Source organism: Thalassospira sp. GO-4 (assembly GCF_023588965.1).
Lineage (GTDB): Bacteria > Pseudomonadota > Alphaproteobacteria > Rhodospirillales > Thalassospiraceae > Thalassospira > Thalassospira povalilytica.
The window spans coordinates 865071-921611 of the sequence record NZ_CP097807.1 but is presented as its reverse complement, the minus strand read 5'-3'; the positions used below and the strand labels follow the sequence as shown (position 1 = coordinate 921611).

Sequence of the window (56541 nt, the reverse complement as noted above, 5' to 3'; positions counted from 1 at the left end):
GGTGTTAAAGTACTAGGGAGCTGAAACCGGTAATCGGCGAAGAATATGAGCCGGTTTCGGGTCCGAAAAGATGGTTCTGTCATGGTGATGGAACCAACCTTTGGAACAGGGAGACTTCTCTAATGTCGAAAACCAAGCTCGGCCTTCTTGCCACTGCTTCCGCGCTTGTTCTTTCAATGGGTGCTGCCAAGGCTGACATCGTGATCGCGACCGTTGGTCCGATGACCGGTCCTTATGCGGCGTTCGGCGAACAGATGACCAAGGGCGCAGAGAAAGCGGTTGCTGACCTCAACGCTGCTGGCGGTGTGAATGGCGAAAAAGTCGTTCTCGAGATCGGCGATGACGCTTGCGATCCGAAACAGGCAGTTGCAGTTGCCAACCAGCTCGTCAGCAAAAACGTTGCTCTCGTTGCTGGTCACTTTTGCTCGGGTTCCTCGATCCCGGCATCGGAAGTGTATTTCGAAGAAGGCATCGTTCAGATTTCCCCGGCTTCGACCAACCCGCAGCTGACCGAGCGTGACATGGACAACGTGTTCCGTGTTTGCGGTCGTGATGACCAGCAGGGTGAAGTCGCAGGTAAATACCTGGCGGAAAACTATGGCGACAAGAAAATCGCCATCGTTCACGACAAACAGGCTTATTCCAAAGGTCTGGCTGACGAGACCAAGAAAAACCTGAACGCTGCCGGCGTTACCGAAACCATGTACGAAGCAATCACCCCGGCCGAGAAAGATTACTCGGCACTGGTGACCAAGCTGAAATCAGAAGGCATCGACGTTCTGTATTATGGTGGTTACCACACCGAGCTTGGCCTGATTGTTCGTCAGATGCGCGCTCAGGGTATGGATACCCTTGCCATTTCGGGTGATGCTCTGAACTCGCTCGAATACTGGTCGATCACTGGCGACGCTGGTAAAGGCACGCTGTTCACCGCTGGTCCGGCTCTTGAAAAAGATCCGCGCAACGCTGAACTCGTCAAATACTTCGAAGGTCAGGGTTACAAGCCGGAAGGTTACACCCTTTACACCTATGGCGCGATCCAGGCTTGGGCGCAGGCTGTTGCCAAAGCCGGTACCACTGATTCCGAAGCTGTTATCGAAGCTCTGCACAGCGGTGCAACCTTCGACACCGTTCTTGGTTCGATCTCGTTCGATGCCAAGGGTGATGTTGCTGCTCCGGGTTACGTATTCTACGAGTGGGACAACGGTTCCTACGACTACGCAAACTAATCAAATCATCCGATTTGGAAAAAGCCCGGCACATGCCGGGCTTTTTTTATGACCGGACATAAGAAAACGCCGTTCCTTTTTGGGAACGGCGTTTTCTTGTCAGCAAGACTACCGGTATTTCTGGGCAGTCTGAAAAGTTACTTCGCCTTGCGTCCAAGACCGATCTTTTTGGCAAACTGCGAACGCTGTTTGGCGTAGTTCGGTGCGACCATCGGGTAGTCGGCCGGCAGGCCCCATTTTGCACGGTATTCTTCAGGCGTCAGGTTGTAGGTCGTGCGCAGGTGGCGTTTCAGCATCTTGAGCTTTTTGCCGTCTTCAAGGCAGATGATGTAGTCATCGCCAATCGATTTACGCACAGGAACAGCGGGTTTGAGCGGTTCTTGTTCAGGTTCTTTTTCAACTTCACGAATGTCGTCAAGCGAAGAAAAGACAGTAGAAATCAGTTCAGGAATCTGCGCAGCAGCAAGTGCATTGTTGCTGACATATGCAGAAACAATATCAACGGTCATCTGCAAGAGTTCGTCGCGGTCAAGCACGCTGTTCTCAGTTTCGGCCATGATTGAAGTAACCCTTCATTTGAAAATTCACATTAAAACTAATGCACTATTCCAAACAGATAGTCAAACAACAGAAAATAACAAGGGTCATTTATCTGATGTTATCATCAGACAAGTATATAGGGGTGCGTATAAGATTATCGTAATTAGTACTTTTACGCGCATAGTTATGCAGTGAGGGCAGATATTTTGACCAATTGGTTAATATTGTCTTCGTGATTAAATCTCTAATTCTTTGCCGGGGCAGTAAAGGGACGCTACTTTGTGGTGTTTCTGGATTTCGCTTAATACTATTGCGTGTCAAATCCCGGGGCCGGGCAGGTGACAATATATATGCGTCCATCAATGCGCATATCTGGGTTTCGCAAAACTTGCCATTCTGGCCGAGCTCTGCGTTGGCAGGGACACCGCTATATGCTACAAGGCGCTCAATTTTACTCTTTGACTTTTGAATAAAGGCGCGCCGATGACCGTCAAAACCCTTGCCATTGCGTCCGACCATGGCGGCGTTGAACTGAAATCAGCCATCATCGAACTTCTGAAAGACCGTGGCGTCGAGGTTTCCGATCTTGGTACCAATGGGTCTGCATCGGTGGATTATCCGGACTTTGCACAGGCCGTTGCCAAATCGATCATTGACGGTTCAGCCGATGCCGGCATTCTGGTTTGCGGTTCGGGTATTGGCATGAGCATCGCGGCCAACCGGTTCCCGCAGGTCCGTGCTGCCCTTGTTCATGACCGTCTTTCGGCCGAACTTTGCCGCCAGCATAATAACGCAAATGTTCTGTGCCTTGGCGCACGCCTGCTTGGCGAAGCGACGGCACTTGATTGTGTTGATGCATTCATTTCGACCGAATTCGAAGGCGGTCGTCATGAAGGCCGTATTGCAAAGATGTCCTGAGCAAACATATTTCACCGCCATCTGGCATTAACCAGACCGGGCAGGGTGCGTTTGATTGTTGCCCGTCCTGTGACCTTGCCCTGTAACCTTGCATCGAAAGAGGCCCCAGCATGTCGTTCAAAGGCTTTTTCTCTACCAGCTTGTCCGACGCCGATCCGGCATTGTTCAAATCCGTCACCGACGAACTTGCCCGTCAGCAGAACCAGATCGAAATGATCGCTTCGGAAAACATCGTTTCCAAAGCCGTTATCGAAGCACAGGGTACTGTCCTGACCAACAAATACGCCGAAGGTTACCCGTCGCGTCGTTATTATGGCGGTTGCGAATATGTTGACGTTGCCGAGGCCCTGGCGATCGAACGCGCCAAGGAAATCTTTGGCTGTGAGTATGTCAACGTTCAGCCGCATTCCGGTGCACAGGCAAACGGTGCGGTCATGCTGGCACTTTGCAAGCCGGGCGATACCATTCTGGGCATGTCGCTGGATGCCGGTGGTCACCTGACGCATGGTGCACGTCCGGCACTGTCGGGCAAATGGTTCAATGCGATCCAGTATGGCGTGCGTGAAGACGACCTGACCCTTGATTATGATCAGGTTGAAGCATTGGCCGTTGAACACAAGCCGACCCTGATCATTGCAGGTGGTTCTGCCATTCCGCGCCAGATCGATTTCAAACGGTTCCGTGAAATCGCTGACAAGGTTGGCGCGCTTCTGATGGTTGATATGGCGCACTTTGCCGGTCTGGTTGCCGGTGGCGTTCATCCGAGCCCGCTTCCCTATGCTGACGTCGTCACCACCACCACGCACAAAACCCTTCGTGGTCCGCGTGGCGGCATGATCCTGTCGAACAATCTCGACATTGGTAAAAAGATCAATTCTGCGGTCTTCCCGGGCTTGCAGGGTGGTCCGCTGATGCATGTGATTGCAGCCAAGGCGGTTGCCTTTGGCGAAGCACTGCGTCCGGAATTCAAGGCATATGCCCAGCAGGTCGTCGACAATGCCAAGGCACTGGCCGAAGTTCTGGTCAAGCGCGGCTTTGATATCGTGACCGGTGGCACCGATACGCATCTGATGCTGGTTGACCTGCGTCCCAAGGGGCTTAAGGGCAACACCGCTGAAGTCGCACTTGAGCGTGCGGGCATCACCTGCAACAAGAACGGCATTCCGTTCGATACCGAAAAGCCGACCGTTACCTCGGGTATTCGTCTTGGTACGCCGGCTGGTACGACCCGTGGCTTCGGTGTTGAAGAATTCAAACAGATCGGCGAGCTGATCGGTGACGTTCTTGATGCCATGGTTGACAACCCGGAAGGCAATTCCGAGGTCGAAGCCGCTGTTCGTGCGAAGGTCGAAGACCTTTGCAAACGCTTCCCGATCTATTCCTGATCGCAAGAGCCGAGTATAGATAATGCGTTGCCCGTTTTGCGGACATACTGATACCCAGGTCAAGGATTCCCGCCCGACAGAAGAGCATCATGCCATTCGTCGTCGTCGGTTCTGCCCGGCTTGCGGATCGCGCTTCACAACGTTTGAACGTGTGCAGTTGCGTGAATTGATGGTGGTCAAAACGGACGGGCAACGCGAATTGTTCGACCGCGACAAACTGGCGCGGTCGATCTTTCTTGCCTGCCGCAAGCGTCCGATTGAAGACGAGCGCGTCGAGAAGGCCTTGAATGGTATTCAGCGACGCCTTGAAAGCAGCGGAGAAAGTGACATTTCAACCGATACCATTGGTGAAATGGTGATGGAGGCGTTGAATGCCCTCGATCAGGTTGCCTATGTACGTTACGCTTCGGTCTACAAGAATTTCCGCGAAGCACGCGACTTCGAACAATTCGTGGAAAAGATGAATGACGGGGAAGAAGAGGCGGACGCAGAGTAATGGCACCCCCCGCGTTTAGCGAAGACGACCGGCATTTCATGCGGGTCGCATTGAGCCTGTCAAAACGCGGTTTGGGAAATGTCTGGCCGAACCCGTCCGTCGGTTGCGTCCTTGTTTCAGCAGACGGCGTGATTGTCGGCCGTGGCCATACCAAGCCCGGTGGTCGTCCCCATGCAGAACGCGTTGCCCTGGATATGGCCGGTGATCTGGCCCGCGGGGCGACAGCCTATGTCACACTTGAACCCTGTAGCCATTTCGGAAAATCTCCCCCCTGTGCGGCCGGCCTGATTGAAGCCGGTGTTACCCGTGTCGTCAGTGCACTGACCGATCCGGATGATCGTGTATCGGGGCGGGGGCATGCGATGCTCCGTGACGCGGGTATTTCCGTGGATGTTGGTCTGTTTTGCGATGAAGCCAGAAAAATCAATGAAGGTTTCCTGTCGCGGGTGGAGCGCAAAAGGCCATTTGTGACCTTGAAGCTTGCCGCCACCATGGATGCACGATCGGCCACCCGGTCCGGTGAAAGTCAATGGATCACCGGCGACGCGGCACGCGAACACGGGCACCTGTTGCGGGCCAATCACGATGCCATTCTGGTTGGGGCGAAAACTGTTCTTGCAGATGACCCGACGCTGACCTGTCGGTTGCCGGGACGCGCCCATCAATCACCGGTAAGGGTTATTCTGGACCGCCGGGGCGAGGTCCCCGAAACCGCGAAACTGATCCGGACGGCATCCGAGGTTGCCACCTGGGTCGTGACATCCGGCGCAAAATTTGCCGAACTATCGGAAAAGTTTGAAAAAACTTCGGTAAAAGTGATCGAAGCCGGATGCGACGGCGATCATTTGGACCTACATGACGTCATGCAAAAGCTTGGCGATGCCGGACTGACCAGGGTGCTTGTCGAAAGTGGCGGGGCCTTGGCCGCAGGGCTGATCACTGCGCAATGCGTTGATCGTATCGTGCATTTTGTTGCACCAGCCCTGTTGGGGGATGATGGCAAGGCAATGATCGCCGAACTTGGTGTTGAACGGCTTGTTGATATGCCGCGCTTTACCCGTACATCTGTTTGTGTTCTGGGTGAAGATATCGCGGTAACTTACGATTGTAAAACGGGATAATTGCATGTTTACTGGCATCATTACCGATATCGCGACGGTGCGCGCAATCAAGAAAACCGGCGATACCCGGTTTGAATTCACGACATCTTTTGATACGTCGAAGATTGTCCTTGGGGCGTCGATCGCATGTAACGGTGCGTGCATGACCGTGATTGAGACCGGTGATGACTGGTTTGCGATCGAGGCATCGGCCGAAAGCCTTGACCGCACCACGTTGGGGGATCTGACGGTCGGAGCAAAGGTGAACCTTGAACAGGCGACCCGTGTCGGTGATGAACTTGGCGGTCATATCGTCTCGGGGCATGTGGACGGTGTCGCAACCCTGACCAAACGCATTCCGGAAGGTGATTCTTTGCGTCTGACCTTTGAGGTGCCCGAAGAATTTTCAAAATATATCGCGTCCAAGGGCTCTGTGACCCTTGAAGGTGTTTCTTTGACCGTCAATGAGGTTGACGGAAACACATTTGGTATCAATCTGATACCACATACGCAAACGCACACGACCCTGGGTTCGAAACAGCCGGGTGACCGGATCAATTTCGAAATCGATATGCTTGCACGCTATGTTGCGCGCATGCTGGTTAAGGATTGATCATACATGTCGCATCAATATCTTTCGCCAATAGAAGAAGTCATTGAAGAAGCCCGCAATGGCCGGATGTTCATTCTGGTCGATGACGAAGATCGTGAAAATGAAGGCGATCTTGTCATTCCGGCACAGATGGCAACACCCGACGCCATCAATTTCATGGCGACCCACGGGCGCGGTCTGATTTGTCTGACCTTGGAATCTGAACGGTGTGACGAGCTTGGCCTGACCATGATGAGTGCCCATAACGGCACCCGCCATGAAACCGCATTTACCGTCTCGATCGAAGCAAAGACCGGGGTTACCACCGGCATTTCGGCACCCGATCGTGCACGTACGGTTGCAGTTGCCATCGATCCGAATGCCGGGCGCCATGATATCGTGACGCCGGGGCATGTATTCCCGCTGCGTGCGCGTCCGGGCGGTGTTCTGGTTCGCGCCGGCCACACCGAGGCATCGGTTGATATCGCGCGTCTTGCCGGGTTGAACCCGTCAGGCGTGATTTGCGAAATCATGAGCGAAAATGGCGAAATGGCGCGTTTGCCCGAACTGGTGGAATTCGCCAAGAAGCATGGACTTAAAATCGCGCAGATTGCCGATCTGATCCGCTATCGCCGCAAACATGAAAAAGTTGTTCAGCGCAAGGCGACGACCAAAATCCAAAGTGTGAATGGCGGCGAATTTGATATGCATCTTTATGTCAACAACGTCACCTATGCTGAACATATCGCGCTGGTAAAGGGCGACATCAGCGATCCGGCCCCCGTTTTGACCCGTGTGCATGCACTAAATGTTCTTGAAGACGTTCTTGGTGATACCCAGGCCGGGCATCACGGGCAACTGGCCGCTGCCATGTGCCAGATTGGCGAAGAGGGGCGCGGTGTTGTTGTTCTGATCCGTGAACCGCGGCCAAACACGCTGTCATCATCGATTGCCAAACTGATCGAGCTTAATGGCGGTGATGGCGAATCCCTGCGTCAGGAACTTGCCGAGGCAACCGGTGATGCGGATTTGCGTGATTATGGTGTTGGTGCGCAAATCTTGCATGATCTGGGCATTCGCGACATGATTCTGCTTTCAAATACCAAACGCCACATTGTAGGACTTGACGGCTTCGGCCTAAATCTGGTTGATCAGCGTCCGCTTGTCGTCTCGGAGGAATAAAACCATGACCAATGCCCCCCACATTCTGATTGTGGATGCGCCATATTACACGCATATCGTTGAAGACCTTGTCAAAGGGGCTGCTGCGACTCTGGAAGCCGGTGGTGCTACGTGGGACCGTATTTCGGTGTCTGGTGCGTTCGAGGTGCCGATTGCGATCCGCTATGCCGTCCAGTCGATGGAAGAATTGGCAACCGGGCCGCGCTATGACGGGTATCTTGCACTTGGTTGCGTTATCCGCGGCGAGACGACACACTATGATCACATCTGCGAAGAAGCCAACCGTGCACTGATGCAGCTTTGCCTTGATTACAATCTTGCGATTGGCAACGGTATTCTGACCGTTGAAAATGAGGCACAGGCGCTGGCACGGGCCAAGGCGGACGAAAAGAACAAGGGCGGTGAAGCTGCCAATGCTGTTCTGCGCCAGATCGAAGTTCAAAACCATTTTGGAATACATCACAAGTAATGACCGATAAACCAAAGGCATCAGCCGCCCAGCGGCGCAGCGCAGCGCGTTTCGCCGCAATTCAGGCGCTTTATCAGGCCGAATTGTCCCAACTTTCGGCCATCGACATCGTGCGCGAATATTCCGACTTCCGCCTTGATGGTGACGGCGGACGCGACCTTGATGTCAGCAATGAAGACCTGATCGATCCGGATCGTGGTTTCTTTGCCGATCTCGTACAGGGTGTGGCTGCGCGGATGATCGATATTGACGCGCTGATTGACGGTGCGCTTGAAAAAGGCTGGACCACCAAGCGCCTTGAAACCGTCCTGCGCAGCATCCTGCGTGCGGGCACCTATGAGCTGATGGCGCGTGAAGACGTTCCGATGCGGGTGGTGATCACCGAATATGTCGATGCGGCACATTCGTTCTTTGACGAAAACGAACCCAAGCTCGTGAATGCTGTGCTTGACCGTATTGGCAAGAACCTGCGTCCTGGTGAAGCCGGGCAGAATTGATATGGCGGCGCGATCTGGCGAATTTGATCTGATCGCGCGGCACTTTGCGCCTATTGCGCAACGGGACCCGGCCGCATTGTCGCTTTTGGACGATGCGGCCGTTTTTTCGCCGCCAGCCGGGCACGAAGTCGTTGTGACGACTGACGCACTGGTGGCCGATGTCCATTTCCGAACCATCGATACCCCGGAAACAATCGCGCAAAAGGTATTGCGTGTGAACCTGTCTGACCTTGCCGCGATGGGGGCGAGACCCGGCGGGATTGTTTTGACCACAGGGTATAATCGCGACCTTTCCGAAGACTGGATTTCCCGGTTTGCCAAAAGTTTTGGCCAGGATTGCGCGTTTTTTGACGTGTCGTTGCTTGGCGGTGATACCGTTGGCACACCCGGCCCGACATTTTTCAGTTTAACCGCATTTGGCTATGTTCCAGCGGGCAGGGCGCTTCGCCGCGATCAGGCGCGCCCGGGCGATGTTATTGCAGTATCCGGAACACTTGGCGATGCCGCACTGGGATTGTCGGTCTTAAGCGGTGATTTGACGGGTGTTGCCCCAGCTATGGAAGATTTCCTTAAGGACCGTTACTGGGTGCCTCGGCCGCGGTTGGATGTGGCAAAGGCCTGTCTGGGCCTTGAAACCCGTATTGCCGCCATGGACCTGTCTGACGGGCTTGCCGGGGATTGCCGCAAGATTTGCGGCCCGTCAAAGGTCGGTATGGTCTTTGAGCTGAGAGATATCCCGCTTTCGGATGCCGCACGCGCTGTCGTGGCATCCGATCCGTCACGCTGGAACCAGATTCTCGGGGGCGGTGACGACTATGAATTGCTGATTACCGGGGCGGCAAATGACATCGCGGCCCTGGGGGATCAGGTCACGGTTATCGGGTCGGTGACCGATCAGGTTGGCGAGGTTCTTGTGCGGGGGCTGGATGGCAAAATGGCCGAACTCGCACCGGGCGGGTTCGACCATTTCAAATAGGGTGGCAACGATCAAACGTTGCTGATCAGCTTTTACTTGTTTTCGCTGAACCGGCCAAGGTTGCCAAACAGCTGCTGAAGGATCGTTATTTCACGACCGGCAGTTGGTGTTACCCGATCGGTCGGGATGACAGGCTTGCCGTCTTCAAGATCATACTGGCTCAGGATTTCGACACGGTTGGCGGCGTCAAAGCTGATCAGGATCACTTTCTGTTCGACGGTTTCCGGCTCGAAAAAGGCAACTGTTTCGGTGGTTCTGGAAATATAAAGCCAGACATTTTCGTCAAAGGCGGCAATCGTGGACGGAGAGCCAAGAATATCGGTGACATCACCCTTGGTCGATTCTCCCACCGAGATCTGTTCAAGCAGTTCTGGGTCCGGTGCGTTGCCGCGTGTGGCGATCCGCGGGCTGCATGCCGAGACATAGACAACAGCCAATCCTGCCAGCATGATCAGGGGAAAGCGGGTAATTTTGTTATGCATGAAGCTCACCAGAGCGACCCTCTTGTTGAAACCTAACCGGAATTGCCTTGAGTTTCTGCGCTAGGCGCATGATATTGCCGGGCAATGATCGGGGCAGAGATGACCCGAAAAAGATTTACGGCATTCTGCGTGCCATGACAGGAATGTCAACGAAGGAGTGTTACTGTTGTTTGGATGGCTTAAGAAAAAAGACCGCAAGCAAACTGCTGCCTTTGAACTTTACACCGCAATGGTAACCCAGGCACGCCAGCCGGACTTTTATGCAAAGCTGGGCGTTCCCGACACGATGGAGGGACGGTTTGACCTGATTCTGGTCCATGCATTTGTTCTGTTTCGTCGTTTGAAAGCCGACGAAGGGGACAAGGATCTGGCACAGAACATCTTTGATGTGATGTTTGCTGATCTTGATCAGAACATGCGCGAGATGGGCATTGGCGATGTCGGAATCCTCAAAAGGATCCGCAAGATGTCAGAATCCTATCATGGTCGGATCGTTGCCTATGAGGAAGGAGTTCAATCTGGCGCGGCTGAACTCGCCGCCGCATTGAACCGCAACCTTTATGCGGACACCGAGGTGTCCGATGAACAGCTTATGGCGATGGTCGGCTATGTGCATGATGCACTGGCGTCCCTTGCCAAACAGCCTATTTTAGATTTGCAGCGCGGTGTTGTGCATTTTCCCGATGCGCCCAAACTTGCCGTGACTGCCCCGTAATAGAAAGAAAGACCTGATGCCTGATACCTTCGCACCCGAATTTTCGCGTATCGTCAAAACGGACGAACAGGTAAGCGCGAAAGAAAAGCTGGCGATCGAAGCCAATGAAAAGGAACGCGCAGCACTCGCCAAGCGTTTCGAGCTTGTGTCCATTGACAGCCTGAAAGCGGAATTGACGATCTGTACCGCGTCGAATGGCGAAGTCACTGTGCGCGGACCGATGACGGCCGAAATCGTACAGAATTGCGTTGCGACGCTCGAACCGGTTCCCGAACTGGTCGAAGACACCATTGAAGTTCTGTTTTCACCGCATGTATCCGAAGACGACTTGCCGTCTGATCCGGATGATCTGGAAGACCTGTCAGAAGAAGAACTGATGGCGTTGCTTGATCAGCCGGAACCGTTGGTCGATGGCAAAATCGATTTGGGCGAGGTTGTGGCACAGTTTCTGGCCGTTGCCATGAACCCGTATCCGCGCAAGGAAGGTGCGGAACTGCCAGCAGCGGTCAAAACCGAAGAAGAAGCTGACGAAGAAAAACGTCCGAACCCGTTTGCACAGCTTGCCGGTCTTAAAGACAAGCTTGAAAAGAAAAATTGACGGCTGCAAACGGCCAAAAGCCTGAGAATTAGGGTGCTTGAATATGCCGGTATTTACCGGCATTTCACTTTTGGCCGGCACTATGGCGGTGCGCAAAGAGAGGATGGTCTGTATAACTGGCTCGGCTTTACCTTGTATCTGGTCGAGAATTCCGGTAATTACGGGCGTTCCGGCCACCAGTTGACCGTGCTTAGCCATATGGCTGACCTGCCGGATATCCGGTTCAGAAATTTTAGAACAACCATAAGAGAATACGTTGCCTGAACAGGTTTGCATATCACTTGACGCGATGGGAGGAGACCACGCGCCAGAGATGGTCATAGCAGGTGCTGAAATTGCACTTAAACGGCTGCCCCATCTCAAGTTTCTGATGTTTGGTGATGAAGCACGGCTCAAGCCGATGCTTGCGAAATATCCTGCATTGGAAGCCGTAAGCGAGGTTCGCCACGCATCGCAGGAAGTCTCGATGGAAGACAAGCCTTCTGTCGCCCTGCGCCAGCGCCGTGATTCCAGTATGCGTCTTGCCATCAACGCCGTGAAAGAAGGGGACGCGCAAGGTGTCGTGTCTGCCGGAAACACCGGTGCTCTGATGGCCATGGCCAAGTTTGTGCTGAAAACCGTCCGCGGCATCGACCGCCCGGCAATCGCGACATACATGCCGACCCAGCGTGGCGAGACCGTCATGTTGGATCTGGGTGCCAATATTGAATGCGACGAAAACAACCTCGTGCAATTTGCACTGATGGGCGAAGTGTTTACCCGCATTTTGTTCGGCCTTGAAAAACCGTCGGTCGGTTTGCTCAATGTCGGGATCGAAGAACTTAAGGGTAACGAGTCTGTCAAAAAGGCGGCCGCGATCCTGCGCGATATCGATTTGCCAATCCGTTTCGAAGGCTTTGTCGAAGGCGATGACCTTGCCAAGGGCACGGTTGATGTGATTGTCACCGATGGCTTTACCGGTAACGTGGCGCTTAAAACCGCCGAAGGTACCGCCCGTCTTCTGGTACATTTCCTGCGTGAAACATTCAAAAGCTCCTTCTTTGCGAAGGTCGGCTATTTGTTGGCCCGCCGCTCGTTGCAGCGTTTCCGCGACCGAATGGACCCGCGACGTTATAACGGCGCGATGCTGCTTGGGCTTAACGGTATTGCTGTGAAAAGTCATGGCGGCACCGATGCTCTCGGCTTTTCCAATGCCATTGGCGTTTGTCATGACCTTATCGTCAACAAACTCAATGACAGCATCAAAGATGAACTTGCAGCTTTTGAACAGGCGATGACCGGACTGGAAAACGTCGAGCAGGAAGTCGCAGTTCCGGCTGGTCAAGCCGACTGATAAACTCACCAACACATAAAGATAACTGGCGGTCCCCAAATCATGACAGTTCGTTCTCGCATTATTGGTTGCGGCTCATACCTTCCTGCAAATGTTGTAACCAATGATGATCTGGCAAAGCGCGTCGATACGTCTGATGAATGGATTGTTGCGCGTACCGGCATTCGTCAGCGCCACATTGCGGCCGACGGTGAAACTACCAGCGATCTTGCCTATGAAGCTGCCATCAAGGCGATGGATCATGCCGGTGTAACCGCCGAAGACATCGACCTGATCATTGTCGCGACGGCGACGCCGGACAACACATTTCCGGCAACCGCAACCAAGGTTCAGAACCGTCTTGGCGTCACGGGCTTTGCCTTTGACGTGCAGGCAGTATGTTCGGGCTTTGTCTATGGTTTGACGACGGCGGATATGTATATCCGCAACGGACAGGCCAAAACCGCACTTGTCATCGGTGCAGAAACCTTTTCGCGCATCCTTGACTGGGAAGACCGCCGGACCTGTGTGTTGTTCGGTGATGGTGCCGGTGCTGTCGTCGTCCAGGCTGTCGAAGGGGCAGGGACCATCGATGACCAGGGGATCCTTGCCAGTCGTCTGCATTCCGATGGCAGCAAATATGAATTGCTGTATGTCGATGGCGGTCCGTCTGCGACGCAGACTGTGGGGCATCTGCGCATGGAAGGCAAGGAAGTCTTCCGTCATGCGGTGACCAATCTTGCCGGTGTTATTCGCGAAGTTCTTGCTGATACGGGAATTGATGCATCTGAAATTGACTGGCTGGTTCCCCATCAGGCCAACCGTCGTATTCTTGACAGTACGGCCAAAAAATTCGGTATTTCGCCTGACAAGGTTGTTGTCACCGTTGACCGGCATGCCAATACATCGGCGGCATCGATCCCGCTTGCGCTGTCCGAGGCTGTCCATGACGGTCGCATCCAGCGCGGTGACATCGTGATCCTTGAAGCAATGGGCGGCGGATTTACCTGGGGGGCTTCGCTGGTCCGCTGGTAAAACCCCGCGATCGGATTGCAGCTTTGGGGCGGAAAAACACGGCATTTCCGCAAAAATCACAACATTCCGCCGCAAAGCAGTGTATCCTGTTGATATTGACTGATTTCGCCACCAGATATAGCCTTGTGTATAAAGTCCCGTAATAAGGAGGCGGCCTGATATGTCGGAAACAACGATTACCCGTGCGGATCTCGCAGAAGCCGTTTACCAGGAAGTAGGTCTGTCGCGGAACGAGTCCGCCCAGCTACTCGAAACCGTTCTTGATGAAATTTCGACGGCGCTGATCAAAGACGAAGTAGTGAAGATTTCCTCGTTCGGGAGCTTCTCTGTTCGTCAGAAAGGACAGCGTATCGGTCGGAACCCGAAAACGGGCGAAGAAGTACCAATCCTTCCGCGGAAGGTGCTTGTTTTCCGGCCGTCACAGGTTCTGAAAGCCAGAATTAACGCTTAAGAAAAAGAACTCATGAAAACGAACTTGGGGGCTGAGGCGGGATCAACCCGCCGTTCAGCAAAGTCTGACTCTGCTTTTCGCACAATTAGCGAGGCCGCGAAGGAGCTTGGTCTTCAGCAGCACGTACTGAGATTCTGGGAATCCAAGTTTCCACAGATCCAGCCGATGAAACGTGCTGGCGGGCGTCGTTATTACCGGCCGGAAGATATCGACTTTCTGGCAAATATCCGTTCGCTGCTTCATGATCAGGGTTTCACCATCAAAGGTGTCCAGAAGCTTCTTGATCAGAACAAGGGCAAGTTGCCGTCTGAAATTACGGTCAGTGCATCCGAAGCCGAACAGGAAAGCACAGCCGCCCACGTTGCTGGCGGTGTGGCGTCTCGTACTGCTGACGCATCGATTGATAAATCGGCATTGCAAAGCGTTCTGGGTGAATTGCAAGAGCTGCAAGGCATCCTTCGGGCGAGCCTGCAGGAAGTCAAAAAAAATCCGTAAAAATCATTTGCGTCTTTGGCGTGGCGCCGCTATTTATCGAGCCGCGCCACAGAGCGCATCTATACGGTCGGAGCGTGGCGCAGCCTGGTAGCGCACCTGCATGGGGTGCAGGGGGTCGGAGGTTCGAATCCTCTCGCTCCGACCAATATCTTCCCAACAGAAATTTGATCGCGAATGGTCGCTTGATCCGGTTATGGCATCAGACGGGCAAGTGTTTCTATTTTGCCGTTTTCCGTCGGTCTGATCAGAATGATTTCACCTGATCGGGGATATATTCCGGTCAGGGCCGTGATGTTGACCTGATGGGTTACCAACAGTGTTTTGGTACCGGGCGGCAGTTCCGACAACAAATCGGTTATTTGGCGGGTTTGCACGCTTTCTGTGCTGCGATCGCGGAAGAATGAATTCAGTGATGGCTCCTTGGTGACCGGGCCAAGGTCCAGCAATATCGCGGTATCGACACAGCGGCACCATTCGCTGCTTAGCACCAAATCAATCCTGATCCCCATTTCCCTGATTTTACGGCCGGTTTCGCGGGCCTGATCGCGACCGGTTTGATCAAGGTTTCGTTGTGTGCTGCAATCGCCAATTCGGAAATTGGCCGGATCACCGGTTCCCGGGGCGACCGCATGGCGCATCAGGGCGTGCACACCATCCCGCTTCCAGATTTCCCACGGGGCGGTGTCATCGGCCTCATTTGCCTGTAACGGGCTGGGCAGGGCGCAACATATCAGGATGGTCAGGAAAACCGGCAGAGTTCTGAACAGGGTCATGACGAACATGCATGTTGTGAACGGGGTATGTATTGATACCCCGCGCCCGGCTGATCGGATCAGTATGCTTTGGTGATTGGATGCAATTGACCGTGGTCGGTTTAATTGTCGCTGATGGCGCTTGCGACCCGGCGTCCCTCATCGGTCAGTTTGCAAATCAGCCAATCGGGTTTGACAGGGTTGTCAAACCATGGGGCCGCCCAGCCGTGTTCAATGCAGCTGCGGACAGTTTTTTCGCTGATTTGTTTGCCGTTGCCATCAAATAGCGGCAATTTACCACCAGGTTGGCTTAAGCCACGGCGAAGCCATTCAAGTTGTACGTCGGTGGGTTTCGAATGTTTTTTCCCCGTCATCGGTACTCCCCGCACCGTTATGATATGATTGGTGTCATAAACATCGTCTGTTATCCAGTGTGACGGATTATCAACCATGGAGCAATCGCAATGACAGAAACCGGATTTCAGGACAGTGAAATGTCGTTTCTTTATGTCACTGTACCGGACATGGAAATCGCACGCGTCATCGCCGGGGGTGCAATCTGTGAAAAGCTTGCTGCTTGCGCGAATGTTTTGCCCCAGATGACGGCGATTTATGAATGGAATGGCGATGTTGAAGAAGAAAGCGAACTGGTCGTGATTCTGAAGACATCACGAAACAAGGCCCAGTTTCTGGCCAAATGGGTTGAAGAACATCACCCCTATGAGGTGCCTTGTATTCTTGAAATTCCGTTGGGTCGTGGCAATCACGACTATGTTTCATGGCTACAGGGACAATTGGGAGCCGGATCACGGTTGATGTGATTGCATCGATTGTCTTGGCCCCCTAGGATGGCGCAAATTCAATTCATGAAGTGAAGTGCTTTTAATGAACCAGCTTACCAAAATGGCCCTCGAAATGGGGCCGTTGATCCTTTTCTTTGGGGTCAATGCAACGACCAATCTGATGACGGCAACGGCCGTATTTGTGGCAGCAACGGTTGTTGCGCTGATTACGTCCTATGTGATTGCCCGAACCATTCCGGTTATGCCGTTGATCGGCGGGGTTTTTGTGATCGTCTTTGGCGGCTTGACGCTGTATCTCGATGACGATCTGTTCATCAAGATCAAGCCGACAATTGTGAACCTGTTGTTCGCGGCCATCCTGTTTGGCGGTTTGATGGCGCGTAAGCTGTTCCTGAAACTGGTTCTTGAAAGCGCGTTCAAGGCAACCGACGAAGGGTGGCGCATCCTTACCTGGCGTTGGGCGTTCTTTTTTGTGTTTCTTGCCGTGGTGAATGAATTCGTCTGGCGCAATTTTTCGACCGACACCTGGGTGGCCTTCAAGGTCTGGGGAATTATGCCGATCACCATGGTCTTTGGCATGGCGCAGGTGCCGGTTCTGATGAAACATCAATTGCCGGAAGAAGAAGGCGGTTCCGCGGCCTCGTAAAAACGTCGGCCACACTGATATTCAAATACAAAGGGCAGGATCATGATCCTGCCCTTTGCTGTATCTATCGGATTTATCTCAGATGAATGATCAGCCGATCGGCAGGGCAATGCTTGCCGCGGCCTGGGCGGCAATGCCTTCCTCGCGTCCGGGAAAGCCAAGGCGTTCGGTCGTGGTGGCTTTGACATTGACGCGATCGACATCGATTTCGAGAATTTCGGCCACCTTTTCGCGCATGGCTTTGGTATGCGGCCCGATCTTGGGGCGTTCACAAATCAGAGTCAGATCGACATTCACGATGCGGCCACCGCGCTTGCGGACAAGGCCGGCTGCATGTTTGAGGAAAATATCAGATGCGGCACCTTTCCATTGCATATCGCTGGGCGGAAAGTGCTGGCCGATATCGCCGGCTCCGATGGCCCCAAGAATGGCATCTGTCAGGGTGTGCAAGCCAACATCCGCGTCGGAATGGCCGTCAAGACGTGCGGTATGCGGCACTTTGACACCGCACAGGATGCAATGGTCACCGGGTGCAAAACGGTGAACGTCAAAGCCGGTACCGGCACGGTATTCTTCCTGCTGCATAGATGCATTATCCTTGTTGGTGCTGTCGATCCAGTCGTGGGCGCGGTCAAAATCATCGCGTTTTGTGATCTTGTCATTTGCCGATGTGCCTTCGATGCACATCACGTCAAGTCCAAGTTCCTCAAGTAGTGCTGCATCATCTGTGAATTCCTGGCCTTCGAATTGTTCATGCGCGGCCAGAATGGTTTCAAAGACAAAGCCTTGTGGCGTTTGTGCACGTTGCAATGTGTCGCGCGGGATGGTTTTCGTGATCACGCCATCGCGGGATGTCTGTTTGATGGTATCGGCGACCGGCAATGTGGGAATGGCACCGGTATGGGTTTCCAGTGCCTTGATCACGCGGGTAATCACATCATCGGAAATACCCGGCCGTGCCGCATCATGGATCAGAACAATATCGGGCTTTTGTGCTGACAGTGCACGCAGGCCATTCAGGACCGATTGCTGTCGCGTCACGCCGCCGCCAACCGGCGCGGGCAGGGTGGTGATATCAGCCCCGAGTGCTGCAATCGCGCCATCATACCAGTCCTGATGTGCGGGGTTATACACCACCTGCACAAGTTCAGGCGATGTATGGCGGGCAAAACATTCGATACAATGGCCAAGCAGTGTTTTGCCGCCAAGCGTGTGATATTGTTTTGGTATTGGGTCGCCAAATCTGCTACCGCTGCCAGCTGCAACGATGACAACCCCTATTTTTTTGGTCATAAACGTGATGCCATGGCTTGTCTGAATTGCGCCGCAGGCTATCTTTCTGCGAAGCCTTTGCCAAGTCGCCATTTGGTTTTTCAAGTCTTATTGAAGTCTTGTGACAGAAACGGACCAACACATGCTTGCTGCCTATATTCATATTCTGGCCTTGCTGCCGCTGACAGCCCAGATCATGCGGGCCGAACCCAAGCGTGACATATGGCTGTATGGATCGATTTGCCTTGCGGCAGTCGGAACGATGGTCGTACTTGGTCTGAGCGGTGAGGAAGTCCAGTCGCGCGGGTTCGCAGCGGCTCTGCATTGGTCGGAACTGTCTGTCATTATGATTTTTGGCGGGCTTGTGATTTGCAAAGGCCCCCATCAGGTCTGGCGGCTAGCCGGATATATTGGCGGTTACCTGCTTCTGTTTGCGTTGCTGGCTGCGATCTTCAATCTGTTTGGCAAACATGTTCCGCCGACTGTAACCGGGCCTGCGCTTTATTCCGGATGGCTTTGGGCGCATATCGGAAGTTCGCTTGTGACCTATGCGCTGGTTACATTGGCCGCGATTGCTGCGATGGCCTATATCGTGCAGGAACATGCCCTTAAGCACCGCAAACCGACACGCTGGAGCCGCCGGTTGCCGCCACTTCGCGACAGCGAATATATGCTGGTCGGGTTTTTGAAATGGTCCGCCTGGGTTCTTATAATCGGGATCGTATCCGGCTTTGCGCTGCGTTATGTCGAAGGCAGCAGTCTTTGGGCAATTGATCACAAGATGCTTTTGACCTTACTTGGGTTTGCCACGATCTGCGTTTTGATCTTTATCCATGAAAAATCGACGCTGCGCGGGCGCATGGCCGTGCGGTTTGTCCTTGGTGCATGGCTGCTTTTGACGCTGGCCTTTCCGGGGGTACGGCTTGTCACCGGATATATTGTCGGCTAGACCCCGAAACCATTAAGCCAATAGCGTAACCGATAACGGATTGAGGCACTGTCGGCATCAGGGCGGATGAGGTGTCAGTTATCGTCTGAACTGTGGTCTTTGCATGTGATGGACCCGCGTCAGGCAACGATAATTTCCGCAAGACGCTTAGAGTTGTTGCAACTCGTAGCCAGTTTTATTAATCTGCCCAAGTTTTAGGCAATCGGATTACCTTCATGTCATTGCAGATCGGTTCTGTACATGTGCCAGAGAATGTTATTCTGGCACCAATGTCAGGTGTGACTGACCTTCCATTTCGTCAGCAGGTCCGCCAGTTTGGCGGACATCTTGTTGTGTCTGAAATGATTGCGTCAGATGCCATGACCCGCATCCAGCGACATGAAAAAGAAGTGCGCAAGATGCACGGTGATTGCGCAGCCGAAAGCCCGCTTTCTGTTCAGCTTGCCGGAACCGAGCCCGAAGAAATGGCCGAAGCCGCCCGTATGAACGAAGCGCGCGGGGCAATGATCATTGACATCAATATGGGCTGCCCGGCCAAAAAAGTCACAAAGGGCTATGCCGGTTCGGCACTGATGCGCGATGAAAAACTTGCTGCTGATATCATCAAGGCAACGGTTGATGCCGTTTCTGTGCCGGTAACGCTGAAAATGCGGCTGGGCTGGGATGACGACAACCGCAATGCGCCGTCCCTTGCGAAAATTGCCGAGGATCTTGGCATCAAGATGCTGACCATCCATGGTCGAACCCGCTGCCAGTTCTATAAGGGGGACGCGGACTGGGATGCCATTGCACTGGTCAAGGATGCTGTTTCCATACCGGTGATCGGCAATGGTGACGTTACCAGCGAAGAAGACGCCGAAGAATTGCTGCGTCGATCCGGTGCGGACGGTGTCATGGTCGGGCGCGGGGCACAGGGCCGACCGTGGTTTTTGGCACAAATATCGCACTATCTTAAAACCGGGGAAAAGCTGGCGGCTCCGAGCCTTGAGGTGCAACTGCAGACGATCTTGCGCCATTACGACGCAATGATTGATCATCATGGCCGTCAGGGTGTGCGCATCGCACGCAAACATCTGGCCTGGTACTGCAACAGCTTGCGCAATGCCACGGAATTTCGGCGTGTTGTCAACGTGTTGGATGATCCTGATCTGGTAAAAGGTGAAATTCGTGCGTTTTATGAACCGCTGATCGAAAACGAAGTCAAATACAGTCAGGAAGCAGCCTGACTGCTCGATAACAATAATATGGCGATATAAAACTAACGTCGTCGGGGAAGAATTGAATGAGACTGGGATTTGGAAAAGGCAACGGGGTTGACCCGACCGGGGTGCTGAACGCAATTGCAAGTGCAGTTGTCGTCGCCAACCGGGATGGGAAGATCCGGTTTGTCAATCAGGCCACCGAACAGCTGTTTAACACCAGCGCCAGCGTTCTGTGCCGCAGCGATTTGAGCGACTTTATACCGTCAGACAGTCCGGTTTTTTCGCTGATCAAGCAGGCAATTGACGAGGCGACGCTGGTTGCAGACCACAATCTGCTGATTGAAAGCCCGAAAATCGGCAAGCATACCGTGAACCTTACCGTTGGTTCGATGCCTGATGACAGCGACTGCGCGGTTCTGACATTCGAGCCGCGCTCGATTGCCCAGAAAATCGATAATCAGCTTCTAAGCCGCAATTCTGCCCGTTCTGTCAGCGCGATGGCCGCCATTCTGGCCCATGAAATCAAAAACCCGCTATCGGGTATTCGCGGGGCGGCCCAGTTGCTTGAGCAAACCAGTAATGAGGACGACCGCGTTCTGACCCGGCTGATTTGTGACGAGGCCGACCGCATTGTCGAGCTTGTCGACCGGATGGAGATTTTCTCCGACAAGCCGATGGAACGCGGGGCTGTAAACATTCATACGGTTCTTGAACACGTGCGCCGTCTGGCTGAAAACGGTTTTGCCAAGAACCTTGCGTTTGAAGAAATCTATGATCCGTCCTTGCCTCCGGTATTTGGCAACCGCGATCAGTTGATCCAGGTGTTTCTTAACCTCGTGAAGAACGCCGGCGAAGCCGTTGATCCGCAAGATGGCAAAATCATCATATCAACCCGCTATCAGCATGGCATCCGGCTGGCTGTTGCCGGCGGTGATGCGCGTGTGCATTTGCCGTTGGTGGTATCGGTCCGTGACAATGGTCCGGGCATTCCGCAAGACATGCGCGAAAGCCTGTTTGATCCGTTTGTCACGACGAAACCGACCGGTTCGGGGCTTGGGCTGGCACTGGTTGCGAAAATCATCAATGACCATGGTGGCGTGATCGAAGTGAAAGATGTGCCGGGGGGCGGCGCAGAATTCCAGATCATGCTGCCGATCTATAATCGTGCGCTGGCCGAGGGGGCCAGTGAACAACCGATAATAATCGATAACAGGGAACACACCGCATGAGCACGAGCCCTGCAAGAATTCTGGTCGCTGACGATGACCGGGCCATCCGTACCGTATTGACGCAGGCATTGTCGCGTCAGGGTCACGAAGTCCGCAGCACCGGTCACGGCCGCACTCTTTGGGACTGGATCGCCGATGGGGACGGTGATCTGGTGATTACCGATGTCATGATGCCCGACGAAAACGGTCTGGACATGGTGCCGCGTATTCGAAAATTGCGCCCGGACCTGCGCGTCATTGTCATGAGCGCGCAAAACACGCTGATGACGGCGGTCAAGGCCGCGCAGCGCGGGGCATTCGAATATCTGCCAAAGCCCTTTGATCTTAATGAGTTGATGGGCATTGTTGATCGTGCACTTGAAACCCCGCAGGAAAGCCAGTCAGGCAAGTCAGCAGATGAAGAGGGTGATGATCGCCTTCCGCTGATCGGGCGTTCGGCAGCCATGCAGGAAATCTATCGTGCCTTGGCGCGCCTGATGAATACCGATCTGACCGTGATGGTCACCGGTGAAAGCGGAACCGGTAAGGAACTGGTTGCGCGCGCCCTGCACGAATATGGCGGGCGTCGCCACGGACCGTTTGTTGCGATCAATATGGCGGCAATCCCGCGCGAACTGATTGAAAGCGAACTGTTCGGGCACGAAAAAGGTGCCTTCACCGGCGCGAACGAACGCAAGGTCGGCCGGTTCGAACAGGCCGAAGGCGGCACGCTGTTTCTTGATGAAATTGGCGATATGCCGCTTGAAGCACAAACCCGTTTGCTGCGTGTTCTTCAGGAAGGCGAATATACCCGTGTGGGTGGCCGCACGCCGATCCGGGTCAATGTGCGCATTGTTGCCGCAACTCACCGTGATCTGCGTAAACTGATCCGCGAAGGCACATTCCGCGAAGATTTGTTCTATCGCCTGAATGTCGTGCCGATCCGTTTGCCATCGCTGCGTGAACGTCTTGAAGATATTCCTGAACTGGTCAATCATTTCCTGATGCAGGCCAGCGAAGAAGGATTGCCGCGCAAGACCTTGTCGGCAGAAGCCATGGCGCGTCTCAAGGCGCATCGCTGGCCGGGCAATATTCGTGAATTGGAAAATATGGTGCGGCGTCTGACGGCGCTTTATTCCCACGATGTGATTGGCGTTGATGTCATTGAAACCGAATTTTCGGAAAACAATGTCAGCGAAGCAGCACCCAGTGCCGAGCCGCAATCCTTGTCGGAATCCATTGAACGTCACGTCCGCGAATATTTCGACGCGCATGAAGAAGACCTGCCGTCAAACGGGCTTTACGATCGCATCCTGCGCGAAATGGAACGCCCGCTTTTGAATGTGACGCTTGAAGCAACCCGCGGCAACCAGGTCAAAGCCGCCGAAGTACTTGGCCTGAACCGCAATACGCTCCGCAAAAAGATCCGTGATCTTGGGCTGGAAGTCGTCAGGGGCACGAAATGAACAATGCGGAAAGTTCGATCTCCAACCGGATATTGAGATCGGGCTTCGTAAGGTTTCTGGGGCGCCTTGGCCAATCGCGACGGTTCGCGTTCGGTCTGGTTGCTGCTGCACTGGTTTCGGTAACGGCGACCTATCTTGCGATGACGGGGACGGCGCCGTTCCGTCCTGACCCGCGCCTGATTTTGCTTTTGCTGAATATCGACCTGGTGCTGGTGTTGTTGCTGGCAACTCTTGTGGCCCGCAAGCTGGTTCAGATCTGGGTTGAACGCAGGCGCGGCGTTGCCGGGGCAAAGCTTCATACCCGCATGGTCCTGATGTTTTCGTTGGTGGCTGTGACGCCCGCGATTGTTGTTGCCGTATTTTCCGCGCTCTTCCTGCATTTCGGTATTCAGGGCTGGTTCAGTGACCGCATTCGAACAGCAGTCGAAGAAAGCATGGTCATTGCCGATGCCTATCTTAAGGAGCATCAGGAACTTATCCGTGCCGATGTTCTGGCAACCACGGCCGATTTGCAGCGGTTCGGGGTGAATTTTTCCACCAGTCCTGAACGGATTTCCGATCTTTTGACCGATCAGGCACTCGCGCGTGGTTTGCCCGAAGTCATGATGATTGATGGTTCGGGCCAAATCATCGCCCAGTCGGAATACAGCTTTTCCTATGATACCGATCAGGCGTCCATTCCCGCCGAAGTCTATGACGAAGCACGGGAAAAAGACGTGGTTCTGATGATTGGGAACAGCGACAACCGCATTCGGGCACTTGCCAAAATTCCAAGCTTCATCGATGCGTTTTTGTTGGTCGGGCGGTTTGTTGATCCCAATGTGCTTGATCGCATCGACAAGGCACGGCGGGCTGTTGATGCCTATGAAAGTCTTGAAGGTGAACGATCCGGGATCGTGATTACCTTTGTCATGATCTTTGTGCTGATTTCTGTGGTTTTGCTGCTGGCGGCTGTCACACTGGGCCTTATGGTGGCAACAAGGCTTGTTCAGCCGGTATCGCAACTGATCACCGGTGCCGAACGGGTGCGCGATGGCGATTTGTCTTTCCGTGTGCCGCTTGACGGGCAGGGCGATGAACTTGAAGCACTAAGCCGCGCGTTCAACCGCATGACCGCCCAGCTTGAAACCCAGCGCAATGAACTGATTGCCGCCAACCGTCTTAATGACGAACGCCGGCGCTTTACCGAGGCCATTCTGGGCGGTGTGACTGCGGGCGTGATCGGCCTTGATCCGGATCGCAAGATCGATCTGCCTAACCGAAGCGCATCTGATCTGCTGGCTGTCGACCTTGAGGGGCATCTTGGGCAGGAACTGACGGCAGTCATCCCGGAATTTTCCCCGTTATTTGATGATTTCAGCCGTGACGGTGATCGCAGCAAGCCGCGCCAGATCGAAATTCGTCGCGATGGTGTCAATCTGACATTGCTTGCCCGGGTCACCGCCGAGTGGGCCGATGATGGCACGGTATTCGGGTATGTCGTGACATTTGATGATGTGACCGAACTGCAAACCGCACAGCGCATGGCGGCCTGGGCCGATGTCGCACGCCGTATCGCCCATGAAATCAAGAACCCGCTTACCCCGATCCAGCTTTCGGCAGAGCGCCTTAAACGGCGCTATCTGAAACAGATCGAAGATGACAAGGATGTGTTCCAGACCTGTACTGACACGATCATTCGCCAGGTTTCCGATATCGGGCGCATGGTGGACGAGTTTTCCAGTTTTGCCCGGATGCCGTCCCCGAAAATGCGGATGGAAAATCTTAGTGAACTGGTAAAAAGTGCGGTCTTTTTGCAAAAGCAGGCGCATAGCAACATCACCTATGACTTTGACCGGTCCGGGATCGAGGATTTGCAGATTTCGTGTGATGCCCATCAGGTTAATCAATGTCTGATCAACACGCTTAAAAACGCGGCCGAAGCCATCGAAGGGCGGGAAAAACCCGAAGGTGGCGAGTTGCCGCGCGGACGCATTGAAATTTCGATTACCGTGTCACCAAACAATCAACATGTCTTTGTGGCTGTTTCTGATAACGGTAAAGGGCTTCCGGCCGAGCATCGCGAACGTTTGACAGAGCCGTATGTGACCACGCGGTCAAAGGGGACGGGGCTTGGTCTTGCGATCGTCAAGAAAATCATGGAAGACCATGGTGGAGAGCTTATACTCTCCGACGGCGTTGAAAGTGGGGCGACGGTGACACTATCTTTCCCGCAACCTACTGATGCCGAAATTGAAACAGGGGCGCAGGGCGCTTCTTCCTCGGGCAATTGATAAATTGCCAAAATCGCAACAATAATAAGATTGATTTGGTTCCGACATGGCGCACGACATTCTGATTGTCGATGATGAACAAGACATTCGAGCGTTGATTTCCGGTATTCTGGAAGACGAAGGCTACACGACCCGACAGGCCGGTTCGAGCCAGGAAGCCCTGGCCGAGGTGTCCGCACGTCGCCCAAGTCTGGTGGTGCTCGATATCTGGATGGATGAAAGCGATCACGACGGGATCGAGACGCTTAAACTTATCAAACGCGAGCATAGCGAAGTTCCCGTTGTCATGATTTCAGGTCATGGCAACATTGAAACCGCGCTCGAAGCGTCTCGTATCGGGGCCTATGATTTCATTGAAAAGCCGTTCAATACCGACCGTCTCTTGATGGTTGTGGAACGCGCAATTGATGATGCGCGTCTGCGCCGCGAAAACCGCGAACTGACGTTGCGGGCCGGTGGTGATACCGAACTTCTGGGAAAATCGTCGGTCATCAATAATTTACGCCAGTCTGTTGACCGTGTTGCGCGAACAGGCAGTCGTATTCTGATCCATGGCCCGGCCGGTTCGGGCAAGGAAGTAGTCGCACGACTTATTCATCAGAAATCCGCCCGGGCCGAAGCCCCGTTTGTGGTGCTGAATTGCGCGAATATTTCACCGGAAACCATGGAAGAATCCCTGTTTGGGGCGGTTGCAACTGCGGATCGCGAAGCACGGACCGGTGTGCTTGAACTGGCCCATGGCGGGACTTTGCTGCTTGATGAAGTGGCAGACATGCCCCTTGAGACCCAGGGGAAAATTGTTCGGGTGCTTCAGGATCAGACATTTGAACGTGTCGGCGGATCGATCCCGGTCAGTGTCGATGTCCGTGTGATTGCAACAACGGCGCGTGATCTTGAACAACGGATTGCCGAACAGACATTCCGTCAGGATCTATACTACCGGCTTAATGTCGTGCCGCTCGAAGTGCCGTCCTTGCAGCAGCGTCGCGACGATATTCCCGAATTGGCGGAACGTTTCCTTGAACGGTATGCGGATGCAACCGGGCTTCCGAAACGCAAATTGTCGCCGGAAGCCATGGCAACCCTTCATGCCTATGACTGGCCGGGCAATGTTCGCCAGTTGCGCAATGTCATCGAAAGATTGATGATCATGGCGCCGGATGACGACAAAACGGATCTGATCAGCGGTAAAATGCTGCCATCGGAACTGTTTTCTGATGTGCCGACGTCGCTAAGTTTTGACAAGACCAGTGAAATCATGGCATTGCCGCTGCGAGAAGCACGCGAGATGTTTGAAAAAGAATATCTCCAAACCCAGATTGACCGGTTTGGGGGAAATATTTCCAAGACGGCGAGTTTTGTCGGCATGGAACGTTCAGCGTTGCATCGCAAGCTGAAAAGCCTTGGTGTGAACAGCTGATCGGGCCATTCCCATCTTGGACTGTTGTGAACGGGAGATAACAAGATGAAGGTCATCATTTGCGGCGCCGGGCAGGTGGGGTTCCACATTGCCAAATATCTGGCTGCGGAAAACAATGATGTCACCGTGATCGACCAGTCGGAAGAACTGGTTCGCAAGATTTCAGACACGCTGGAAGTCAAAGGTATTATCGGGTTCGGATCGCATCCCGATGTGTTGCAGCAGGCAGGGGCCGACGAAGCCGACATGCTGATCGCTGTTACCTTTGCCGATGAAGTCAATATGACGGCCTGTCAGGTCGCCCATTCACTGTTTAACGTGCCGACCAAAATTGCCCGTATCCGAAGCCAGACTTATCTGCAGCCGGAATGGGCAAGCCTGTTCGGGCGCGAAAAGCTTCCGATTGATGTGGTGATTTCACCGGAAATGGAAGTTGCCCGTGCGGTCGCGCGTCGTCTGCAGGCGCCCGGCGCGTTTGACATGATCCCGTTTGCCGATGACAAGGTCAAAATCCTTGGCCTGCGGTGTAACGAAGATTGCCCGGTGATCAACACGCCACTGCGTCAATTGCATCAGCTGTTCCCGGATCTGAATATTTCTATCCTGGGCATGATCCGCGATGATAAACCGGTCTATCCCAAGGGCGATGATCAGATGTTGGCCGGGGATCTTGTCTATCTGGCTGTTTCGAGCGATCAGGTGTCCCGTGCGATGTCGGCATTCGGGCATGAAGACCCCGAAGCACGCCGCATTGTCATCTTTGGCGGCGGCAACATTGCGCTGTTTCTGGCCGAAGAAATCAACAAGAACTTCCCGGGTGTTACCACCCGCCTGGTTGAAGCCGATCCGGAACGTGCGCGTTATGTCGCCCAGAAGCTCCCGAAGAAAAGCGTTGTCCTGCGCGGCGATGTGCTTGATCCGGAACTGCTCGAAGAGGCGAATGTCGGCAATGCCGAGGCCGTTGTTGCACTGACCAATGATGACGAGACCAATATTCTCGCGTCCCTGCTGGCCAAACGGTATGGCTGCCCGCGCGCCCTGACGCTGATTAACAAAAGCACTTATAACTCGCTGGTTTCCGAACTTGGCGTTGATGTCGTGATCAGCCCGCGTATGACGACGGTGTCAACGATCTTGCATCATGTCCGCCGTGGACGTATTCGCGCAGTACACAGCCTTTCAGAAGGCTTTGGCGAAGTGCTTGAGGCAGAGGCACTCGAAACCGCGCCGATCGTTGGCAAGGCGATCAAGGATATCGCGATGCCGGCCAGTGTGGTGTTCGGCGCCATTTTGCGTGACGGCGAAGTTGTGATGCCGCGCGCTAATACGGTGATTGAAGCCAACGACCGGATTGTCGTGTTCGCCGGTTCCGAGCAGATCAAAAAGGTCGAGAAAATGTTTGCTGTTCGACTGGAATATTTCTGATCGACGGCGGGGAAAATTATTCCTCATACCAATAAACGCCCCGTATACCACCGGAAGACCAAATGTCTGACAAATTGCCCCATCCGCCAAAGGCCGTCATTTTTGACTGGGATAACACCCTTGTTGATAGCTGGGGAACCATTCAGGCCGCCCTGAATATGACCTTTGACGATTTCGGCAAGGACCGCTGGACGCTTGATGAAACAAAGCAGCGCGTTGCCCGCTCGTTGCGTGACAGTTTTCCGGTTCTGTTTGGCGAAGATCGCTGGGAAGCAGCCAAAGACAGCTTTTATGCCCATTTCAGATCAATCCATCTTGAAACGCTGACGCCATTGGCCGGGGCATATGATTTGTTGTGTGCGCTGCGTGACAACGGCACCTATATCGGTGTTGTCAGCAACAAGAACGGTGATTTTCTTCGTAAAGAAGCCGAGCATCTTGAATGGACGCCGTTTTTCGGAAAGATCGTCGGGGCAACCGATGCGCCAAACGACAAACCGGCACCCGATCCGGTCCATATGGCAATGGGCGACTCTTCGGCGTCGCAATATGAGAATCTCTGGTTTGTTGGGGATAGTGTGGTCGATATTCAATGCGCGCGCAATGTCGGGGCCACGGCAATCCTGATTGGTGATGAATTAACCGGTCACAGTGAGACGCAGAATTCTGCGACTCTTAGCCCTGATTGGCATTTCGCTGATTGCGAGGCGCTTGTAAGGGTTGTAAAAGGCTTCTCGAAAGTCTTATAGTTCAGACTGGTCATTAAAAATGGGGCAGGGGTCGTGACGGACCTTAACGTCGACGGCTCCACATTTTCCTTGACCGCCCGAAACCAAAAAAACGCTCATAAAAGAAGGCTAGGTCTAACCAATGGCGGAAAAATCACAGAATGTTCAGGACGTATTCCTGAATTATTGCCGTAAAAACAAAACGCCGGTTACCGTGTTTCTGGTCAACGGAGTCAAATTGCAGGGCATCATCACCTGGTTTGACAATTTCTCTGTTTTGCTGCGGCGCGATGCTCACACCCAGCTCGTGTACAAACACGCGATTTCGACGGTAATGCCGACGACACCGATTAAACTGTTTGATCCGAGCCAGCCAGCGACGGAAGAAGAAAATAGCTGACGAGTCTCTGACTTCGGGGGGAGGCACGACGCCAGACGCCCCCCGGGTCCTGGTTTTCCATCCAGAACTAAAACGCGCCGACCAGACAGCGTCTTGGCGCGATGCATCTTCGCGACTGGATGAAGCTGTCAGTTTGACTGGCGCACTTGAATTTGATGTGGTGGGCGCGGATATCGTGCCCATTGCTAAAACACGTCCGGCAACCCTGTTCGGGACCGGCGTTGTTGAACGGCTTGGTCTGCAGATCAAGGCCGAAGAAGCCGATATCGTGATGATCAACGGCCAGCTTTCCCCGATCCAGCAACGTAACCTGGAACGCGAATGGAAGTGCAAGGTTATTGACCGCACCGGCTTGATCCTTGAAATCTTTGCTGATCGCGCGCGCACCCGTGAGGGGCGCTTGCAGGTCCAGTTGGCGTTGCTGAGCTATCAGCGATCCCGCCTTGTCCGGACCTGGACGCACCTTGAACGTCAGCGCGGCGGACGTGGCTTCCTGGCCGGTCCGGGTGAACGTCAGATCGAAATTGACCGGCGCTTGATTGGCGACAAGTTGGCCAAGCTTCGTCGTGAACTGGAAGAAGTCAAACGGACCCGTGAACTTCACCGCGAAGCACGCCGACGGGTTCCATACCCGATCGTTGCGCTTGTCGGCTATACCAACGCCGGGAAATCGACGCTGTTCAACCAGTTGACGGTATCGGAAGTCTTTGCCGAAGACATGTTGTTCGCAACGCTTGATCCGACCATGCGTGGTTTGATCCTGCCAAGCGGGCGCAAGGTTATTCTGTCTGATACGGTGGGGTTTGTTTCCGATTTGCCGCACGATCTTGTTGCGGCGTTCCGGGCCACACTTGAAGAAGTTCTTGAAGCGGATTTGATCGTACATGTCCGCGACGCATCATCGCCGGAAACCGAGGCCCAGAAACTTGACGTGCTTGAAGTTCTCAAGGCGCTGGGACTGCAAAAGGCTATCGATGGCGAAGAACTGGTCGAGGCCCTGAATAAAATCGATCTGCTTGAAGGTGATGACCTTCAAGCGGTGACGGAATATGCAAGCAGGCACGACAATACCATCGCAATTTCAGCGGTTAAGGGTCGGAATTGTGATGCGTTGCTTGAGCTGATCGAAAGCCGTCTGACCGAAGATATGCCGGTTTTTGAACTGTGCGTACCTTATTCGGATGGCAAGTCACTGGCCCGTCTTTATGAACAGGGCGAAGTGCTTCAGCGCAGCGAAGGTGCCGACGGAATATCAATCCAGGTACGTGTGGACACCACACGTGTCGGGCGGTTTGAAGACTGGTGCGCAAAGGCCGGGCTTCAAATTCATGTGGTTTAGTGCGTAATCAAGTTTACCCGATGGGAGAAGTAGCGTGGCGATAACAGTCGATATGGATAAGGTTACCGAAATTATCCGCGAGGTATCGGCAACTGAAATCGCCCCGCGCTTCGGCCAGCTTGACGACGCAGATATTGACACCAAATCCCACGCCCTTGATCTGGTGACCATCGCAGATACCGAAGCCGAACGTGTCTTGACCGCGCGCCTGACCGACTTGCTGCCCGGAAGTCTGGCACTTGGCGAAGAGGCTGCCCATGCCGATGCCAAGTTACAGGATCGGGTCTTTGCCGGTTCTGATCCGTTCTGGATCATTGATCCGGTCGATGGCACCAAGAACTTTGCCCATCATCGTCAGCCATTTCGATGCATGGTCGGGCTTTATCACGGTGGCGAGACGGTAGCAGCCTGGATTATTGATCCGATCGAAGGGCATGCAACTGTTGCTGAAAAGGGATCGGGAACCCGTTATCAGGATCAGCCGGTTTCGGTTCGATCCAACATCAAGAATGCGCGCGATGCGAAGGGTTTCCTGATTTCCTATGCCCGCGACCGCATCCGGAAACATTACGGGCATCTCGATTTCTTTGACGAGGTCGCGCATTATTCCTGCTGTGGCGCGGAATATGAAGAAACGGCGCGCGGTGCATATGACTTTTGTGCTTATCGCACGTTGAAACCGTGGGATCATGCACCGGGCACGTTGCTTGTGCGGGAGGCCGGCGGCTTTGCGCGCTATATCATGACCGACAAGGACAATGAATATAACGCCAATGCCACAGCACCGGGACTTCTGTGCGCAAGCTCGGAAGAACTATGGCACGAAATAAACGAGATTCTGTTGCCGCTGTTCTCGTAACTTCACGCGGCCTATTTGTGGGTGTGAGCCAATCGTTGCCGCCATCCGGTGAAGAGGCTCGCGACGGTCCGTGTTCCGAGGATGCCTGAACAACCCGCGTAACGTTCCACCAATCGGACTTCTGATCGAACTCTATATGCGGCAGGAAAACCAAGCCGTTGGCCCAAGATCGCATTCAGAGCGGTCTTGGGTAACTATGCCTGACCCCGTTCGACTTTTTTGGCCAGGTTCCAGAGCGCGTCCATTTCATTCAGATCTGATTGTGCGGCGGTGCGTCCGTCGCGGGCAAGTTCGTCTTCGATGAAATGAAAGCGCTTGGTGAATTTGTGATTGGCGCCGCGCAGGGCAACTTCGGGATCCACACCGATTTTGCGGGCCAGATTGGCCATCACAAAAAGCATGTCACCCAGTTCATCCTGCAAGCGTGCGGGATCGGGGTTTTCGGTCATCTCGGCTTTGAGTTCGTCGATTTCTTCGTGAAGCTTGTCAAACACTTCGTCGGTGCTGGGCCAATCAAACCCGACACGGGCTGCGCGTTTGGTCAATTTTTCTGCGCGCATCAATGCGGGCAGGGCGCTTGCAACCCCGTCAAGGGCGCTGTGACGTTCATGTCCCTTGGTTTCGGCCTTTTGGGCGCGTTCGGCGGCCTTGATCTTTTCCCAGGTCTGATTGACTCCCTCGGTCGTGGTGGCATCACCATCGCCAAAAACATGTGGATGACGGCTGGTCATCTTTGCAACGATGCTTTGTGCGACGTCTTCAAAGTCGAAATGACCGGCTTCTTTGGCCATCTGGGCATGGAAAACGACCTGAAGCAGCAAATCACCCAATTCATTGCACAGTTCGGGCATGTCATTATCGGCAATCGCATCGGCCACTTCATAGGCTTCTTCGATCGTGTACGGGGCAATGGTCGAAAAATCCTGTTCGAGATCCCAGGGGCAGCCGCCATCCGGATCGCGGAGCTTTGCCATGACGTCAAGCAACTCGTTGATGGCTTTGCTGTTATGGGTGCTCATGACGGGGTCCTTTTAAGCCGGAACAGAACAATGTTTTAGTCCTATCGCGCTGCATCATGGCTGGCAAGTACGGGATGCGGTCAAAACAAAACCCGCAAGGCAACAGGTGCACTTGCGGGTTCTGGTCTTGGTTGGGACGCGATCAGGATCAGGCAGCTTTAAGCTTTGCCTGCTTGTTAGCGCTATCATCCTCGGTGTTGTCGGCTTTGCCTTTGCCTTCGACCAGGCCGCGATGAAGGGCGATGACGGCCTTGTTGAAGTCGCCTTCGGCAACCACGAACTGAAGATCGACCCGGCGGCTCGGATAGTGCGACGCCACCAGTTCAACACCGGCATCATCAAGAACCGACACTGCACGGGCAAACAGGCCCGGCTGGGCGATATTGGCACCGATCACCGATACGATGGCGACTTTACGGGTCTGAACCGTTGCTTCGGGGTGCTTGGCTTCGATCTCGTCAACACAACGACGGATCTGCTTGAGCGGTGCCGACACGTAATGGGTGATCGTATTGGCATTAAGGTTCTTGGTGACGGTCGGAACCTTATAGCGTTTCAGAACGCTAAGAATGGATTCCTCGCCACCAGGAACGCCAACCATGTCCTGATTGAACACTTCGATCTCGAACGCGGTCGGAACGCCGGTAACGATTTCAACGCGGCTGCTTTCCGGATTCCAGTGGTCATCAATCACCGTGCCCGGATGTTCCGGTTCAAACGTGTTGGCAATACGCAGCGGAATATCATTCTGGCGCAGACCTTTGGCCGCGCGCGGATGAATGGCTTCCATACCCATATTGGAAAGCTGATCGGCAACATCATAACTGGTACGGCCAATCGGGCGAACGGCATCTTCACCAACAATGCGCGGATCGGCGCTTGAAAGGTGGAATTCCTTATGAATGATGGCTTCCTGCGCCTGGGTCAGGCAGGCAATCCGCGAGAAAGTCACCTCGCTATAGCCGCGGCCATAGATGCTCATCAGACCTTCGCTGCACTGGGCATAGCCGGTTGCAATCGCAAGCTGGCTTGAAATGTCGATATCTTCGAAAACCTTTTCGATCCGGCCATCAAGGGTAGAGGCCTCTGGCTCGCGCCAGCCCGAAAGGTCTGCGAACACAGCATTGACGCCCTTGGCACGCAGCAGAAGCATCGTGTTATGGGCACTATGTGCTTCGCCAATGGCCGAAAGCATTTCGCGAACGGTCAAAAGATGCTTTTCCAGTTTGAAATGGCCAAAGCTGCAGAGGCGATGAAGATCCATCAGGCAGCTGCGTGTCCCTTCAATACGTTCCTGAACAAACGCATTGGCCAATTTCAGTTCCGGTGCGTCACCAAAGATCTGCTCGTTAATTTCACACATCTTTTCGGAAACGCCGGTCAGGGCATCACCCCAGGCCCAATCGGTTTCCGAGCCGGCATAAAGCTGATAGACACCCGGCTCACCGGTTTTCTTGTTTTCCAGCAAAAGATCGGTAAAACCGCCATATGCCGAAACGACAAAGACCCGGTTATAGAGTTCGTCTTCTTTACGATTGCCGACCAGAATGTTGTCCATGACCGCATCAACCTGGGTCATCGACGTACCACCGATCTTGTGAACGCTATGCCCAGCGTCCGATTTTTTCTGGGCTGAAAGCATGTTGCCTCCTTTGGGGGCGTTTCCTTGAAAGTTTATTGGCTTAAGAAAGTTTGAGGCGGTCGTTGCCGGCCGCCTCAAACAAGAGTCTTAGCTGGCGAGCGCATCACCATCGAGCGGGTAGACGCCGTTTTCGTCATGGACTTCACGGCCGTTCAAAGGCGGGTTGAACGCGCATGCGACAACCATGTCCTCGGTGCCGCCACGCAGATAGTGACGGTCATGTTTGTTGAGGATGTAAACCGTGCCCGGCTCGATCTTGTATTTCTTGCCATCTTCGATGGTTTCGACTTCGCCATTGCCCGAAATGCAATAAACCGTCTCGAAATGGTTGGCATAGCAGATTTCGGTTTCGGTGCCGGCATAGATGGTGGTGATGTGGAACGAGAAACCCATGCCATCATCTGCAAGCGACAGGCGGGTGCTTTCCCAGTTGTCCGAAACCACGCGACGGCCGGATGCTTCACATTCTTTCAGTGTGCGAACAATCATTTTTAACTCTTTGATTTTATGAAGTTGTGGGGCGTGGGCGACACCCGTGGATGTCGCCCAACCTGGCTATTATTCAGCTGCTGCTTTGACCGGTGCGACATCCTTGCCCATGGCTTTGGCAGTTGCCATTTCAAGAATATCAAGACCATGCGCCAAATCCTGCTTGGAGATGATCAGCGGCACAAGGCATTTCACCACTTCGTCTTCCGGTCCACTGGTTTCGATGACCAGGTTATGCTTGAAGCATTCCTTGGTGACTTTCGATGCCATTTCACCGCTTTCAAAGCAGATTCCCTGCATCAGGCCACGGCCCTTGCGGTACAACTTGCCATCACCATAGCGCTGCGCAATTTCTTCAAGGCGGTTGCCAAGAAATTCGGCCTTGTCGCGGACATCGGCTGCGAATTTGTCATCCGACCAGAAATGGTCCAGAGCGGCGGCGGCCGTAACAAACGCGTGGTTGTTGCCGCGGAAGGTGCCGTTATGTTCGCCCGGATGCCAGATATCGAATTCCGGTTTGATCAGGACAACAGCCAGCGGAAGACCATAAGCCGAAAGCGATTTCGACAGGGTGATCATATCCGGTTTGATGCCGGCCGGTTCAAAGCTGAAGAAAGTACCGGTACGACCACAGCCAGCCTGAATGTCATCGACAATCAGAAGGATGTCGTGCTTGCGGCACACAGCTTCGAGGTTTTTCAGCCAGCCGAAGTCAGCCGCATTCAGGCCACCTTCACCCTGAAGCGTTTCAACGATGACAGCAGCGGGCAGGGCGACGCCACTTGAATTGTCCGACAGGACACGATCGAGATATTCGGTGGTATCAGCACCATCGCCCATGTAGCCGTCAAACGGAACAGCAACAGCATTGTCAAGCGACACGCCGGCAGCGCCCCGGTGATGTTCGTTACCGGTAATGGCGAGCGAACCAAGGGTGCAGCCATGGAAGCCGTTGGTAAACGAGATCACGGTTTCACGACCTTTGACGCGGCGCGCCAGTTTAAGGGCAGCTTCGACCGCATTGGTGCCGGTCGGCCCGGTAAACTGGACCTTGTATTCCATGTCGCGCGGCTTGAGGATTTTGGTTTCAAGTGCTTCAAGGAATGCGGCCTTGGCCTTGGTGTGCATATCCAGGCCGTGGGTAACGCCGTTTGATTTGATGTAATCAATCAGCTTTTCCTGCAGGACCGGATGGTTGTGGCCGTAATTCAGGCTGCCGGCACCGGCAAGGAAATCTAGATAGCGATTTCCGTTTTCATCGGTCAGCCAGGCGCCTTCGGCCGTTTCAAAAGTTACCGGGAAGGAGCGTGCGTAGCTCTGAACTTCCGATTCAAGACGATCAAATACAGTCATGGTTCCCTCTTTCAGATTGGGAAAATCAATTCCACTTGTCATGCCAAACGTTCCGGCAGGCCGGTTGTTCCAAAAACGGTACGATCCGTTTGATGCATGCGTTGGGTGAATATCGGTTGGGTCGGATCAGGCCGCGACGCGTTCAACGTCCTTGCGTTCAAACGGTCCGATCTGCCACAGGATTTCGCTGGCAGCAGCCCCATCGAAATGGGTTTCGCGTTCGAACTGGACCTTGCGTTTGACGTCAGCGCCAAGCTCACGTGCGACTGAACGGAATACGCCCTGTGACGGGGCATTCGTTGACGTGATCGTCGTGTTCAGTTCCGTCACGTTGTGGCATGCCGGACGATCAAGAATGTCAAGGATCAGACGTTTGGCCAGGCGCAATCCGCGCGCCTTGGGCGAAACGGCGACCTGCCAGATGAAAAGCTGGTCCGGTTTGTTCGGGACAAGATAGCCCGAGACGAAGCCGACGGCTTCGCCATCAAGTTCTGCAATCGCGCAGGTGTCTGCGAAGTGCGAGCATTGCAGCAGATTGCAATACACGGAGTTTTCGTCCAGGGGCTTACATTCGGCAATCAGGTTGTTCACCGTCGCGCCGTCAGTGGCCTTGGGTTTTCGGATAATCAGGTTGGCTTTCTGGCCGGTATTGCCCTTTGTGGTGGCAATTTTCATCGGTCTGCCTGTTCTGTTATTTCGATATGCGATCATTCATGTCGCGATAGATGTATAGAATATCGATGGAAAATGATCAAGGGGGCGACTGTTAAAATCCTGTGAAATGCAATAAGTTATTGAAAATAAACGTAACTATAATGGATCGATGGTCGATAATCATTGCGGGGAAATGATGAAATAATTTTTCCTTAAAATAACGAATATCGATGTAATTAAATATCGAAAGTCGATGGAATAATGCCATATATCGTTGCGAATTGCGGTTTTCGGGGCTAAAACAGGTTTTGCAGCAGGACAAAATTAACGCCCGGATATTCATCATGGATAAATTGCACGAAGCACTGATCTCGATCCGCCGAATTTTACGGGCGAGTGATATTCACGCTAAAAAACTTGGTAAGATTACCGGGCTGAAAACGTCCCAATTGCTTGTTTTGCAGTCACTTGAAGAATTCGGCGAGATGACGGTCGGGCAGATTGCCGCGAAGGTCAACCTTGCCCAGGCATCGACGACATCATTGGTCGACAAGCTTCAGGCAATGGGGTTTGTGTCGCGCGAACGCGGCGATACCGACAAGCGCAAAGTCTTTGTCCGTCTGACAGAGCAGGGGCGATCCATCCTTGATCGTGCGCCGATGGCATTGCACGACCGTTTTTCAGACAATTTCAACAGTCTGGAAGAATGGGAGCAAACCTTCCTGATTGCCGCCTTGCAGCGTGTTTCGGGGATGATGGATGCCAGTGACATTGATGTCGCACCGGTTCTTGATCACGACGTGATCGTTGAAAAACGTGACTGATCCATCGGCATATCAAGGGCCGCACGTTCTGATCAAGTGCATCAGGTGGCTTCTATAATACACTGTAAATCAAAAATGTTGTCTATTTGAGTTCGCCGTTTTTGCGGTTGAAATGGCGTTCGAACCATTTTGCCATGATCGGTGCCAGAAGCACGATTTCGAAAATCCGCACGATATGGTGAAAGGCCACAAAGCTTGGTTCGACATTCAGGGCTAGTGCAATCAGCGACATCTCGGCCACGCCACCCGGCGCAAAGGCCAGCAGAACCGCAATGAAGTCAAGATCGAGCCATTGCGACACGAACCAGGCAACACCGCCGGTAAAGGCCAGCACAACCAAGGTTGCCAGAACCGAATAAATCGCCAGCCGTCCCAGAACAGCAAGCTTCACACCAGAAAAGCGGCTGCCGATGGCAGATCCAAGGATCAACAGACTGCCGGCAAGAAGCCAGTCGGGCAGGTTGCCTTCGACGATGCCGGTGACATGCAAAACCATGCTTGCTGCCATCGCGCCGGTCATATAGGAGGCCGGCACACCGATTTTGCGGAAAATCAGGATGGTGACAAGGGCACAAATCGCGGTAAGTGCGCCTTCGCCCAAGCTCATGTGGATGGCTTCGCTGTCGCCGTGTCCATTGGCGACGACACCCGTAATCAGCAAAACAATCAGCGGGGCAGACATCACCAGAAGCAGCACCCGCAAACCTTGTGTCAGTGCAATTTCCTGCTCATTCCCGCCGGCCGCAGCCCCGAGAACCACCATGGGGGTCAGTCCGCCCGGCGTTGCAGAAAACAGGGCGGTTGCCGGATCAAGACGGGCGACCTTGCTGTAAAACCAGGTGATGATCACGGTGATTACCGGAACATAAAGCAAAACAGCAATCATGCTGATGGGCCAGCGGGCCGCCTGATCAAAGGTATCGGGCGTAAAGGAAGCGCCAAGAAAAATCCCGATCACGCCCAAAATCACAGACCGGAACTGCATGGGAATACCCATCGGCACGCGCAGAAGGCTTGCAACAAAGGTTGCCAGCATCGGCCCCATCATCCATGCCAGTGGCATATTGATGGAATGGGCGATGAGCCCGCCAACAAGTCCGATCCCAAGGCCAATGGCCAGTTTTTTAAAAAAGCGCGGTGTCAAAACACTGGAAAATCGTGTGATCCAACTGTCTTGTGATGGATCGTCCTGTGTTTTGGTCATTACGCGTCAGCCTTGTTTTTTTCGATTTGTTCGAGGAAGCCGTCAATGGCATCACGCAAGCGCGATGCTTCGGTATTCAGGGTATTGGTCGCCCGGGTCACATTTTCCGAGCCGTTATGAACCCGTGCGGTTTCGTTATCAAGCGCGCCGACAGCTTCGGCAACGGTACGCATGCCGCCATTGGCATCCTGGATGCTGTCGGAAATACCGGCTGTAGAGGCCTGCTGTTCTTCGACAGCTGCCGCGATTGCGGCCGCCGACTGATCGACTTCGCCAATCACATCGGCAACAGAATGAAGCGCATTGACCACATTGTCGGTCAGACCGCGAATTTCTTCGACCTGGCTTGCGATATCTTCGGTCGCGCGCGCGGTTTGCGAGGCAAGGTTTTTGACCTCGCCGGCAACCACGGCAAAGCCTTTGCCGGCATCGCCAGCACGTGCGGCTTCGATCGTGGCATTCAGGGCCAGAAGGTTGGTCTGGCTGGCAATGTCTTCGATCAGGCTGACGATATCACCAATGCGCTGGGTGGCAGATGTCAGCTGTTCAAACAGGGCGCGAGAATGTTCGCTTTCCTCGCGGGCGCGCCCGGCGACAGTTGCAGAATTCTGGGCCTGCTGACCGATTTCGGCGATGGCTTCGGACAGGCTGGCAGTCGTTTGCGATACCGCTTCGATGTGATGGAGAACCTGCTCGGAATGTTGATTGGCATCGGCAGAGCGGGCGCTGGCATGGGTGGCGATTTGTTCCATATCGCTGGCCGAACCGTTTAGAGATCCGAATTCACGATCAAAGCCCGACAGGGCTTCTTGTACGGTGCGCTGGAAATGTTCGGTTGCCTCGATCAGATTTTGCTGACGCTGACGTTCAAGGCCGCGCACACGTTCGCGTTCCTTGCGCAGGTTTTCGGCTTCGCGTGACTGGTCGCGCAAGACGGTGACAGACCGGGCAACAGTGCCGATTTCATCACGGCGCTGAACGCCACGGACCTCGATATCCAGATCACCATTGGAAATCTGTTCGATCAAATGGGCAAGGTCGGTCATCGGCCGTGAAATGCGGCGCGATACAAAAATCGATACCGACCCGGCAATCAGGACCACAACAATGGCAACAACAACAAAGACCTGCTGGAGGGCTTCTGCCTGGGATGTTGCTTCGGCAAAGGACGTTGTCGCGATGTCGTGGGATTGCACAAGAATTTCAGTAAGCGGCGCTTGCAGGGCCTGGAATGTCTCATCGGCTTGGGCGATGACTTCCAGCGCGCCATAAATGTTCATTTCGCTTTCGACAAGGAACTGGTCAACCTGTTCCATGTATTTTGCGTAGTTGCTGCGGAATTCGTCACCACCAACAGTGGCCAGACGATCGGCAAGCGGTGCCAGTTCTGTGGACAGCTTGCTGACTTTTTCACGCAGGTCGGGGACTACCGCGGCATTAATGCCATTGGAATCCCAGGTCAGAATACGAAACAGCGATCCGTGGGCCTCATTTAACGCACTGCTGAGCGTCAGGGCATCGGATCGCCGTTCATAGGCTTCGACGCGAAGGCTGGTGAGAGTGGCTTTTTCGCTTTGAAGGGTTGCGACCGTGGCAATCCCCATGGCGATGATGACGATCATAAGGAAGACCGGAACCAAAAGGGTCTTGGGGCCGATCGACAGATTATCAATAAAACGCATTCACCAGTTTCCTTCGCGCCGATTAACGTCGGTTTTTAGAGTTCACCGTCATTGGGAACTGTTTTGCGATTACGCATCCATTCCCGAAGGTTCCCGATCAGCGGAGCAGACAGGAACAGAATGCTGATCAGCAGAATGACGAGCGTGATCGGACGTTCCCAAAGGAACGAGATCGACCCGTCACTGATTGCCAGGGCACGACGCAGGTTTTCTTCCATCATCTTGCCCAGAATGAAGCCAAGAAGCATCGGCGCCATCGGATAGTTCAGCAGGCGCAGGCCGATCGCGATTGCTGCTGCAATCACCATCATGTGGATGTCCATGGTGTTAAAGGTCACCAGGTAAACACCAACCAGCGAGAAGAACAGAACGAACGGCACCAGAAGCTGCTGGGGCAGGGCAAGCAGACGGGAAATATACGGGATCAGCGGCAGGTTCAGGATCAGCAGCACCACATTCCCGATATACATCGAAATGATGACAGACCAGAACACAGCAGGCTGTTCAACAAACAGGCGAGGGCCGGGCTGAACGCCATAGGAAATCAGCGCGCCCATCATGACAGCCGTCGTACCAGATCCCGGGATACCAAGGGTCAGAAGCGGTACGAAAGAGCCAGAACACGCGGCATTGTTGGCAGTTTCCGGTGCCGCCAGACCACGGATCGAACCTTTGCCGAACTGAAGCTTTTCCTTGGCCGAAGCAAGGTTGCGTTCCATGCCATAGGCCAGGAACGAGGCAATGGTCGCACCCGCACCCGGAAGAACACCGGTGAAGAAACCAAGGATCGACGAACGGCCAATGACCGGAACCATGGTTTTGACTTCATCCTTGGAAAGCTTCATCGAGCCAAGGCTTTTAAGAGCCTTTTCCTCGTCGCTACGTGTGTCCTTGGTCGGACGCAGGATCGACAGCAATGCCTCGGACAGGGCAAAGGTCGACATCGCGAGCAACAGGAAGCTGATACCGTCGATAAGGTCCATGCTGCCAAAAGTGAAGCGTGCAACACCGGCCGCCGGATCGGTGCCGATGGTCGACAGCATGATACCAAACAGCGTCATGGTGATGGCCTTGAGAACCTGGCCCTTGCCGGCAAAGGCCGATACGGCCGTAAGACCCAGGACCATCAGTGCGAAATAATCACCAGACTGGAAAGACAGCGAAACAGAGGCCAAGGCCGGTGCCGCCACCAGCAGGAAGATCGCAGCGATCGTACCGCCAGAGAACGACGCATAGGCCGCAATTGCCAGTGCCTTGCCAGCCTGGCCTTTCTGGGCCATCGGATAGCCGTCAAAGGCGGTCGCAACCGTACCGGCAACACCCGGTGCGTTAATCAGAATAGAAGAGGTCGACCCGCCGAAAATCGCCCCATAATACACACCAGCCATCAAAATCAGGCCGGTCGACGGATCAAACCCGTAGGTGATCGGGATCATCAGTGCAATGGCGGTAATCGGGCCAAGACCGGGGAGCATCCCGATAAAGGTGCCTGCGAAACAGCCAACAGCAACCATCAAAAGGTTGATCGGCATGACAGCGGTCGAAAGACCGGCGAAAATTCCATCAAGCATCGTTCGACATCCAACCGAGATAGTAGAAGAAATCGCCAGGGGTCAGGTAAATACCCATCAGATAAAGCAGGCCCCAGAATGCGAGTGTGACAAGAACAGCCGTCAAAACCAGAACCAGGGGACGTCGTTCGCCAAGGGTATAGAAACCACCCATCAGGAAGAGGGAGGTCGAAATCGGGAAGCCAAGCTGGCGGATCGTGAGGCCGTAAAACACCATCAGACCCGCAAGGATGACAACGCGGCGCCATTTGAGGCCACGGAAGGCATCCGCAAGGTTGCCGGCCTCCTGGTTGGCCGGCAGGATCAGTTGGATAAAGGAAACCACGCCCAGGATCCAGGCAAGTGCATTAGGGAGGGTTCTGGCGTTAAACGGGGCATCCTCGTCGCCAAACAGCAGCGGGATATCACCGACATAAAAGCCATAAATCAGCGCAAGGCATAGGAATAGCAATGCGCCGAATTTGTCGCGATTGATGGACATGGCGTGGTTTCCTTCGGAGGTCTTTTTACTTGTGTTCTAGTGGCTTATTTCAGGAAGCCGAGTTCGCGCATCAGGTCGCCAACGACCTTTTCCTGGTTTTCCATGAAGGCGGAAAACTCGGCACGCGGCTTGTAGATTTTTTCCCAGCCATTGCGCTTGCGAACGGTTTCCCATTCCGGGGTTGCCTGAACGTCTTTCAGGACCGCTGCATAGGCATCCGCTTTTTCAGCCGAAAGTGCCGGGGAGCCGAAATAACCGCGCCAGTTGACGAATTCGGCATCAATGCCGAGTTCACCCAGCGACGCTACGTCCGGAGCCGCTTCAACGCGTTCTTTCGAGGTCACGGCAAGAATGCGGATCTGGCCAGCCTTGGCCAGTTCAAGCAGTTCACCAAGACCGGTCGACAGAACTTCGGTTTCACCTGAGAGAAGGCCTGCAATTGCTTTGCCGCCAGCATCGTAGGGGATGTATTTTACCTGTTTCGCATCGCCGCCAGCTTTCTGGACAGCATAGGCAGCAACAATGTGGTCCATACCACCACGAACCGAACCGCCGCCGAACTTGACCGAGTTCGGATCCGCTTTGACCGCGTCAACTACATCGGTAAAGGACTGGAATTTGCTGTCTGCCGGAACTGCGAATGCAGCATATTCAGCAACAACAGCAGCAATCGGGGTCAGGTCACGGAAGGACTGCGGGAACACACCGGTCAGCGAACGAACGATGATCGGGGTGGAGTTGACCATAAGGGTGTTGTCAAGACGGTCAGCCGCTTCGATCATGTAGGCAATGGCTTTACCGCCGCCGCCGCCAGACATGTTTTCGTAGGATGCGGTACCAACCAGACCGGATTTGGTCAGGGCTTCACCGGTACCACGTGCCGTACCGTCCCAGCCGCCGCCAGCGCCGCCCGGAATGACGAAGTGAATTTCATTGATTTCTGCGGCTTTGGCATCCATGGCGCCAAATGCAGCAGTCGAAACAGCAACAGCGGTTGCTGCGGCAATAAATCCGCGACGCGAGAACATCGTCAGCTTATTCATCAGGGTCTCCTCCAGACACTAAAGCATTTTCCCAGACCACCCGTTTGGCGGTCGACCGATCGAAAGGAACAAAACTTCAACAAGGAAGATGGTTGATGTCGCAATGCCGATACAGTTTCCCCATCAGCATACGACCGCTAAAAATGACCTCCCTTGCCGATATTCTTTTTGTTTGTTCCAGGCACGTTCAAGACGCACCCGGATCGGCAGTTGGAGGACGTTAGCAGTAGAACCTGTCATCAACCTGTCATTGCGGATAATTGCGTGAAAATTTTTCACATCATTTTTGCGGCAATGGAAAAGGTGGGAGGGAATGCGCTGTCAGCCAGACAGTCGGTCGCCACATTCTGTGGCATGGTTTTGCAATGTTTGCAGAATGTTATGGCGTTTCTCGCGTGTGAAGCGGCTGCTTGGGCCGGATAGTGCCAATGCACCCAAAAGATGCCCCTGACGGGCCAGAACGGGTACCGCGATCGCCGATATGTCCGGGTCACGTTCGCCTTCGCTTTCGGCAAACCTGTCATCAAGAACCTCGATGGCGCGATCATCGACACCATCGCCCCAGGCACGGATAACATGACCAGCCGCCCCGCGATCACAGGGCAAAAGAGCACCTTCTTCAAGATGGTGGCGCAAACTGCGCGATGAATTTTCACGAAACAGACAAAGACGACTTGATCCTTCGGGCACGTAGAAAGATGCCGTTTCCCCGCTTTCTTTGACCAGTGCCGACAGATGGGGGCGCACCACATCATCCATGCGATAAGAACGCCGATAGATCGAACCCAGTCGCCACAAGGCCGGACCCAATCGATAGCGACCACGTCCCGACAACATCAGAAACCCGCGGGACTCCAGCGTACCCGCCAGTCGCGACAGGGTGCTTTTATACATTCCGGTGCGTTCAGCCAGTTCCTTAAGCGACAAGTCGCTGTCCTGATCGGTAAAGACATCCAGAATTTTAAGGGCGCGTTCAACGGCGGTAACGTTTTGGTCTGACATGAAAAATTGTCCTGTTCCAGGCGGGTGATCGGCAATGACGGGCTGTTTGGATTTCGCGATGGTCTAAAATTCTATATAATAGAACATAATTCTACTAGACAGAATTTAAGGAAATTCCATGAACGGATCAAAATCGCTTTCCGGAATCACGGTGCTGGACCTTACCAATGTTTTGGCCGGGCCGTTTTGTTGTCATCAGCTTGCCCATCTTGGCGCGGACGTGATCAAGGTCGAAGCCCCGGGGCGCGGGGATCTTGCGCGGCAGCTGGGCGCGGACATGGCCCTGAATGAAAAGCTTATGGGCGTCTCGTTCATGGCGCAAAATGCCGGAAAGAAGTCGATCACCCTTAATCTCAAGGATCCGCGCGGCAAAGAGATTCTTAAAAAACTTGTCGAACGCGCCGATGTGCTGGTCGAGAATTTCCGTCCGGGCGTCATGGACCGTCTCGGGCTTGGGTATGACATCCTGTCACAGGTGAACCCGAAGCTTGTCTATTGCGCGATTTCCGGGTTCGGGCAAACCGGCCCGATGAAAAAGCTTCCGGCCTATGATCAGATTGTTCAGGGTCTTTCGGGCATCATGACGATTACCGGCGAGGAGGGTAAGGGGACCTATCGCGTTGGCTATCCGGTGGCGGATACGATTGGCGGCATGACGGCCGCTTTTGCGATCAGTTCGGCGCTGGCCGGACGTGCACTTGGAAACAAGGACGGCAAGGGCTGCTTTATCGATATCTCGATGCTGGAATCTGTCATCGCGACCATGGGCTGGGTGGTTTCAAACTATCTGGTTGCGGGCAAGGAGCCGACCGCCAATGGCAATGACAATTTCACATCGTCGCCATCGGGAACGTTCCGCACCGCAGACGGCCAAATCAATATTGCCGCAAACAAACAGGAACAGTTCGAGGCATTATGCGGTGTCCTTGGGCTGGAAGAGCTGATTGGTGACGACCGCTTTACGTCGCGCAAGGAACGGCTCGAAAACAGGGAAACCTTGAGCGGTCTTCTTGAAAATGTGCTGAGGACGGATGCCACTGATCATTGGGTTGAACGTTTCAACGCGGTTGGGGTGCCGGCCGGTGCGGTTCTGACCGTTCCACAGGTGCTGGCGCTGCCACAAATTGCCGATCGGGGAATGTTGGCGTCCTTTGAAAATGTCCCGGGAGCCGGGCGCGATATCCGCATTCTCAAGACCGGGATCAAGATGGACGGGGATGCGCCGTCGGTTGATATGCCGCCCCCGGAACTTGGCCAGGACAATACCGATATTCTGACCGGGCTTGGTCTGTCGACGGACGAAATTTCAACATTGGCCAATGAGGGCGTATTATGAGCGAGAAGACAGCAACCGAAATCGAACAGGAAGTTCGCGACTGGTGGCATACCGGTATCATCGATATGGAGCCGGGAAAAATCCATTATGGCGGCTATGCAATCGAAGAACTTATCGGAAATGTCAGCTTCCCGACGATGATCTGGCTGATGACGCGCGGCGAACTGCCGACTTCTGGTCAGGCGCGATTACTCGAAGCAGCCCTGGTTTCCGCCGTTGATCATGGTCCACAGGCGCCAAGCATTGCCATTGCCCGGATGGCTGCGACATGCGGGGTCGGGCTTAACAATGCCATGGCAAGTGCCGTGAACGTTCTGGGCGATGTGCATGGCGGTGCGGGCGAGCAGGCCGCAAGCCTTTATCATGATATCGCAAACCGCATTGATCGCGGTGTGGTGTTTGAGGAAGCGGTGTCTGACGGACTGGATCATCAGATTGCAGAACATGGCAAACATGTTCCGGGTTTTGGTCACCGGTTCCATCCGGTTGATCCGCGGGCGCCGCGGTTGCTTGAACTGGTCAAGATCGCCGCAGAGGACGGGCATGTTTCAGGCCGGTTTGGAGTGATTGCCCGCGGTATCGAGGATGAATTGCTCAAACGCAAAGGCAAACGTATTCCGATGAATATCGATGGTGCCACAGCGGTGATCTATGCCGAACTCGGCTTTGCACCGGAACTGGCGCGCGGTTTGTTTTGCCTGTCGCGTTCTGTCGGTATCCTTGCCCATGCCTGGGAGCAGACCAGCCAGGGAGGCCGCAACAAGGGCCCGATCCCGCGTCGCATGATCTGGAGCTATACCGGGCCCGAACGCCGACCGGTTCCCGAAGGTGCAAAAACGGAATGCAACAAGGCCTGATGACGGAATGAATGCCGGGCAGGGTGCCTTAGCGACGGTTTAGCAAGGAATCCTGCCAACGGCGAATAAAGCGCTGGCGCTTGGCCTGATCAAGATAGACCAGAAGACCCGGACCGACCGGAAAGGAACGTACCCGTTCGCCGTAACGGTCAAAAATCAGCGACGAGAACGGGCTTTGCGGAACATCGGCGCGGACCGGGTTGAAATTGCCCTCGCTTTGCAGAACGCTTTGGCCCTTGATCGATAACATGAAGTCGAGGAAACGGGCACCAAGGTCGGGGTTCTGTGCGTCGCGCGGAATAATTGCAATCCGCGAATACACGACAATAAAGTCGTCGGGCAGGATAACGCCAAGGTTCGGGTCGCGATGGCTGAACGTCTCTGCATAGGAGCCAAGAAGATTGTACCCAAGCACCACCTGACCATCGGCGATTTTTTCCAGCATTGGTGACGTGTTGGAATAAAGCTTCACCTTCGACTGGCCAAGTGTGCGCACGAAATCCCAGATACCCGGAAAGAAGCGTTCATCGCGGGCCAGAAATAGAAAACCAACCCCGCTTCGTTCAATGTCATAGGTGGTAACCTTTTCACTGAACAGATCATCATGTTTGGTCAGGAGTTCGATGAAGGCATCGCGGGTTCTGGGCGGCTCAAGATTGTGTTCGCGAAAAAATGCCCGGTTATAGGCAATGACGGCGGGTTCCTGCGTTACGGCAAAGGCTTCGTTGCGCCAGCGCGCCCAATGTGGCAAGGCGCGCGTCTGGCTGCTTTGATGTGAAATGGCATAGCCGTCATTGGCCAGTTTCATCTGCAAGTCCATGGACGAACTGATGATCAGATCGGCATTTGGTTCGTCATTGGCACGCTGTGCCAGCGTCATGTCATACATTTCAAGGGTTTGAAGCTGATGGTATTCGACACCGACATAGGGGTTTTCTTGCTGAAACGCTTCGATAACCGGGGAAAACGCGCCAATATCGGCAGAACCGTAAATAACCGCGGACGGGGTATCGGGTGATAAAAGTGACTGTTCCGGGTCGGAAATCTGGGATGTTCGCAGCGGGGCAAAGGTAAAGACTTCTGCCAATGCAGAAGATGCTTGCATCGCAACCACGATGGCACATAAACGAATAATGGTACGGCCCAGGGTCATTTCGGATACTCTATGTCACGGTCGGCCAGAGACGACTGGCTGGATACGGGCAAAGCGTTTCAACATAAACGGCCATATCAAAGCCAATACCAAGAACGGCAAAGCATAACAACGCCGTAGAACGGTTTATCAGGGAAGAGTAACACAAACAATGAGAGTCCTTGTCGTCGAAGATCACGCCGCACTGGCTGACGGGATTGCACGGTCTTTAAGGCAATCGGGTTATGCGGTTGATATCATTGCCGATGGCGAGGAAGCCGACGATATCCTGCGGACGCAGGAATACGGACTTGTGGTGCTTGATCTCAACCTTCCGAAGCTTGACGGGCTTGAAATCCTGCGGCGGTTGCGTCATCGGGGGGCTGAGAGCGCGGTTTTGATCTTGACGGCACGTGGCGATATCGAAGACCGGGTGAAGGGACTTGATCTTGGCGCGGACGATTATCTGGCCAAACCGTTTGAGCTTGTCGAGCTTGAAGCACGGGTGAGGGCGCTGATGCGCCGTCATGCGGGTACACACAACACCCAGATCAAATGCGGTCAACTAACCTTCGATACGGTTGCCCGCCGTGTCATGATTGACGGCAATGACGTCGATATTCCGCGCCGCGAGCTCAATATCCTTGAAATCTTGCTGTTGCGGGTTGGTCATGTTCTGAGCAAGGAACAGATTGCAGACCAGTTGGCCGGATTTGAAGACGATATCAGTGCAAATGCGGTCGAACTTTATATCAGCCGGTTGCGCAAGCGTGTCGAAACAGCCGACGTCAAAATACAGACGGTTCGCGGGCTTGGCTATTTGTTGAAAAAGACATGAAGTGGCGTAACGGATCTCTTAGACGCAGGCTCATAATCTGGTTGCTGATACCGCTTTTGGTGATCAGTTCATTGATGTTGCTTGAAGTGCGCAGCAACGCCGTAAGATCGACAAACCAGGCATTTGACAGGGCACTTTTAAGTTCAGCATTGGCCATTGCAGATCGCGTGGTCATGATCGGTGGGAAGATCGAGGTTGATGTTCCCTATGTCGCGCTTGAGATGCTGACCAGTGCGGCCGAAGACCGGGTATTTTATCAGGTAAGTACCGGGCAGGGCGAATTCATCACCGGATACGAGGACTTGCCGCCGGTGCCGGAGCGTTTGCTGCCGCTGCGCGAAGAACCGGTATTTTATGATGCGGTCTATAATGGCGAGCCGGTGCGCATTGGTGCATTGTCGCGATATGTTGCAAGTGTTCGAAAAGCAACGCGTTTTCAGGTTCTTGTGGCGGAAACCATGGGTACCAGAACCAGTCTGAGCGAGGATATTCTGGCCAGTGCTGCTGCACGTCAGATTGTGCTGATCATGCTTGCCGCAATCATTGTCTGGTTCGGGATCGGTCAGGGTCTTAAACCGCTAACACGGCTTGAAGAAGCCTTGAACCGTCGCTCGCCAACCGATTTGCGACCCATCTTGCATGATGTTCCGACCGAAGTGCGACATCTTGTAGGGGCGATCAATCAGCTATTCGGGCGTCTTGAAAACAGTCTCAAGACCATGCAGCGCTTTACAGCGGATGCAGCGCATCAACTGCGGACACCCTTGGCGGCATTGCGAACCCAGGCAGAGCTTGGTCAGCGGGAAGATGATCCGGAAAAAATGCGCCAGATCATGGAAACCATCGCATCTTCAACGCGGCAAACCTCACATCTGGCCAATCAGTTATTGGCGTCTGCGCGTGCAGCACCCGAAGGCCTGGCCGGACGTCCGTTTGAAAAAATCGATCTCTGTGCGATCACACGTGCGGTAACCAGTGCAAAGGTTCCAGCTGCGATCGAAAACGGCATTGATCTTGGCTATGAAGGCCTGACGGAACCGGTACTGATTATGGGTGACGCAACCCTGATTGAAGAACTTTTGAAAAACCTGGTGGATAACGCGCTGATCTATTGCCCGGATGGCAGTGCGGTGACGGTGCGTCTTGAAAATGATTGTAAACCGGGGTTCGTGCGGCTAAGCGTCGAGGACAATGGCCCGGGCATTCCGATTGAACATCACAAGGATGTTTTCAAACGGTTCTATCGGATGAGTGAATCCGGTCAGGAAGAGGGTTGCGGCCTTGGTCTGTCGATCGTCAAAGAAATTGCGGCACGTCACGACACCAAAGTGAAATTGACCCAGCCCGAACGCAACAGCGGATGTGTGTTCAGCATTTCATTCAAACGCAGTTCGTAGCAGCGGGTGCATCTGTGCGCAGGCATCAAATTGAATGCATTGCATGAGATAACAGAATGCAGTGAGTTGAAGGTATTATATATTTTTCCATAAACACCATTTAGAAATATTTGTCATAATATATATTATAGAACTTAATGATGCAGAGAATGTACGGTGTACGTCCCGTGGAATTCTTATTCCCCACCGACACTGAAATACACCTTGAAATACACCTTTTACAGGCTTCTGAGCCGTGATGATCAGTTCACCTCGATGACAAGCCCGTCATAAGCCGGTTCAACATGGTTCGGTGTGTCGGCCATCGCCTGCGCGTAATCGAACTGAATACCCATATGGGTCATGTAGACCTTTTTGGGTTTGAATTCTTCAACCCAGCCAAGCAGCTTTTCAAGGTGCGCATGCGTGTTGTGTGGTCGGTGGCGCAGACAATCGACGACCCACACATCAAGATCATAAAGATGCTGTTTGGATTGCTCGGGGAAATTCACGACATCCGTCGAATAGGCAAATTTCCCTATCTTGAAGCCAAGTGTTTCGCCATAGCCGTGATCCTGCGAGAAAACGGTTATCGGGACCCCTGCTGCGACCAACGGCCCTGTGATGACGTGCGGTATCAGGACCGGTTTGAAATAGAACTCAACCCCGTCAGGCAGTGGCGTAAAGACATAATTGAAGCGATGGTCGATATCAGAGATCGTTTCGGCCGAGGCATAGATATCTATCGGCCGGTTCATCGCCACATTGAGCCAGCGAACATCATCAATCCCGTGCACGTGATCGGCATGCGAATGCGTGAACAGAATGGCATCAAGGTGATCAATGTTATGGCGTATCGCCTGTTCACGGAAATCCGGGGTGACATCGACAAGGATCTTTGTCCCGGCTTCTTCGATCAGGATCGAACTGCGTAAACGGCGGTTTTTCGGATTGTTCGGGTCGCACTTTCCCCATCCAAGGCCAACGGATGGCACGCCATTTGATGATCCGCAGCCAAGGATGGTTATTTTGGTCACTGTGCCGCTTCTCCTGGCAGAAGAAGATTTTTGCGATCTGCCTTGGTGAAGAGTTTGAAGAAGTTGTCCGTGGTGATCCGGGTGATTTCTTCGAGGCTTACACCCTTGATTTCGGCGAGCTTTGCCGCCGTGTGGGCGACATAGCTTGGCTCGTTCGGTTTGCCGCGTTTGGGCACTGGTGCCAGATACGGCGCGTCTGTTTCCACAAGCAACCGGTCCAAGGGCACATCTTCAAGAGCCGCACGGATTTCCTTGGCGGAATTAAAGGTGATGATGCCCGAGCAAGAGATATAAAACCCGATTTTCAAGGCCCGCTGCGCCAGTGTAGCCGAACTTGAAAAGCAATGGATCACCCCGGTAAACGGCCCCTTTTCATATTCTTCTTCGAGAATATCCATCGTGTCATCATCCGCATCACGGGTGTGAACGATCAAAGGCAAACCGGTTTCACGGCATGCGGCAATGTGCGCGCGAAAGCTTTGTTGCTGGGCTTCGCGCGGTGCATTGTCGTAAAAATAGTCAAGGCCACTTTCGCCGATGCCAATAATCTTGGGATCGGATGCCTTGGCCAGCAACGGTTCGGGGCTTGAAAGCCCCTCCTCGCCTGCTTCGTGCGGATGCACGCCAATCGTGCAATAGATATGATCGGATTTTTCGGCAATGGCGCGAACCTGATCAAAGGTCGTCAGTTTCACGCCGATGCTGACCATCATACCAACGCCGGCATTTTTCGCCCGCGCGATGGTGCCCGAAAAATCTTCGGAAAACTGCGGATAATCCAGATGGCAGTGGCTGTCGACCAGGGCGACATTCATGCCTTCTCTCCTTCGTCTTCTTCTACATAGCGCGGGAATACGCCAGCCGGTTTCGGGATTTCCGTTCCCGGCACAAGGGCATGATCCGGGCCAAGATTCTCGAACCCGCGCTGATCATCGGCCAGCACCAGCAAATCGAGAATTTTAGATGCGGAATCCGGCATGATCGGCTGAACCAGAATGCCAACATGGCGAATGACTTCGGCCAGAACATAAAGAACCGTTTCCATCCGTGCCGGATCGGTCTTTTTCAGGCCCCAGGGCGCCATTTCATCGACATAGCGGTTGGCATCGCCCACAAGGCTCCAGATTGCTTCAAGGCCCTTGTTGAATGCCTGTTCATCAAACAGCGGGCGCACGGTATCAAGCATGCCATGGGCTTTGCCCAGAATTTCCAGATCCGCTGCGGTGAATTCACCCGGCGTCGGGATCGCTGCGTTGCAGTTCTTGTGGATCATCGACAACACGCGCTGGCACATATTGCCAAGATCGTTGGCCAGTTCACTGTTCATACGGTTGACCATGGCACGATGGGCAAAATCGCCATCATTGCCAAACGGTACTTCGCGCATCAGGAAATAGCGGGTCTGATCAAGCCCGTATTTTTCGGTCAGATCATAGGGATCAATGACATTGCCGATTGATTTCGAAATTTTCTGGCCTTCATTGGTCCACCAACCATGCGCAAACACGCGTTTGGGCGGCGTGATACCGGCGGCAAGCAGGAACGCCGGCCAGTAAACGGCATGGAAGCGCAGAATATCCTTGCCAACCATGTGAAGGTCCGCCGGCCAGTATTTTTCAAGTTTGGCCGGATCTGCATCGGGATAACCGATCGCCGTCAGATAGTTGGTCAGCGCGTCAAGCCACACATACATGACATGGTCTTCGTCACCCGGAACCGGCACACCCCATTTGAAGCTGGTGCGCGATACCGAAAGGTCGTGCATGCCGCCTTTGACAAAGCTGATGACTTCGTTGCGGCGTGACTGTGGTGCGATGAAATCCGGGTTCTGTTCATAGAACTCAAGCAGACGATCACCCCATGCCGACAGCTTGAAGAAATAGCTGGGTTCAGACACCCATTCGACCGGGGCTCCGGTCGCTGCCAGTTTCTCGCCATCCTTGGTGATCAGTTCTTTTTCAGCATAGAACGCCTCATCGCGAACCGAATACCAGCCATCATAGGAGCCAAGATAAATCTCTCCCTTTTCAAGCAACGTATTCCAAAGCGCCTGACAGGCCTTTTTGTGGCGTTCTTCGGTCGTCCGAATGAAATCATCATTCGAATAGTTCATATGCACGGCCAGATCACGGAAGTTCTGCGATACCTGGTCGGTAAAGGTTTGCGGGTCAATACCCTTGGCCGCGGCCGACTTGTCGACTTTCTGACCATGTTCGTCCGTGCCCGTCAGGAACATCACGTCATACCCGTCCAGGCGCTTGAAGCGTGCCAGAACGTCACAGGCAAGCGTCGTGTAGGCATGGCCAATATGGGGCTTGTCATTGACGTAATAGATCGGGGTCGTGATGTAGTAGGGCTGTTTGTGCCCGGTCATGGTCGCAAATCCTTCGCGCAAGTCGTGAAACAAAACGGCCCGAAATGGGCCGTGATGGTCAAAATTTCGGTTACTGGGCAGTGATGTCAGGTTCGCATGGTTTCTTCAAGCATGAAGAAGGCATTCAGCAAGGCCTGCTTGCGATCAAGATGCAAACCGCGGGTCGCGCCCATCAATTCGTTGATCTTTTCCCATACCTCCAGCCATTGATCAAGCGGTTGCGCAGCGGCCATGCGTTGCATGGCTGGCAATTCGCCTTCGACCACTTCGCGTGGCGGCTGTCCGGTTGCGGCAAACCGGATCATTCGGGCCAGCCACCAATGCAGAAGTTCGGTCACTGTGGCAAAGGCCGCGTCCTTGTCTGCCGGGGAAAAGCGTTCGGCAAATTTGTGCTGGGCCGCAACATCGGCATTTGGCAAAGATGCGATCAGATTGACCATCTCGGTATATAGCTCAAGCCCGCCGACTTCATGCAGTTGAAGGGCGCGGCCAATGCTGCCTTCGGCCAGACCCGACAGCGCATCACGATCGCCAAGATCCATTTCAGGACAATAGCGCCCCAAAAGATCGACAACCTGATGATCCTCAAGCGCGCCAAGGTTCAATCGACGGCAACGTGAACGGATGGTTGGCAGCAAACGGCCCGGATGATGGGCAATAAGGATCATCATCGCATTTGCCGGCGGTTCTTCGAGAACCTTCAGAATGGCGTTGGCCGCGTTACGGTTCAGCTCGTCAGCCGCATCGACGATCACGATCCGCCAGCCACCCTCGGCCGAGGTTTTGGACATGAAATTGCCAACAGTACGCACATTGGCAACGGTAATTTCGCCCTGAAGCCGTTTTTTCTTCTCGTCATACTGGCGCTCGATGACTTTAAGGTCACCATGCCCCCCACCCGCAATCCGTCGGGCGACCGGATCTTCGGGATCAACGTAAAGTCCATCTGGCTGATCACCAAACAGGCCTGCCCCGCCGGTCCCGCCACCAGACAGGATAAAACGCGCCATGCGATAGGCCAGTGTTGCCTTGCCGACGCCACGCGGACCACACAATAGCCACGCGTGATGCATCCGTTTGCTGTTCCAGGCATCAAGAATTGTTTTCTCGGCCTCTTCGTGGCCAAGAAGCGCCTCATTCCGGCGTGGTTCAAACGGATTGTTGTCTTCTTGAAGATCGTCGTTACGGGCCATCCGGATTTATGCCCCCTGCCCGACAATACGGTTCTTGACCGTTTCAATGACACGTGCGGTCACGTCATCAATATCGCCCTGGGCATCAACAACGCAGCAACGTTCCGGTTCTGCGGCCGCGATTTCACGGAAACCGTCACGCAGACGCTGGTGAAATTCCAGTCCCATCCGTTCAAACCGGTCTTCGGCGGCGCTGACATTGGCAAAACGTGCACCAGCGCGTTCCAGTCCTATTTCGATCGGCAGATCAAAAATCAGGGTGACATCGGGTTTGAAACCATCGATGGCAAGTTGCCAAAGATTTCTGATGTAATCAGCCCCGAGCCCGTGGCCATATCCCTGATAGGCAACGGATGAGTCGGCAAAGCGGTCGCAAAGCACAACCTTGCCTTCGGCAAGGGCCGGACGGATCGTGCGTTCGACATGGTCCCGGCGCGATGCAAACATCAAAAGCGCTTCGGTGACGGCATCCCAGCGTCCGGGATCGCCCGTCAGCAGAAGCGTGCGGATTTCCTCTGCGCCAGGTGAGCCGCCAGGTTCGCGGGTGACAACGACGTCACGCCCCTGGTTGCGGAACCATTTCTCAAGGCATCTGATCTGTGTCGATTTTCCGCTGCCTTCCCCGCCTTCAAAGCTGATGAACAAGCCGGGCTTCACACTCACCCGTTTGCCCCCCAAAGAAGATATTTGATGGCAGCACCGATACGACCGACAAAGCCGAGGCGCCCGACATCATGGGCCGCATAAAGCGGGAATTCTTTGGCTTCCTGATCAGGAACTTCAACCTTCAGGGTCGCGATCTGATCCCCTTTGGCAATCGGGGCCGGAATCGGACCATCATAGACGACAGACACTTTCATATCACGGCTGGCGCTGCGCGGAAGTGTCAGGAGAATGTCCTGATCTGCGACCAGGTCGACCTTTGTTTCAGCGCCAAGCCAGACATTGGCGGAACTGACCGTTTCATCCTTGGAAAACAGGTCGTAATTGTCGAATTCGCGGAAACCCCAATCGAGAAGTTTCTGTGATTCCGTACGGCGTTCCCGGACCGAGTTCAGGCCATTGACAACAATGATCAAGCGACGGCCATCACGTTCGGCCGACGCGGTAAGGCCATAGCCGGCAGACTCGGTATGCCCGGTTTTAAGGCCGTCGACACCTGCGCTGGTCCCCAAAAGCGGGTTGCGGTTGGGCTGACGGATGCCGTTATAGGTGAATTCCTTGACAGAATAGAGTTCATAAAGATCAGGGAAATTGCGAATGGTATCGCGGGCCAGGATCGCAAGATCATGTACAGTGACAAGATGCCCTTCGGCAGGCCAACCGGTGGCATTCTTGAACACCGATTTGGTCATGCCGATATTGCGCGCTTCTTGGGTCATTTCCTCGGCAAAGGCTTCTTCGGTGCCGGCCAGGCCTTCGGCTACCACAATCGCGGCATCATTGCCGGACTGAACGATAATTCCGTGCAGAAGGTCGGAAACTGAAACGTCGGAATTGACCTCGACGAACATTTTGGATCCGCCCTTGCGCCATGCCTTTTCACTGACATGGAAGGTGTCATCCATCGATACACTTCCGTCCTTGATATGCTTGAAAAGCATATGGACAGTCATCATCTTGGTCATGGATGCCGGTTCGGTCAGTGTGTCCCCTTCCTTGTTCAGAAGGACAGCACCGGTGTCGAAATCCATAATGTAGGCTTCACGCGCGCTGGTCTCGATTGCCTGTGCGCTGGTCATCGACATTGCCATGACGGACCCCAATATTGCGGCCCCGGCCACTACCCGGTTCAGACTGTTTTTGAACGGAATTGGCGGCATCAAAGTCATAGCGTCCTAACCCTGTATAATAAAATCTGTTCCCGCCGGTCTTTCGGCGTGTTCATTCTGTTGCTTATGTCGCAAATCCGGCAAAATTGTGCAACAGCAAGCCGGTATGCTCATAAAACAAAAGACTTTATGAGAAAACCGTGCGCATGACAGCAATCAAAGCGGTAGCACAGCGGATTTCTGCAATCAACATCCTGACTTGGCAGCCCCACCGTCAGCGCATTCAACGACCACTTTGGCGCCGTTCTGGCCGGTTGCAATCACCCGTTCGAGTAAAATGTCAGCTTCGGGCACCGTGTTTAACGGTCCAAGACGTACCCGGTAAAAGGTCGTGCCTTTGACTTCAATCGGTTCAATCTTGCTTGGTGCAAGATCATAAAGACGGTTC

At 53.9% G+C, this 56541-nt stretch carries 59 protein-coding genes and 1 tRNA gene (1 of these 60 cut by a window edge); 36 read left to right on the top strand and 24 right to left on the bottom strand.

The window, feature by feature from the left end; translation table 11 throughout:
- Positions 1-122: 122 nt before the first annotated feature.
- On the top strand, positions 123-1229 hold the full coding sequence (locus M9H61_RS04440) for a branched-chain amino acid ABC transporter substrate-binding protein (protein ID WP_250283626.1): 1107 nt from the start codon (positions 123-125) through the stop codon (positions 1227-1229).
- Positions 1230-1366: 137 nt separating this feature from the next.
- Here the strand turns inward: M9H61_RS04440 and M9H61_RS04435 are convergent, their stop codons facing one another.
- Positions 1367-1786, bottom strand: a complete 420-nt coding sequence (locus M9H61_RS04435; protein ID WP_068519016.1) for a MucR family transcriptional regulator — start codon at positions 1784-1786, stop codon at positions 1367-1369.
- Between the two features lie 466 nt (positions 1787-2252).
- On the opposite strand from M9H61_RS04435, the gene rpiB reads away from it, so the two are divergent.
- The 9 genes from rpiB (at position 2253) to thiL (ending at position 9384) form a co-directional block, all read left to right on the top strand.
- The gene (rpiB, locus tag M9H61_RS04430; protein ID WP_250283624.1) at positions 2253-2687 is read left to right on the top strand and encodes a ribose 5-phosphate isomerase B; all 435 of its coding nucleotides are present in this window, start codon (positions 2253-2255) and stop codon (positions 2685-2687) included.
- A gap of 110 nt (positions 2688-2797) precedes the next feature.
- Positions 2798-4072: a serine hydroxymethyltransferase gene (gene glyA / locus M9H61_RS04425; RefSeq protein ID WP_068519018.1), complete on the top strand. Its 1275-nt coding sequence runs from the start codon at positions 2798-2800 to the stop codon at positions 4070-4072.
- Between the two features lie 22 nt (positions 4073-4094).
- Entirely contained in the window at positions 4095-4568 is a 474-nt protein-coding gene (gene nrdR / locus M9H61_RS04420; RefSeq protein ID WP_068519019.1) for a transcriptional regulator NrdR, read from the top strand.
- On the top strand, positions 4568-5689 hold the full coding sequence (gene ribD / locus M9H61_RS04415) for a bifunctional diaminohydroxyphosphoribosylaminopyrimidine deaminase/5-amino-6-(5-phosphoribosylamino)uracil reductase RibD (protein ID WP_250283622.1): 1122 nt from the start codon (positions 4568-4570) through the stop codon (positions 5687-5689). The genes nrdR and ribD overlap by 1 nt, the downstream gene beginning before the upstream one ends.
- 4 nt (positions 5690-5693) lie before the next feature.
- Complete coding sequence (locus M9H61_RS04410; protein WP_250283621.1) at positions 5694-6281, top strand: riboflavin synthase; 588 nt, start codon at positions 5694-5696, stop codon at positions 6279-6281.
- Positions 6282-6287: 6 nt separating this feature from the next.
- On the top strand, positions 6288-7442 hold the full coding sequence (gene ribB / locus M9H61_RS04405) for a 3,4-dihydroxy-2-butanone-4-phosphate synthase (RefSeq protein ID WP_250283618.1): 1155 nt from the start codon (positions 6288-6290) through the stop codon (positions 7440-7442).
- Positions 7443-7446: 4 nt separating this feature from the next.
- Positions 7447-7911, top strand: a complete 465-nt coding sequence (ribH, locus tag M9H61_RS04400; protein ID WP_068519023.1) for a 6,7-dimethyl-8-ribityllumazine synthase — start codon at positions 7447-7449, stop codon at positions 7909-7911.
- Complete coding sequence (gene nusB / locus M9H61_RS04395; protein ID WP_068519024.1) at positions 7911-8408, top strand: transcription antitermination factor NusB; 498 nt, start codon at positions 7911-7913, stop codon at positions 8406-8408. Before ribH ends, nusB begins: the two co-directional genes overlap by 1 nt.
- Before the next feature lies 1 nt (position 8409).
- Positions 8410-9384 carry a thiamine-phosphate kinase gene (gene thiL, locus M9H61_RS04390; RefSeq protein ID WP_250283617.1) on the top strand — a complete coding sequence of 325 codons (975 nt, stop codon included), beginning with the start codon at positions 8410-8412 and terminating at the stop codon, positions 9382-9384.
- Positions 9385-9416: 32 nt separating this feature from the next.
- On the opposite strand, the gene M9H61_RS04385 is transcribed toward thiL, so the two are convergent.
- Positions 9417-9866, bottom strand: coding sequence for an outer membrane protein assembly factor BamE (locus M9H61_RS04385; RefSeq protein ID WP_068519026.1), 450 nt, complete (start codon positions 9864-9866; stop codon positions 9417-9419).
- A 166-nt stretch (positions 9867-10032) separates the two neighbouring features.
- Between M9H61_RS04385 and M9H61_RS04380 the strand changes: the two genes are divergently transcribed.
- The 8 genes from M9H61_RS04380 (at position 10033) to M9H61_RS04345 (ending at position 14617) form a co-directional block, all read left to right on the top strand.
- Complete coding sequence (locus M9H61_RS04380; RefSeq protein ID WP_101246460.1) at positions 10033-10581, top strand: ubiquinol-cytochrome C chaperone family protein; 549 nt, start codon at positions 10033-10035, stop codon at positions 10579-10581.
- 16 nt (positions 10582-10597) lie between these two features.
- Positions 10598-11179 (top strand): DUF177 domain-containing protein, encoded by a 582-nt coding sequence (locus tag M9H61_RS04375; RefSeq protein ID WP_250283615.1) that lies wholly within the window; start codon positions 10598-10600, stop codon positions 11177-11179.
- 33 nt (positions 11180-11212) lie between these two features.
- Positions 11213-11443 (top strand): hypothetical protein, encoded by a 231-nt coding sequence (locus M9H61_RS04370; protein ID WP_250283612.1) that lies wholly within the window; start codon positions 11213-11215, stop codon positions 11441-11443.
- Positions 11436-12512, top strand: coding sequence for a phosphate acyltransferase PlsX (plsX, locus tag M9H61_RS04365; protein ID WP_206927638.1), 1077 nt, complete (start codon positions 11436-11438; stop codon positions 12510-12512). Before M9H61_RS04370 ends, plsX begins: the two co-directional genes overlap by 8 nt.
- Positions 12513-12554: 42 nt before the next feature.
- On the top strand, positions 12555-13526 hold the full coding sequence (locus tag M9H61_RS04360) for a beta-ketoacyl-ACP synthase III (protein WP_114113285.1): 972 nt from the start codon (positions 12555-12557) through the stop codon (positions 13524-13526).
- A 160-nt stretch (positions 13527-13686) separates the two neighbouring features.
- Complete coding sequence (locus M9H61_RS04355) at positions 13687-13977, top strand: integration host factor subunit alpha (RefSeq protein WP_033069712.1); 291 nt, start codon at positions 13687-13689, stop codon at positions 13975-13977.
- Positions 13978-13989: 12 nt separating this feature from the next.
- Positions 13990-14472 carry a MerR family transcriptional regulator gene (locus tag M9H61_RS04350; RefSeq protein ID WP_250283610.1) on the top strand — a complete coding sequence of 161 codons (483 nt, stop codon included), beginning with the start codon at positions 13990-13992 and terminating at the stop codon, positions 14470-14472.
- A gap of 68 nt (positions 14473-14540) precedes the next feature.
- Positions 14541-14617 (top strand) — tRNA-Pro (locus M9H61_RS04345).
- Between the two features lie 46 nt (positions 14618-14663).
- On the opposite strand, the gene M9H61_RS04340 is transcribed toward M9H61_RS04345, so the two are convergent.
- Both M9H61_RS04340 and M9H61_RS04335 read right to left on the bottom strand, forming a co-directional pair.
- Entirely contained in the window at positions 14664-15245 is a 582-nt protein-coding gene (locus M9H61_RS04340; protein WP_250283608.1) for a histidine phosphatase family protein, read from the bottom strand.
- A 101-nt stretch (positions 15246-15346) separates the two neighbouring features.
- The gene (locus tag M9H61_RS04335) at positions 15347-15676 is read right to left on the bottom strand and encodes a hypothetical protein (protein WP_318271663.1); all 330 of its coding nucleotides are present in this window, start codon (positions 15674-15676) and stop codon (positions 15347-15349) included.
- Positions 15677-15688: 12 nt separating this feature from the next.
- Between M9H61_RS04335 and cutA the strand changes: the two genes are divergently transcribed.
- A complete protein-coding gene (gene cutA / locus M9H61_RS04330; protein ID WP_250283605.1) occupies positions 15689-16045 on the top strand; it encodes a divalent-cation tolerance protein CutA in 357 nt (118 codons plus the stop codon).
- Between the two features lie 64 nt (positions 16046-16109).
- On the top strand, positions 16110-16673 hold the full coding sequence (locus tag M9H61_RS04325) for a septation protein A (RefSeq protein WP_068519033.1): 564 nt from the start codon (positions 16110-16112) through the stop codon (positions 16671-16673).
- Between the two features lie 90 nt (positions 16674-16763).
- On the opposite strand, the gene M9H61_RS04320 is transcribed toward M9H61_RS04325, so the two are convergent.
- Positions 16764-17966, bottom strand: a complete 1203-nt coding sequence (locus M9H61_RS04320; RefSeq protein WP_250283603.1) for a bifunctional 2-C-methyl-D-erythritol 4-phosphate cytidylyltransferase/2-C-methyl-D-erythritol 2,4-cyclodiphosphate synthase — start codon at positions 17964-17966, stop codon at positions 16764-16766.
- Between the two features lie 121 nt (positions 17967-18087).
- Between M9H61_RS04320 and ccsA the strand changes: the two genes are divergently transcribed.
- The 11 genes from ccsA to M9H61_RS04265 all read left to right on the top strand — a co-directional run bounded on the left by ccsA (position 18088) and on the right by M9H61_RS04265 (position 31214).
- Positions 18088-18894: a cytochrome c biogenesis protein CcsA gene (ccsA, locus tag M9H61_RS04315; protein ID WP_250283601.1), complete on the top strand. Its 807-nt coding sequence runs from the start codon at positions 18088-18090 to the stop codon at positions 18892-18894.
- A gap of 215 nt (positions 18895-19109) precedes the next feature.
- A complete protein-coding gene (dusB, locus tag M9H61_RS04310; protein WP_250283599.1) occupies positions 19110-20120 on the top strand; it encodes a tRNA dihydrouridine synthase DusB in 1011 nt (336 codons plus the stop codon).
- Between the two features lie 56 nt (positions 20121-20176).
- Positions 20177-21325: a nitrogen regulation protein NR(II) gene (locus tag M9H61_RS04305; RefSeq protein WP_068519037.1), complete on the top strand. Its 1149-nt coding sequence runs from the start codon at positions 20177-20179 to the stop codon at positions 21323-21325.
- The gene (gene ntrC / locus M9H61_RS04300) at positions 21322-22770 is read left to right on the top strand and encodes a nitrogen regulation protein NR(I) (protein WP_068519038.1); all 1449 of its coding nucleotides are present in this window, start codon (positions 21322-21324) and stop codon (positions 22768-22770) included. The genes M9H61_RS04305 and ntrC overlap by 4 nt, the downstream gene beginning before the upstream one ends.
- Positions 22767-25043 (top strand): PAS domain-containing sensor histidine kinase, encoded by a 2277-nt coding sequence (locus tag M9H61_RS04295; protein ID WP_250283597.1) that lies wholly within the window; start codon positions 22767-22769, stop codon positions 25041-25043. Before ntrC ends, M9H61_RS04295 begins: the two co-directional genes overlap by 4 nt.
- 46 nt (positions 25044-25089) lie before the next feature.
- On the top strand, positions 25090-26463 hold the full coding sequence (locus M9H61_RS04290; protein WP_250283595.1) for a sigma-54 dependent transcriptional regulator: 1374 nt from the start codon (positions 25090-25092) through the stop codon (positions 26461-26463).
- Between the two features lie 45 nt (positions 26464-26508).
- Positions 26509-27888 (top strand): Trk system potassium transporter TrkA, encoded by a 1380-nt coding sequence (trkA, locus tag M9H61_RS04285; RefSeq protein WP_068519041.1) that lies wholly within the window; start codon positions 26509-26511, stop codon positions 27886-27888.
- Positions 27889-27950: 62 nt separating this feature from the next.
- Positions 27951-28637, top strand: a complete 687-nt coding sequence (locus M9H61_RS04280; protein WP_101246265.1) for an HAD family hydrolase — start codon at positions 27951-27953, stop codon at positions 28635-28637.
- A 121-nt stretch (positions 28638-28758) separates the two neighbouring features.
- Complete coding sequence (hfq, locus tag M9H61_RS04275; protein WP_008891082.1) at positions 28759-29016, top strand: RNA chaperone Hfq; 258 nt, start codon at positions 28759-28761, stop codon at positions 29014-29016.
- 7 nt (positions 29017-29023) lie between these two features.
- Positions 29024-30355, top strand: a complete 1332-nt coding sequence (gene hflX, locus M9H61_RS04270; RefSeq protein WP_371833739.1) for a GTPase HflX — start codon at positions 29024-29026, stop codon at positions 30353-30355.
- A gap of 34 nt (positions 30356-30389) precedes the next feature.
- On the top strand, positions 30390-31214 hold the full coding sequence (locus tag M9H61_RS04265; protein WP_228195524.1) for an inositol monophosphatase family protein: 825 nt from the start codon (positions 30390-30392) through the stop codon (positions 31212-31214).
- A 194-nt stretch (positions 31215-31408) separates the two neighbouring features.
- Here the strand turns inward: M9H61_RS04265 and mazG are convergent, their stop codons facing one another.
- The 5 genes from mazG to ectA all read right to left on the bottom strand — a co-directional run bounded on the left by mazG (position 31409) and on the right by ectA (position 36392).
- Positions 31409-32233, bottom strand: coding sequence for a nucleoside triphosphate pyrophosphohydrolase (mazG, locus tag M9H61_RS04260; protein ID WP_250283592.1), 825 nt, complete (start codon positions 32231-32233; stop codon positions 31409-31411).
- Positions 32234-32381: 148 nt separating this feature from the next.
- Entirely contained in the window at positions 32382-33875 is a 1494-nt protein-coding gene (locus M9H61_RS04255) for an aspartate kinase (RefSeq protein ID WP_250283589.1), read from the bottom strand.
- 87 nt (positions 33876-33962) lie between these two features.
- Positions 33963-34364: an ectoine synthase gene (locus M9H61_RS04250; protein ID WP_068519046.1), complete on the bottom strand. Its 402-nt coding sequence runs from the start codon at positions 34362-34364 to the stop codon at positions 33963-33965.
- Between the two features lie 69 nt (positions 34365-34433).
- Positions 34434-35717: a diaminobutyrate--2-oxoglutarate transaminase gene (gene ectB, locus M9H61_RS04245; protein ID WP_250283587.1), complete on the bottom strand. Its 1284-nt coding sequence runs from the start codon at positions 35715-35717 to the stop codon at positions 34434-34436.
- 126 nt (positions 35718-35843) lie between these two features.
- A complete protein-coding gene (gene ectA / locus M9H61_RS04240; protein ID WP_068519047.1) occupies positions 35844-36392 on the bottom strand; it encodes a diaminobutyrate acetyltransferase in 549 nt (182 codons plus the stop codon).
- A gap of 323 nt (positions 36393-36715) precedes the next feature.
- Here ectA and M9H61_RS04235 point away from each other — a divergent pair, with 323 nt between their 5' ends.
- The gene (locus tag M9H61_RS04235) at positions 36716-37195 is read left to right on the top strand and encodes a MarR family winged helix-turn-helix transcriptional regulator (protein ID WP_068519209.1); all 480 of its coding nucleotides are present in this window, start codon (positions 36716-36718) and stop codon (positions 37193-37195) included.
- Positions 37196-37277: 82 nt separating this feature from the next.
- Here M9H61_RS04235 and M9H61_RS04230 read toward each other — a convergent pair whose 3' ends face one another.
- The 6 genes from M9H61_RS04230 to M9H61_RS04205 form a co-directional block, all read right to left on the bottom strand.
- Positions 37278-38399: an AbrB family transcriptional regulator gene (locus tag M9H61_RS04230; RefSeq protein ID WP_250283585.1), complete on the bottom strand. Its 1122-nt coding sequence runs from the start codon at positions 38397-38399 to the stop codon at positions 37278-37280.
- Complete coding sequence (locus tag M9H61_RS04225; RefSeq protein WP_250283583.1) at positions 38399-40081, bottom strand: methyl-accepting chemotaxis protein; 1683 nt, start codon at positions 40079-40081, stop codon at positions 38399-38401. Before M9H61_RS04225 ends, M9H61_RS04230 begins: the two co-directional genes overlap by 1 nt.
- Before the next feature lie 35 nt (positions 40082-40116).
- Entirely contained in the window at positions 40117-41652 is a 1536-nt protein-coding gene (locus M9H61_RS04220; protein WP_068519050.1) for a tripartite tricarboxylate transporter permease, read from the bottom strand.
- Positions 41645-42133 carry a tripartite tricarboxylate transporter TctB family protein gene (locus tag M9H61_RS04215; RefSeq protein WP_101246259.1) on the bottom strand — a complete coding sequence of 163 codons (489 nt, stop codon included), beginning with the start codon at positions 42131-42133 and terminating at the stop codon, positions 41645-41647. The genes M9H61_RS04220 and M9H61_RS04215 overlap by 8 nt, the downstream gene beginning before the upstream one ends.
- A gap of 44 nt (positions 42134-42177) precedes the next feature.
- Positions 42178-43176, bottom strand: a complete 999-nt coding sequence (locus M9H61_RS04210; protein WP_068519052.1) for a tripartite tricarboxylate transporter substrate binding protein — start codon at positions 43174-43176, stop codon at positions 42178-42180.
- Positions 43177-43497: 321 nt separating this feature from the next.
- Complete coding sequence (locus tag M9H61_RS04205; RefSeq protein WP_250283581.1) at positions 43498-44178, bottom strand: IclR family transcriptional regulator; 681 nt, start codon at positions 44176-44178, stop codon at positions 43498-43500.
- A gap of 118 nt (positions 44179-44296) precedes the next feature.
- On the opposite strand from M9H61_RS04205, the gene M9H61_RS04200 reads away from it, so the two are divergent.
- The gene (locus M9H61_RS04200) at positions 44297-45514 is read left to right on the top strand and encodes a CaiB/BaiF CoA-transferase family protein (RefSeq protein ID WP_250283579.1); all 1218 of its coding nucleotides are present in this window, start codon (positions 44297-44299) and stop codon (positions 45512-45514) included.
- Positions 45511-46371, top strand: a complete 861-nt coding sequence (locus M9H61_RS04195) for a citryl-CoA lyase (protein WP_250283577.1) — start codon at positions 45511-45513, stop codon at positions 46369-46371. Before M9H61_RS04200 ends, M9H61_RS04195 begins: the two co-directional genes overlap by 4 nt.
- A gap of 28 nt (positions 46372-46399) precedes the next feature.
- Here M9H61_RS04195 and M9H61_RS04190 read toward each other — a convergent pair whose 3' ends face one another.
- Complete coding sequence (locus M9H61_RS04190; protein WP_250283575.1) at positions 46400-47524, bottom strand: ABC transporter substrate-binding protein; 1125 nt, start codon at positions 47522-47524, stop codon at positions 46400-46402.
- A gap of 151 nt (positions 47525-47675) precedes the next feature.
- Here M9H61_RS04190 and M9H61_RS04185 point away from each other — a divergent pair, with 151 nt between their 5' ends.
- Together M9H61_RS04185 and M9H61_RS04180 are read left to right on the top strand one after the other, a co-directional pair.
- A complete protein-coding gene (locus tag M9H61_RS04185) occupies positions 47676-48341 on the top strand; it encodes a response regulator transcription factor (RefSeq protein WP_068519056.1) in 666 nt (221 codons plus the stop codon).
- Positions 48338-49738, top strand: coding sequence for a sensor histidine kinase (locus tag M9H61_RS04180; RefSeq protein WP_250283573.1), 1401 nt, complete (start codon positions 48338-48340; stop codon positions 49736-49738). Before M9H61_RS04185 ends, M9H61_RS04180 begins: the two co-directional genes overlap by 4 nt.
- A gap of 242 nt (positions 49739-49980) precedes the next feature.
- Here M9H61_RS04180 and M9H61_RS04175 read toward each other — a convergent pair whose 3' ends face one another.
- The 7 genes from M9H61_RS04175 to M9H61_RS04145 all read right to left on the bottom strand — a co-directional run.
- A complete protein-coding gene (locus M9H61_RS04175) occupies positions 49981-50754 on the bottom strand; it encodes an MBL fold metallo-hydrolase (protein ID WP_250283571.1) in 774 nt (257 codons plus the stop codon).
- Positions 50751-51569 carry a TatD family hydrolase gene (locus M9H61_RS04170; RefSeq protein ID WP_250283568.1) on the bottom strand — a complete coding sequence of 273 codons (819 nt, stop codon included), beginning with the start codon at positions 51567-51569 and terminating at the stop codon, positions 50751-50753. Before M9H61_RS04170 ends, M9H61_RS04175 begins: the two co-directional genes overlap by 4 nt.
- Positions 51566-53128, bottom strand: coding sequence for a methionine--tRNA ligase (metG, locus tag M9H61_RS04165; protein ID WP_250283564.1), 1563 nt, complete (start codon positions 53126-53128; stop codon positions 51566-51568). The genes M9H61_RS04170 and metG overlap by 4 nt, the downstream gene beginning before the upstream one ends.
- An 86-nt stretch (positions 53129-53214) precedes the next feature.
- Positions 53215-54321 carry a DNA polymerase III subunit delta' gene (locus M9H61_RS04160; RefSeq protein ID WP_101246218.1) on the bottom strand — a complete coding sequence of 369 codons (1107 nt, stop codon included), beginning with the start codon at positions 54319-54321 and terminating at the stop codon, positions 53215-53217.
- 6 nt (positions 54322-54327) lie between these two features.
- Complete coding sequence (gene tmk, locus M9H61_RS04155; protein ID WP_250283562.1) at positions 54328-54984, bottom strand: dTMP kinase; 657 nt, start codon at positions 54982-54984, stop codon at positions 54328-54330.
- Entirely contained in the window at positions 54981-56075 is a 1095-nt protein-coding gene (locus M9H61_RS04150) for a D-alanyl-D-alanine carboxypeptidase family protein (RefSeq protein ID WP_242512861.1), read from the bottom strand. The genes tmk and M9H61_RS04150 overlap by 4 nt, the downstream gene beginning before the upstream one ends.
- 264 nt (positions 56076-56339) lie before the next feature.
- Positions 56340-56541: the 3' end of a septal ring lytic transglycosylase RlpA family protein gene (locus tag M9H61_RS04145; RefSeq protein ID WP_250283560.1), read on the bottom strand. The gene runs 845 nt beyond the window's last position; the window shows 202 of its 1047 coding nt (coding positions 846-1047); the start codon falls outside the window, past its right edge; its stop codon occupies positions 56340-56342.

Coding starts and splice junctions, on each gene's coding strand:
- ribH (WP_068519023.1), top strand. CDS start 7,447: ATGACCAATGCCCCCCACATTCTGATTGTGGATGCGCCATATTACACG.
- M9H61_RS04410 (WP_250283621.1), top strand. CDS start 5,694: ATGTTTACTGGCATCATTACCGATATCGCGACGGTGCGCGCAATCAAG.
- mazG (WP_250283592.1), bottom strand. CDS start 32,233: ATGAGCACCCATAACAGCAAAGCCATCAACGAGTTGCTTGACGTCATG.
- ribB (WP_250283618.1), top strand. CDS start 6,288: ATGTCGCATCAATATCTTTCGCCAATAGAAGAAGTCATTGAAGAAGCC.
- M9H61_RS04200 (WP_250283579.1), top strand. CDS start 44,297: ATGAACGGATCAAAATCGCTTTCCGGAATCACGGTGCTGGACCTTACC.
- M9H61_RS04325 (WP_068519033.1), top strand. CDS start 16,110: ATGAACCAGCTTACCAAAATGGCCCTCGAAATGGGGCCGTTGATCCTT.
- M9H61_RS04235 (WP_068519209.1), top strand. CDS start 36,716: ATGGATAAATTGCACGAAGCACTGATCTCGATCCGCCGAATTTTACGG.
- metG (WP_250283564.1), bottom strand. CDS start 53,128: ATGACCGGGCACAAACAGCCCTACTACATCACGACCCCGATCTATTAC.
- M9H61_RS04360 (WP_114113285.1), top strand. CDS start 12,555: ATGACAGTTCGTTCTCGCATTATTGGTTGCGGCTCATACCTTCCTGCA.
- M9H61_RS04230 (WP_250283585.1), bottom strand. CDS start 38,399: ATGACCAAAACACAGGACGATCCATCACAAGACAGTTGGATCACACGA.
- M9H61_RS04335 (WP_318271663.1), bottom strand. CDS start 15,676: ATGGTTGATAATCCGTCACACTGGATAACAGACGATGTTTATGACACC.
- ectA (WP_068519047.1), bottom strand. CDS start 36,392: ATGAAAATTGCCACCACAAAGGGCAATACCGGCCAGAAAGCCAACCTG.
- M9H61_RS04290 (WP_250283595.1), top strand. CDS start 25,090: ATGGCGCACGACATTCTGATTGTCGATGATGAACAAGACATTCGAGCG.
- hfq (WP_008891082.1), top strand. CDS start 28,759: ATGGCGGAAAAATCACAGAATGTTCAGGACGTATTCCTGAATTATTGC.
- ribD (WP_250283622.1), top strand. CDS start 4,568: ATGGCACCCCCCGCGTTTAGCGAAGACGACCGGCATTTCATGCGGGTC.
- M9H61_RS04355 (WP_033069712.1), top strand. CDS start 13,687: ATGTCGGAAACAACGATTACCCGTGCGGATCTCGCAGAAGCCGTTTAC.
- M9H61_RS04180 (WP_250283573.1), top strand. CDS start 48,338: ATGAAGTGGCGTAACGGATCTCTTAGACGCAGGCTCATAATCTGGTTG.
- M9H61_RS04340 (WP_250283608.1), bottom strand. CDS start 15,245: ATGACCCTGTTCAGAACTCTGCCGGTTTTCCTGACCATCCTGATATGT.
- M9H61_RS04150 (WP_242512861.1), bottom strand. CDS start 56,075: ATGGCAATGTCGATGACCAGCGCACAGGCAATCGAGACCAGCGCGCGT.
- ectB (WP_250283587.1), bottom strand. CDS start 35,717: ATGACTGTATTTGATCGTCTTGAATCGGAAGTTCAGAGCTACGCACGC.
- M9H61_RS04375 (WP_250283615.1), top strand. CDS start 10,598: ATGCCTGATACCTTCGCACCCGAATTTTCGCGTATCGTCAAAACGGAC.
- thiL (WP_250283617.1), top strand. CDS start 8,410: ATGGCGGCGCGATCTGGCGAATTTGATCTGATCGCGCGGCACTTTGCG.
- nrdR (WP_068519019.1), top strand. CDS start 4,095: ATGCGTTGCCCGTTTTGCGGACATACTGATACCCAGGTCAAGGATTCC.
- ccsA (WP_250283601.1), top strand. CDS start 18,088: ATGCTTGCTGCCTATATTCATATTCTGGCCTTGCTGCCGCTGACAGCC.
- M9H61_RS04195 (WP_250283577.1), top strand. CDS start 45,511: ATGAGCGAGAAGACAGCAACCGAAATCGAACAGGAAGTTCGCGACTGG.
- rpiB (WP_250283624.1), top strand. CDS start 2,253: ATGACCGTCAAAACCCTTGCCATTGCGTCCGACCATGGCGGCGTTGAA.
- M9H61_RS04435 (WP_068519016.1), bottom strand. CDS start 1,786: ATGGCCGAAACTGAGAACAGCGTGCTTGACCGCGACGAACTCTTGCAG.
- M9H61_RS04160 (WP_101246218.1), bottom strand. CDS start 54,321: ATGGCCCGTAACGACGATCTTCAAGAAGACAACAATCCGTTTGAACCA.
- M9H61_RS04320 (WP_250283603.1), bottom strand. CDS start 17,966: ATGACCAAAAAAATAGGGGTTGTCATCGTTGCAGCTGGCAGCGGTAGC.
- M9H61_RS04205 (WP_250283581.1), bottom strand. CDS start 44,178: ATGTCAGACCAAAACGTTACCGCCGTTGAACGCGCCCTTAAAATTCTG.
- M9H61_RS04255 (WP_250283589.1), bottom strand. CDS start 33,875: ATGCTTTCAGCCCAGAAAAAATCGGACGCTGGGCATAGCGTTCACAAG.
- nusB (WP_068519024.1), top strand. CDS start 7,911: ATGACCGATAAACCAAAGGCATCAGCCGCCCAGCGGCGCAGCGCAGCG.
- M9H61_RS04385 (WP_068519026.1), bottom strand. CDS start 9,866: ATGCATAACAAAATTACCCGCTTTCCCCTGATCATGCTGGCAGGATTG.
- M9H61_RS04250 (WP_068519046.1), bottom strand. CDS start 34,364: ATGATTGTTCGCACACTGAAAGAATGTGAAGCATCCGGCCGTCGCGTG.
- M9H61_RS04220 (WP_068519050.1), bottom strand. CDS start 41,652: ATGCTTGATGGAATTTTCGCCGGTCTTTCGACCGCTGTCATGCCGATC.
- M9H61_RS04170 (WP_250283568.1), bottom strand. CDS start 51,569: ATGAATGTCGCCCTGGTCGACAGCCACTGCCATCTGGATTATCCGCAG.
- M9H61_RS04210 (WP_068519052.1), bottom strand. CDS start 43,176: ATGAATAAGCTGACGATGTTCTCGCGTCGCGGATTTATTGCCGCAGCA.
- trkA (WP_068519041.1), top strand. CDS start 26,509: ATGAAGGTCATCATTTGCGGCGCCGGGCAGGTGGGGTTCCACATTGCC.
- M9H61_RS04305 (WP_068519037.1), top strand. CDS start 20,177: ATGAGACTGGGATTTGGAAAAGGCAACGGGGTTGACCCGACCGGGGTG.
- M9H61_RS04295 (WP_250283597.1), top strand. CDS start 22,767: ATGAACAATGCGGAAAGTTCGATCTCCAACCGGATATTGAGATCGGGC.
- cutA (WP_250283605.1), top strand. CDS start 15,689: ATGACAGAAACCGGATTTCAGGACAGTGAAATGTCGTTTCTTTATGTC.
- M9H61_RS04215 (WP_101246259.1), bottom strand. CDS start 42,133: ATGTCCATCAATCGCGACAAATTCGGCGCATTGCTATTCCTATGCCTT.
- M9H61_RS04440 (WP_250283626.1), top strand. CDS start 123: ATGTCGAAAACCAAGCTCGGCCTTCTTGCCACTGCTTCCGCGCTTGTT.
- glyA (WP_068519018.1), top strand. CDS start 2,798: ATGTCGTTCAAAGGCTTTTTCTCTACCAGCTTGTCCGACGCCGATCCG.
- M9H61_RS04190 (WP_250283575.1), bottom strand. CDS start 47,524: ATGACCCTGGGCCGTACCATTATTCGTTTATGTGCCATCGTGGTTGCG.
- dusB (WP_250283599.1), top strand. CDS start 19,110: ATGTCATTGCAGATCGGTTCTGTACATGTGCCAGAGAATGTTATTCTG.
- M9H61_RS04350 (WP_250283610.1), top strand. CDS start 13,990: ATGAAAACGAACTTGGGGGCTGAGGCGGGATCAACCCGCCGTTCAGCA.
- M9H61_RS04225 (WP_250283583.1), bottom strand. CDS start 40,081: ATGCGTTTTATTGATAATCTGTCGATCGGCCCCAAGACCCTTTTGGTT.
- M9H61_RS04280 (WP_101246265.1), top strand. CDS start 27,951: ATGTCTGACAAATTGCCCCATCCGCCAAAGGCCGTCATTTTTGACTGG.
- ntrC (WP_068519038.1), top strand. CDS start 21,322: ATGAGCACGAGCCCTGCAAGAATTCTGGTCGCTGACGATGACCGGGCC.
- M9H61_RS04185 (WP_068519056.1), top strand. CDS start 47,676: ATGAGAGTCCTTGTCGTCGAAGATCACGCCGCACTGGCTGACGGGATT.